The organism is Glycomyces salinus (assembly GCF_016428645.1).
Lineage (GTDB): Bacteria > Actinomycetota > Actinomycetes > Mycobacteriales > Micromonosporaceae > Glycomyces > Glycomyces salinus.
Genome location: NZ_JAELXW010000014.1, coordinates 55,354 through 113,024 on the forward strand (window position 1 = coordinate 55,354; position 57,671 = coordinate 113,024).

Sequence of the window (57,671 nt, forward strand, 5' to 3'; positions counted from 1 at the left end):
CGAGGATCCCGGCCAATCCCAAGAGGACGATCGTCCACGGCCCGTGGCGGTCGGCCAGATCCACCGCCAGCTCGACCGGGAGCCCGCCGCGGCCGAACCACTCCGAGACCTGGAAGAACAAGCCGATGACCGCCGCCGCCAGCGTGGGGGTCAGGAACGACAGGGGCGCGAACCGCAGCCAGCCCGGCCGCCACGTGGCCAGCCTCCCCTCGCCGGGTGCGGCGGTCTCGGACTCGCGGCGCAGCAGCTCGGCGCGCAGCCGGTCGGCCTCGGCCCGGCTCACCGCGTCCAGTGTCAGCGAACGCTGTCCGGTCGAGCCCGAGCCGCTGCCGGTCTCGCCGGTGCCGACCTTGACCTTCACCAGCCCGAAGAACCGGTACAGCGGATGGGCCGACAGGTCGACCGACCTGATGCGCTCGCGGGCCAGCGACCGGTGCTGCTTGAACACCAGGCCGGTGACCAGCTCCACGCGCGTGTCGGTGATCCGGTAGCGGGTCACGTGGTAGCGGACCGCTTCGATCCCGGTGCCGCCGGCGACGACGATCAGGGCCCCGGGCACCACGATGGCCAGCGCGACGACCCAGGAGATCCCGCCGAGGCCGATCGCGGCGGGCACTCCGGCCGCCAGGGCCAGACCCAAGGTGAGCAGGGCCGCCGACTTGATGATGTCGGGGTGCAACCGCAGCCAGGGGAGCTCGGGCTCGGCGGGCTGCGCCTGGGCCGCTTGCGGTTCGGTCACGTCGCATCCCCGGGGGTGGCGTCGGTGAGCTCGGTGAGCCGCTCGGCCAGCTCGGCGGCCTGGCCGTGGTCGAGCCCTTCGAGTTTGACCGCCCCGGCCGACGAGGCGGTGGTCACCACGAGTGTGGACAGTCCGAAGGAGCGCTGGAGCGGCCCGCGAGTGGTGTCGACTGTCTGGATGCGGGACATCGGCGCTACCCGCCAAGTGCGCCAGAAGTAGCCGGTGAGGGAGTAGACGGCGGTCTCGGTGACCTCCCAGCGGTGCACGCGATGCCACCAGATCGGCATGGCGATCGCGGCGGCCAGGCCGATGCCCGCGACGGCGGCCGCCGGGATCAGCAGCCAGGCCCGCGCGGACTCGATGAGCAGGCCCAGCACGGCGAGGGGACCGGCACCGATGAGCGTGGCCACGAGGAGCTGCACCCGCCACCAGGCCACGGTGCGGGGGTCGAAACGGTTCCTGGGCGGACGCAGCGCGCCCGAGGTGTTCGCCATGTCCGAAGCGTACCGATCCTCGGAAGAGGCGGCTCCCCCCGAAGAGGGAGAGCCGCTCCCTCCGAAGAACGGACTTCGCTCACGGCACGACGTAACCGGCGGCGCGGAACAGCTCGTACCATTCGGCGCGGGTCAGCGGCACGTCCGAGCCCTGCGCCGAGGCGGCCACGCGCTCGGGGTTGGTGGTGCCGATGACGACCTGCATCTGAGCCGGATGCCGGGTGATCCAGGCGACCGCGATCGCCAGCGGCGGCACGTCGTACTTGGAGGCGAGCCGCTCGATCACCCGGTTCAGCTCCGGGTACTCGTCCGAGCCCAGGAACGGGCCGGTGAAGAAGCCCGCCTGGAACGGCGACCAGGCCTGGACGGTGATGTCGTGCAGGCGGCAGTAGTCGATCAGGCCGTCGTCGCGGCTGATCGACTGGTCGAGCGCCTGCATGTTGGCGGCCACGCCCTGGGCGACCAGCGGCGCGTGCGTGATCGACAGCTGCACCTGGTTGGCCACCAGCGGCTGCCGGACGTACTTGCGCAGCAGGTCGATCTGGCGCGGAGTGTGGTTCGAGACGCCGAAGTGCCGCACCTTCCCGGACTCGGCCAGCTCGTCGAAGGCGCTCGCGACCTCCTCGGGCTCGACCAGGGCGTCGGGGCGGTGCAGCAGCAGGATGTCGATGTAGTCGGTCCCCAGCGCCTCCAGCGAGCCCTCGACGGACTCGACGATGTGCTCGCGGGAGAAGTCGAAGTAGGGCCCGTCGGGGACGATCCCGGCCTTGGTCTGGATCACCAGCCGTTCGCGCTCGGAGGGCGAGAGCCGCATCGCCTCGGCGAAGCGCCGCTCGCACTGGTGCAGCTCGTGGCCGTAGACGTCGGCGTGGTCCAGGAAGTCGATGTCGGCCTTCCTGGCCGCTTCGACCAGGGTCCGCACCTCGTCGTCGCTCATGTCGGCGATGCGCATGAGGCCGAGCACCACGTTCGGCGCCGCGATGTCGGTGCCTGGCAGGTTGATCTTCTTCATGTGTCCAATCCTCGGTTTCAGGCGGCGGAGAGCCGCGCGACCTGGTCGTCGGTCAGTTCGACCTCGTCGGCCGCGGCGGAGTCGCGGATGCTCTCGGGCCGGGAGGCGCCCGGGATCGGCACGACCACCGGCGCCAGCGCGAGCTCCCAGGCCAGCGTGGCCCGGTGGACGCTGACGCCGAGCTCGTCGGCGACCTTTTGGAACTCGGCGTGGCGACTGGCCAGCTCGGGGGCGTTCGCGATGCCGCCCAGCGGGCTCCACGGCAGGAACGCGATGCCGAGCTTCACGCAGTGCTCGAGCTCGCCCTGGCTGGAGCGGAACCGCGGCGAGAACTGGTTCTGCACCGACGCCAGCCGGCCGCCGAGGATCTCGTTGGCCTGGTCGATCTGCTCGATGTTCGCGTTCGAGATCCCGGCCATGGCGATCACGCCCTCGTCGAGCAGCTCGCGGATCGCGCCGATCGAGTCGGCGTAGGGCACCTGCGGGTCGGGGCGGTGGAACTGGTAGAGCCCGATCGCATCCACGCCGAGGCGCCGGGCCGAGGCCTTGGCCGCCTCCTTGAGGTACTCGGGGTGTCCGTCCTTGGTCCAGCTGCCGTCGCCGGGGCGCAGGTGCCCGCCCTTGGTGGCGACCAGGACGTCCGCGCCGCCGCCGTACTCGCGCAGCGCGCGGGCGATGAGCTCTTCGTTGTGACCGACTTCACCGGCGTCCCGGTGGTAGGCGTCGGCGGTGTCGATCAGGGTGACGCCGGCGTCGAGCGCCGCGTGGACGGTCGCGATCGACCGCTCGGCGTCGGGCCGACCCTCGATCGACATCGGCATGCCGCCGAGGCCGACGGCCGAGACTTCCCGATCACCGATGGTGCGCTGCTTCATTGGGTGCTCTCCCTGGACTGGACGGATGCCGCTGGCCGTGTGTGCGAGGCTACGACCGCGCGGGCCGGTGTACGTCGTGGATTCTAGGAATCGACAATCCAGAAGTCCAACAACTCTTAGCCATGAGATAGAGAAGCGCGGGAGATCAATGGATCTGCGTCAGATGGAATACCTGGTCACCGTCGCCGACGAGCGGCACTTCACCCGCGCCGCCGACCTGATCGGCATCTCGCAGTCGGGCCTGTCGGCGGCGATCCGCGGCCTCGAGGAGGAGCTGGGCACGAGCCTGTTCACCCGCACCACCCGCCGCGTCGAGCCCACCGAGGCCGGATTCGCGCTCCTGCCCTACGCGCGCGCCATGCTCGAACAGGCCGCCGGTGCCCGCGACGCGGTCGTCAAGGCCAGCCGCGCCGTCTCCGGCTCACTGCGGATCGGGGCCGAGCAGTGCCTCGGCCTGGTCGACATCGCGGCCCTGCTCGACCGGTTCCACCGGCGGCACCCGCAGGTGGAGATCGAGTTCACCCAGTGCGGCTCGCACGACCTGCTGGTCATGCTCCGCGGCGGGGAGCTGGACGTCGCCTTCGTCGCCACCGACCGCCACCTCGGGCTGCTGCCGCGCAAGGAGATCGGACAGGAGCCGCTGATGGTGCTGACCCCGCCCGACCACCCGCTGGCCTCGCGCGCCTCGGTGAGCTGGGAGGCACTGGAGGGACTGGACTTCGTCGACTTCGGGACGGCCTGGGGCGCGCGCATCCTCAACGAGACCGCCTTCGCCGCCCACGGCGTGCACCGGCGGCTGCGCTGCTCGGTCAACGACGTCCACACCCTGCTCGACCTCGTCGTCCGCGGGCTGGGGATCGCCGTGGTGCCCCGGCACGTCGCGGCCAAGCCGCAGGCCGAGCGGCTGCGGGCGATGCCGCTGGCGGGCAACGGGACACCCGAATGGACCGTCTCGGTCGTCTCGAACACCCGCGACACCTCCGAATCCCCGGCCCGCCACCTGCTCGAACTGGTCGAAGAGTCCCTCGTCTAAGACACCTTGCCCACCGATGTTAATGTCATTAACATCGAGGTTGTGAACCCTAGACCCCGCGTCCTGCCGCCGGCACTCGCGACCGCCGCATTCGTCGCAGCCGCCGTCGGAGCGCAACTGCTCCTCCAGTCCGTCTTCGCGACCGTCGACCACCCCGAGACCCTCCTGCGCTCCAACCACAACGCCGACGCCGACACCGCCCGAGACTGGCACCGGATCCTGCTCGAACAGGGCACGCTCGACCGGATGATCCGGACCGAGCAGGTCGACTACCTGTGGATGGCCGCCCTAGCCGCCGCGCTCGTCTCGATCACCCTCCTGGCCTCCCGCCTGCTCGCCGTACGCGCGCCGCTCGCCTCGGCCAGGCTTCGCCGCTTCGCGCCCTGGGCGGCCCTGGCGCCCGCCGTGGACGCGGCCGAGAACGCCGTCTCCCTGCTCATGCTCTCCGACCCGCTCGGATTCCCGGCGCCGCTCGCCGCCGTCCACGCCGCACTGGCCTGGCTTAAGCTGATGGCCATCGCGGCCGTCGCCGTCGGGGCGTCCGGATACGCGCTGGCAGCGGCCTTGGGAGGGGAACGGCATGGAGGCGAAGGCTCCGTATCACCACGGGGCGCTGCGGCGGGCCCTCCATGACGCGGCCCTGCGCCTGATCGCCGAGCACGGCACCGACGCGTTCACCATGAAGCAGGCCGCCACCGAGGCCGGAGTGAGCGTGGCCGCCCCCTACCGGCACTACGCGGGCAAGGCCGAACTGCTCGGGGAACTGGCCGCCGAGGGCTTCGACCTGCTGACCGACCGGCTCCGTGACGCCGGAACCGCGGCCGACCCCGCCGAAGCCCTGCTGGACCTCGGCACCGCCTATCTCGAATTCGCCCACGAACACCCGGCGCACTTCGAAGTCATGTTCTCCGGCCGAGGCCGGGAGCCGCGCACCGCCGAGGGAAACGCCGCGCTCGCGGTCCTGCGGGAAGCCCTCGAACGACTCGAAGCCGAAGGCCGCCTGCGGATGCGAACCGACGCCGCGCTCCGCGCCACCTGGTCGATGGTCCACGGGCTCGCGGTCCTCCGCCACGGCGGCATGCGCACCGTCGCCGCCGACGACCCCGCCGCGCTGCGCGCGGAAGTCCTGGAACCGGTGCTGCGGGGCGGCCTGCTGCGCTGAGACCGACCGTCAGTGGAGCCAGAGGCGGTGCACCGAGCGCGGGTAGTCGCCGAAGGCCGCCTCCACGTCGTCGGTGCTCAGGCCGTAACGCGAGAGCTCGTACTCGTGCGACCTCCCGATGCCCGGCCCCGCCAGCACGGCGTCGAGGTTGGCCCGGTCGGCCTCGGTCCACTCGGCGCCCAGGCGCTCGTACAGCAGCCGGACGCCGACGTGGGGCTCGGCCACCAGCTGCGGATAGGGGACGTCGACGATCGCCTGGCGGGGCAGCTTCACGCGCGCGCTCCGGGCCGAGTCGATCGAGGCCGCGGTCAACTCGAGCCAGGTGGCGCCGATCCGGTGCGGGTCGGGATCCTTGGTGTGCAGGGCGAGAGTCGCCTCGACCTGGCTGCACAGCGAGCCCACGACGCTCACCGGGTCGCGGTGGATCCACACGATCGTCGCGTCGGGGAAGACCTCGCGGATGGCCACCAGGTGGTCCAGGTGCTCAGGGGAGTGGAGGAACCAGCGGGAGCCGGGCCGCCCGTGCTGGAGGACCTGGAGGGCCCGCTTGAGGTACAGGTAGTCGGGGCGGAAATCGTGCTCGCGCAGCCAGTCCCGGTAGGCGGGCAGGTGCGCGCGGCTGAGGTGGTGGACCCCGTGCGGCAGCAGGTGCGCGGTGTCGTCGGGGCGCTCGGCGTCGAAGTCGTGGGTGTCGCGGTACTGGGGCGACATGCGGCTCATCGACTTGTAGAGCTGGACGGCGGACTTGACGTACTGCCGGCGGTCCCGCTCGGACAAGTCGGTGTCGGTGTAGGTCATCTCCCACAGCAGCGGGCTGCGGTGGCCCGCGGACCTGGAGAAGACGTCGCGGGAGAGCATGGTGGCCGTGCGCGGCAGGCCGACGACGAAGACCGGGGCGGTGATCGCCTCGCGGGTGATCTCGGGCTTCTCCTCGAGAACGCGGCGGACGCGCAACCGGTTCTGGACGCGCAGCTGAAGCTGCCCGAGCACGGCCTGCCACCCGACCGCGGTGAGATCGCCGTGCCGGGCGTACTGCTGGAGCAGCATGCGGTAGCCGTCGAGGAACGACTCGTCGCCTTCGGCGGTGCCGCCGCTGGCCTGCTCGGCCTTGGCGACGAGGAGATCGAAGACGCGGTCGGGTTCGTGCTGGTCGGCGACGATGGGTTTGAGCACCGCGTTCAGTAGTCGGGTGCTCATGGAGATGCTCCGCATTCGGTCCTCCGGACGGGCAAGAACTGGGGATGGATGCGAGACATTCTTGCACAACCGTCTGTAGTCAAACGGTGTCCGAATCGTCGCCGACGTCGGGATACATGCTCGTTATCGCCGAGATGAACGGTCCGTCGAGCATCCCGGTCCCGATCGCGATGAAGTTCCCAGCGGCCCCCCGCGTGCCTACCAGGTGAACTCGAGCAATGACACCCCTTGGCGTGGAACCACCGCCGTGATCGAAGCGCCGGCGTCGCCGACCGGGACGGTCGACGACCGCAGCTCGTGCAGTCGCCCGGCCTCGATCAGGGCGGCAAGCTGCTCACCGGTCGGCTCGGCCGGGGCGCCCATCCGCGTCCAGGCCGTATGGGCATTGCCGTGCTCGCCGTCCACCCGAAACTCGGTGAGCCGCATCGTGCCCGCGTCGATCGGCAGGCGCTCCAGGCGAAGCGCGACCTCGGCGTCCGGGCCGGGCAGGTCGTCGTCGTGGTAGTTCCAGACCAGAACGCGCAGGGCTCGGTCGTCGAGCGCCGCCATCGCCGAGACGTCGGGACGCTCTCCTCGGACGCCGACGCGCATCATCTCCTCCAGCGCGACCGCGAGGTCGCTGCGCGCCTTGACGCGCCTGCCGGTCATTCGAGCGAACATGCGGAGGACGTTGAACACCGGCAGCGTGACCCCGCCGGTGGTCGCCAGCGCCCGGAACCCGGCGAAGATCGGCTCGTCCTCGAACTCGAACGACCACGTCAGCGCCCCTTCGAGGTTCACACCGTGCACGTCGGCCAGCTCGTGGAGGCGGGCGAAGGAGGCGGCGGTGTAGGAGGCGTACAGCGACGTGTTGCGGTAGGCGTTGGGCGGATACACCTCTGCGGAGCAGGCGGCGCAGCCGTCGGGATCGCACTCGCCGATCACGATCGGCGTCCGGCGCAGTTCCGGATAGGAGGCGACGATGCTGAAGCCCTTGTCGACCTCCCGCAGGTGCGGGGCGATGCCCATGCGCACGTGCCCGTCGGTGAACTCGGGCACCCCTTTGGCGTGGAAGGCGACGAAGTCGAGCGGAGTGCCCGTGGCTCCCGTGGCGTGATTGGTGCCCCTGAGGCAGTGATCGAGGAAGTCGCGCATCCACTGCCCTCCCGGACCGGCCGTATCGGGCCCGCCGACCTTGGCCGTGGGCAGCGCCGAACGCACTGCGTCCACGGCGTGATCGTGCAGCTTGCGGAACTCCTCCGGCGTGCCGCGCCAGTAGCCGTTCGAACCGTTGGGCTCGTTCCAGGTCTCCCAGTACCACTGCTCGACCTCATTGCGGCCGTAGCGCTCCAGGCAGTGCCCGACCCAGGCGGCGACCAGGTCATGCCAGGCCCGGTAGTCCTTGGGCGGATAGCTCCAACCGGTGAAGATGTCCCCGTAGGGATCGCCGGGCTTCCAGCCGTGCCGGTACGGCCGGGGCCGAACGGACATCGCCTCCGGCATGAACCCGATCTGAACGTAGGGCTTCACGCCGTTGTCCAGGTACGCGTCGAAGATCTTGTCGACGATCGTCCAGTCGTACACCGGACCGCCGTCGGCGTCCTCGGAGTACATCCCGGTCGATCCCCACTTCAGCGCGGGAGTACCGTCGCCGCTGGTCATGAGATTGTGGGCACGAAAGTACGTCTGAGCCTCCCCGAGCCGCCCGATCTCACCGAGCAGCCGCTCACCGTCCGGCATGTACGCGTAGTTCGGCTCATCGGCCCCGAAGAATCTATGAATCGGCTCGAACGGCCCGAGCTCGTCACCCGCGTCGACATGTATCGATACATCCAAAGGCATCCCCAAACCCTATCCCGCACCACCGATACCGGCGCAGCCCGAGCTGGGAGGCATGTCTCAGTGCGAGGCCGGCCTGCGAAATCGAGTTCAGCAGCGATAGCTCGGCTCCGGTCTTGGCGGGTACGCTCGCTCTTCATGAGCCTTAAGGAGATCCGGAACCTCGATTACACGGTCCTGCTTTGTGCGAAGTTCGCTGAGACGAGGGCCTTCTACAAGGACGTCATGGGGTTTCCGGTCGAGGACGACCACGAGAACTGGGTCAGCTTCAGAGTGGGGGCCACGCTGCTTACCTTGCGGCCGAGGGGACAGGACCCGGCCGGAGGGAGCGACGGTCCCGCCGAGGAGGGCTCAGCCGCTGTGCAATTGGCGTTCCGTGTGCCGCCTCGGGCTTTCGAGTCCTGCCGAACCGAGGTGGTCGATGCAGGCGTGCCCATCGTCAGGGATCTGACCGACCTCCCCAGAATCCAGCATCGAACGCTCTTCTTCCGCGATCCCGAAGGAAACCTGATCGAGATCTACGCCGAGTACTGAAAGGTGCGCCCGAACGGTGCTGCCACGCGGTCCCGGGCACCTGGCCGAGTGCCGTTTCGACGGTGGAATTCTGGATCACGGCGGTATTGCCGATCATTCGGTGGTCGGCTTGGGCAGACGCGTGTCGAGCAGTGTCTTGGTCGCTTCGGCGAGTCGTTCGGCGTCTGTGGGATCGAGCGTTTTCAGGGTGAGTGGGAGAGAAGTGTCGCGGTCGATCGCCGTGAGTGGGGCCGACGGCGGGTTGTCGATGAATCCGTGGAGGGGTGCGATGGACTGCTCGACCGGCCGCGCGGCGAACTTGGCCGCTGCGCGGATGAAGAGGCGGGCCGCAACCGGCAGGGGTCTGAGGTCACCGCTCTTGGTGAAGCCGGGGTGGTAGAGGACGTATCGGACCGGGTTGTCCGCCTGGGAGGCATAGTGGACACCGAGCAAGTCGTTGGCGCGGCCGGCCTGGAGTTGGGCGGTGATCATGCTGTACTTGCGTTCGAGCTGGAGGTCGTCCCAGCGGATCGCGCCTTTGGTGATCCCGACACCGGCGATGTTCACGATCACCGGAGCTGTGCTGCGGCGCAGCAGCGGCGAGAGTTCATGACTGAGCAGGTAGCGGCTGAGGTAGTAGAGCGCGAAGGTGCGTTCGAGTCCTTCTCCGGTCATGGTGTGTTTCGGCGATTGCCGGTTCGCGAACAGGCACAGGGCGTCGATGGCCTGGTGGCGTGCGGCTATCTCGCGGATGGCCCGCCGTGTGGACTCGACGCTGGACAGGTCGACCCGGAGGAACTGCACCCGGTCGCCGGCGCCGATGCGGTCCGCCTCGGTTTCCAGGTTCCGTCCTTTGGCGGGATTACTGCCGAGCGCGATGATCCGATCGCCGCGTTCGGCACGGGCGAGGGTCAGGGCACGCCCCATCCCGTCGGTACCACCGCTGATGACGATGACGCGCGGCTGGTGAGCGTTCGATTCATGGACAGGCATGTGCGACTTCCTCAGGTAGTTACTGTTCGTACGCACTACCATCATCAGTAACCGCCCTCGACCGCACAAGGAGGCAGTTTGCAGTCCGGTAGGCACACGGATGTGCCCTCAATGGTCAGCGCATCCCTGCCCGACCCGGTGCCGGCCGAGGAGTATGAGCAGTGCCCGGTCACCGACGTGCTTCGCCGTGTCGGCGACAAATGGTCGGTCCTGGTGGTCGTGCTGCTCGGGAAACGCCCGTACCGGTTCAACGAGCTCCACCGCGGGATCGCGACCATCAGCCAACGAATGCTGACCCGCACGCTCCGCGGACTGGAGACTGACGGCCTCGTCCATCGCGAGGTGTTCCCCACCAATCCGCCCAGCGTCGAATACCGCCTCACTCCGCTCGGGCAGAGCCTGCTCGTGCCGCTCTCGGCCCTCGCCGATTGGGCCGTGGAACACCGGACCGAAATCGCGGCCGCGCGATCGGCGCACGCCCCTGGCGGCGAGCAGGACGCCGCAGACTCGCCCTGACCCCGAATTCCGCGACCGTCGGGAACCGTGTCGAAGCCTTCGCGGTCATGGGGCGGGTTCGTCCGGTGAGGCGCCGGTCCGCCGTGCTTCGCTCCGGGGCGCGGCCTTTTGCGAGGGGCGGAGGGCGCCGAGATAGACGCCGAAGAGGATGAGCGGGGCGCCGAGCAGCAGCGAGGCGGTGAGGGGCTCGTCGTCGAGCCAGGCCGAGAGCATGATGGTGACGGCAGGGATGGCGACGAAGACGTGGGCGGCCCGGGAAGGGCCCCAGTGCTGGATGACGGTCAGGTAGAAGATGAAGGTGAGCACCGATCCGGCCACCACCAGGTAGCCGAGAGCCCACCAGGTCTCACTTCGCTCGGGGAGGACCCAGCGGTCGCCTGCGACGAGCGAGGCCGCGAAGAGGGCGACGGCGGCGGCGCTCATGCCTACGGCGTTCATGGTGACCGGGTGCAGCTTGGGCAGGCGGTGGACGAGGACGGCGGCCTGGGAGAAGGAGAGCACGGCGCCGAAGGCCGCCAAAAGTGCGGGAAGTGGCACGTCGGCGCGGAGCGGCGCCTGGGAGATGACGGCGACGCCTCCGACGGCGACCAGCGTGCCGATGAGGGCGACGGCCCGGAATGCCTCTTGCCGTTGGAGCACCGAAAGCAGGAGCGCGACGAGGGGGACGAGCGCCAGAAGCGTCTGGCCGACGCCGGCGTGGAGGTGGACGAGCGCGTAGTAGGCCAGGCCGAAGGTGAGCGCGAAGTTCAGGAGGCCGAAGACGACCGCCCCGACCAGGGCCCTGCCGTGTGGGAGCGGCAGCCGCTTGAGTCGCATCAGGGCGAGCAGCAGGACCGCGGCCCCCGCGAATCTGAGTGCGGCTCCCCAGAGAGGGTCGAGTTCGCGATTGCTGAACCTGATGCCCACGGCATTGCCCCCCGCGAGGAACGACACCGCGGCGAACGACGCGAACGCGACCCGGTCCCGAGCACGCTGCATATCTCCACGGTAGGTCCGTACAACGGCAGTGGAGGCGCATTCGGGTTCACCGCCGACGACGGGTGGACGCGATCGACCCGCCTGAACGGTAGGCGTTCCCGCAACGCCGATTCCTTCTCGGGGTTAGGGTGGAGATCTAGTCTCCCCGCGGGTCATACATACCGATCTACCTGTGAAAACAGGGAGGGCCCAGTGAGTTCATGGTGGCGCGATTCCGTCTTCGAAGCCGGGGCGGTGGACGAACTTCAGCGGTCGTTTCATGGGGATTTGATCCGTCCGGAGGATCCCGGGTACGACGAACATCGCAAGGTCTGGAACGGCTCGATCGATCGCAATCCGGGACTTATCGCCAGGTGCGCCGGAGTGGCGGATGTGCGGGCCGCCGTCCGTTTCTCCAGGCAGGCAGACCAGCCGGTAGCCGTCCGAGGCGGCGGACACAGCTTTCCGGGGCTGTCGGTGTGCGACCGCGGAGTGCTCATCGACCTCGGCCGCATGAAGGGGATCCGAATAGACCCCGACGCGGGAACGGCGCGGGTGCAGGCCGGCGTGCTCCTCGGCGAACTCGATCGCGAGGCGCAGGAATTCGGCCTGGCCGTCCCCTCTGGCATCGTCACACACACCGGCGTGGCGGGTCTGACCCTCGGTGGCGGCACCGGGTGGATCCAGCGAAAGTACGGCCTCGCGATCGACCAATTGGAGTCGGTCGACATGATCACCGCCGACGGCGAGTTCGTCACCGCCAGCGAGGACCGGAACGCCGACCTTTTCTGGGGAGTCCGAGGCGGGGGTGGGAATTTCGGGATCGTGACCGACTTCCAGTTCCGGCTGAATCCCGTCGGACCCTACGTCATGGCCGGACCGGTCTTCTGGGCGATGGAAGACGCTCCGGAGGTGCTCCGCTTCTACCGAGACTGGATCGCCGACTGCCCCGATGAGCTGATGACGATCGCAGTGCAACGCAGAGCCCCGGCGCTGCCCGCCATCCCACCCGAGCTGGTCGGCAGGCTCATCGTCGCGATCGCCGCCTGCTACGCGGGTTCGGTGGAGGACGGCGAACGAATACTGCGGCCGCTCAAAGAATTCGGATCGCCCCTGCTCGACCTCTGTGAGCCGAAACCCTTCCTGGCGCACCAGATGATGTTCGACGCGTCGTTCCCCCACGGCTGGTGGTACTACGTTCGAGCATGCGACGTCGCCGCACTCGACGACGACGTCATCGAGATCGTCGCCGAGCACGGTCGGCGCATCGTCTCACCGATCAGCAGCGTCGCCCTCTGGCAGATGGGCGGAGCCGTCGCACGGGTCGATGACGACGCGACCGCGTTCAACGGACGCAAGGCCGGGTTCACGTTCAATATCAACGGCAACACCAAGACGTCCGACGGCTTCGACGAGGAACGCCGATGGGCGCGCGACTACTGGTCTGCCCTCGGACCCCACCACACCAGCGTCTACGTCAACTTCCTCATGGACGAAGGCGAGGACCGGGTCAGGCAGGCATACGGACCCGACAAATACGACCGGCTCAAGGCGCTCAAGCGCGAATACGACCCGACGAACTTCTACAGGCTCAACCAGAACATCGAGCCGGACTGACGCCGGCGGTCCGCGCTTCGTAGTGGAGCCGCGGCTCCAGGTGGTAGGGCGGGTGGGACTCGAACCCACACTGTACGGGTTTTGAATCCGTCTTCTCTGCCAATTGGAATACCGCCCCGGGCTCCGAGGTTCCAGCTCGGGCCGGAGAATATGATACTCCTGGGGCGGAGCGGTCGACAGCGGGCCCGGCTGTCCGAAACGCTCGACATAGACGGGTGCGGGGGGCGACCGGGCCGGATAAGCTGATTGCCTGGTGTGCCTTCGGTGCCGCACGCCCCACCGACCCGACGCGCATGAAAGGTACGGACACGCATGACGAGCAAGGCCGCCGAGGAGCCGCGCAAGCGCGTGCTCATCGCCGAAGACGAGGGGCTCATCCGCCTCGACCTGGCCGAGATGCTCACCGAGGAGGGTTACGAGGTCGTAGCCGAGGCCGCGGACGGGGAAGCCGCCGTGCGACTCGCCCAGGAGTACCAGCCCGACCTGGTGATCTGCGACATCCAGATGCCGATCATGGACGGCCTCCAGGCCGCCGAGAAGATCGTGTCCGCGCGCATCGCTCCAGTGGTGATCCTCACCGCCTTCAGCCAGCGCGACCTCATCAACCGCGCCCAGTCGGCCGGGGCCATGGCGTACCTGGTCAAGCCGTTCCAGAAGTCCGACCTGGTGCCCGCGATCGAGCTTTCGATCACGCGGTTCGCGGAGATGACCGCCCTGGAGAAGGAGGTCGAGAACCTCACCGACCGGCTCGAGGTCCGCAAACTCGTCGACCGCGCCAAGGGCCTGCTGATGACGCAGTACGGCATGGCCGAGCCCGACGCGTTCCGCTGGATCCAGCGCGCCGCGATGGACCACCGGCTCTCGATGAAGGCCGTCGCCGAGCGGGTCATCGACGAAGCCAAGGAAAAGGAGGCGGGCGGCTAGCCCGCACAGGCTTTCCGAGGGCTCGCGGCGAAGCGCCGCGGGCCCTTCGCCGTGGATGGGGCTGCCACGCCGGTCAGGGAGTGACCCGCGCTTGTCACAGGAGGCCGATAGGCTCTCAGACGTGACCGCTTCGCAATCCCGCCTACTGCTGATCGACGGCCATTCGATGGCCTTCCGAGCTTTCTTCGCGCTGCCGGCCGAGAAGTTCGCCACCGACGACGGCCAGGTGACCAACGCCGTCTACGGCTTCGCCTCGATGCTCATCAACCTGCTGCGCGACGAGAAGCCCACGCACATCGCCGTCGCCTTCGACGTCTCGCGCCGCTCCTTCCGCACCGAGGAGTACGCCGCGTACAAGGACGGGCGCGAAGAGACCCCGGCCGAGTTCAAGAGCCAGATCCCCATCATCCAGGACCTCCTGGACGCCTTCGGGATCAAGTGGCTCACCAAGCAGAACTACGAGGCCGACGACATCATCGCCACGCTGGCCACCGGTGGCACGGCGGCCGGGGCGAAGACGTTCATCTCCTCGGGCGACCGCGACGCCATCCAGCTGGTAGACGAGCACGTGACGCTCCTCTACCCGGTCAAGGGCGTCACCGAGCTGGCCCGCTACACCCCGGAGGCCATCGAGGAGAAGTACGGCGTCCCGCCCGAGCGCTACCGCGACCTGGCCGCCCTGGTGGGGGAGAAGGCCGACAACCTGCCCGGCATCCCCGGGGTCGGCCCCAAGACCGCCGCGAAGTGGATCGCGAAGTACGGCTCGATCGACGGCCTGGTGGCCAAGGCCGACGAGGTGGGCGGCAAGGCCGGGCAGAACCTGCGCGACCACCTCGACGAGGTCCTGCGCAACCACCGGCTCAACCGGCTGGTCACCGACCTGGAGCTGGAGGCGGAATTCGACGCCCTGGCCTGGGAGGGCTGGTCGGTCGAGCGCACCGGTGCCCTGTTCGACGCCCTCCAGTTCCGCACCCTCGGCGAACGCCTCAACACCGCCCTCGGCGAGAAGGCCGTCGGCCAGGTCCCCGTCCCCGAGAACCAGGCCGCCGACCTGCTGGCGGAGCGACTCGAACCCGGCGGACTCGCCGCCTGGCTCGACACGGCCGCCGGAGACGTCGCGATCGCCTACACCGGGACCTTCGAGTCCGGCACCGGCTCCTTCAACTCGATCGCGCTGGCCGAGGGCGATCGGGCGCTGTGGTTCGACCCGGCCGGACTCGACGCCGAGGACGACCAGGTCTGGACGCGGTGGCTCTCCGACCCCGAGCGCGGCAAGGTCGTCAACGACGCCAAGGCATTCCTGTGGGGCGCCGACGCCGCCGGATGGCCCGAGCCGGCCGGACTGCGCGTCGACACGGTCATCGCCGCCTACCTGCTCAAACCCGAGCAGCGCAGCTATGACCTCGGCGACCTTGCGATGCAGTACCTCGGGCGCGAGCTCGAGGCCATCGAGAAGTCCGCCGACGACGGGGCCCTCGTCGGGCTCGACGAGGCGATGGCCGGTGCCGAGGACCGCTTCGAGGCCGACTGCGCCGAAGCCGCCATCATCGGCGAGCTGGCCCGCACCGAGACCGAGAAGCTCACCGAACGCCGGCAGCAGCGCCTGGCCGAGGAGCTGGAATACCCGATCGTCCCGGTCCTGGCCCGCATGGAGGCCACCGGGATCGCCGCCGACGAGGGCCACTTCGCCGACATCGAGGCCAGCTTCGCCGCCCAGGCCAAGGAAGCCGCCGACACCGCCCACGAGATCGTGGGCCGCAAGTTCAACATGGGCTCGCCCAAGCAGCTCCAGGAGATCCTCTTCGACGAGCTGAAGATGCCCAAGACCAGGCGCACCAAGACCGGCTACACGACCAACGCCGAGGCGCTCCAGCAGCTGTACGCCAAGACCGGGCACCCGGTTCTCGAACAGCTCCTGCGCTTCCGCGACGTCGAGAAGCTCAAGCAGATCGTCGCGACCCTGCGCGCCACCATCCAGCCCGACGGGCGCATCCACACCACCTTCCACCAGACCGTGGCCGCGACCGGCCGCCTGTCCTCTTCGGACCCGAACCTCCAGAACATCCCGGTCCGGTCCGAGGCCGGGCGCGACATCCGCGCCGGGTTCGTCGTCGGCGAGGGCTACGAGTCGCTGATGACCATCGACTACAGCCAGATCGAGATGCGCATCATGGCCAGCCTGACCGGCGACGAGGGCCTGATCGACGCCTTCATCTCCGGCGAGGACATCCACCGGGCCGTCGCCGCCAAGGTCTTCGGAGTCGCGCCGGGCGAGGTCACCGCCGAGCACCGCCGCAAGATCAAGGCCATGTCCTACGGCCTCGCCTACGGCCTGTCCACCTACGGGCTCAGCCAGCAGCTCGGGGTCTCCACCGAGGAGGCCCAGCAGCTCTCCGACGACTACTTCGCTCGCTTCGGCAAGGTCCGCGACTTCCTCCACCGCACCGTCGAGGAGGCCCGCAAGACCGGCCACACCGAGACGATCATGGGCCGGCGCCGCTACTTCCCGGACCTGACCAGCGACAACCGGCAGCGCCGCGAGATGGCCGAGCGCGCCGCGCTGAACGCCCCCATCCAGGGCAGTGCGGCCGACATCATGAAGACCGCGATGCTCAGAGTCGACCGGGAGCTGCGGGCCCGGAAGCTGGACTCCCGCGTGCTGCTCCAGGTGCACGACGAGCTGGTCTGCGAGGTCGCCCCAGGCGAGGCCGAGCGGCTGGAGGCGCTGGTGCGCGAGCAGATGTCGGGCGCCGCCGACCTGGCGGTCCCGCTGACCGTCTCGTCCGGATTCGGGCGATCCTGGGAAGAGGCGGCGCACTGACCGTGGCTGTCCCCACCACCGCCCAGCCCAGAGTGGCGCGGCATTATCGCGCACGGTAACCTGGACTGGCCTAGGCATGTCCGTGTCCTCGGAAGGGAGCAGGACACGAGCCGCCACCGGTGGGACTGCCAGGGCGTAGAACTGCGAGCATTCGCGTCACGAACGGGCGCGGGCGCGAGCCCACGATTTTGAACGTATCCGGAGCACCAGCCCATATGACGAGCAGCATCGAGGCCACCTCGAGCAACGCTGAGAACAGCACCACGGTCGACGAATTCGCCTCTGACGAGGATCTCCTTGCCGCGATCGACGCGACCATCAAATACTTCAACGACGGCGATATCGTCGAAGGTACCGTCGTCAAGGTCGACCGGGATGAAGTCCTGCTCGACATCGGCTACAAGACCGAGGGCGTCATCCCCTCGCGCGAGCTGTCGATCAAACACGATGTGGACCCCGAAGACGTCGTCGCCGTCGGCGACCACGTCGAGGCCCTGGTCCTCCAGAAGGAGGACAAGGAAGGCCGCCTGATCCTCTCCAAGAAGCGGGCTCAGTACGAGCGCGCCTGGGGCACGATCGAGAAGATCAAGGAAGAGGACGGCGTCGTTCGCGGCTCGGTCATCGAAGTGGTCAAGGGCGGTCTCATCCTCGACATCGGGCTCCGCGGCTTCCTGCCGGCGTCCCTGGTCGAGATGCGCCGCGTTCGCGACCTGCAGCCGTATGTCGGCCGCGAGCTCGAGGCCAAGATCATCGAGTTGGACAAGAACCGCAACAACGTGGTCCTCTCGAGGCGCGCCTGGCTGGAGCAGACCCAGTCCGAGGTCCGCACCGAGTTCCTGCACCAGCTGGCCAAGGGCCAGGTCCGCAAGGGCACGGTCTCCTCGATCGTCAACTTCGGCGCCTTCGTCGACCTCGGTGGGGTCGACGGCCTGGTCCACGTCTCGGAGCTGTCCTGGAAGCACATCGACCACCCCAGCGAGGTCGTCGAGGTCGGCCAGCCGGTCGAGGTCGAGGTGCTCGAGGTCGACCTGGAGCGCGAGCGCGTCTCCCTGTCGCTGAAGGCCACCCAGGAAGACCCGTGGCGCCAGTTCGCCCGCACCCACGCGATCGGCCAGATCGTGCCGGGCAAGGTCACCAAGCTGGTTCCGTTCGGCGCGTTCGTCCGCGTCGAGGACGGCATCGAGGGCCTGGTGCATATCTCGGAGCTGGCCGAGCGCCACGTCGAGGTTCCCGAGCAGGTCGTCAAGGTCGGTTCCGACGCCATGGTCAAGGTCATCGACATCGACCTGGACCGCCGCCGCATCTCGCTCTCGCTGAAGCAGGCCAACGAGGCCTTCGTCGAGAACGAGGAGGCGTTCGACCCGACGCTGTACGGCATGGCCGCTCAGTACGACGACCAGGGCAACTACATCTACCCGGAGGGCTTCGACTCGGAGACCGGCGAGTGGATGGAGGGCTACGACGAGGCCCGCGAGGAGTGGGAGCGGCAGTACGCCGAGGCCCGCGCCCGCTGGGAGGAGCACGGCCGCCAGATCGCCGAGCGCGTCATCACCGACGCTCCGGCCAAGCCCGCCGAGGGTGAGGCCCCCAAGAGCAGCGGTGGCGACAAGGCTCCGAAGAAGCAGACGACCGAGAAGAAGTCGGCGCCGGCCGAGCCCGCGGGCACGCTGGCCACCGACGAGGCGCTCGCCGCTCTGCGGGAGAAGCTCGCCGGGAGCTGACGTTCGGCCGCCTCCGCGCAGGTGGAGGCGACCGGCTCTCCGGGAGTAGTCACTCCTTAAGCTGAAGTACCACTGCCCGTCTCAGACCGTTGGTCTGGGGCGGGTAGTGTTTTAGTTGTGCTTAAAGTCGCATTGACCGGTGGCATCGGAGCCGGTAAAAGCACGGTCGCGGCGAAGCTCGAGAAGCTGGGAGCCTACGTCATCGACGCGGATGCTCTAGCCCGAGAAGTCGTCGCCCCCGACACCGACGGATTGGCCGCGGTGGTCTCCCGATTCGGACCCGGCGTTCTTTCCGCCGACGGGGCGCTCGACCGTGCAGCCCTCGCCCGGATCGTCTTCGATGACGCGCAGGCGCGCGCCGAACTCGAGGCGATCATCCATCCGCGAGTCCGCCAGCGGGCTCGAGAGCTCACCGAAGAACGAACCGACGACGCGATCGTCGTCCAAGACATTCCACTGCTGGCCGAGACCGGCCAGGCGCCCTCCTTCCACCTCGCGATCGACGTCGAGGCCCCGCGCGAGCTGCGGCTCGAGCGGTTGGCCGAGCGCGGCATGGACCGGTCCGACGCCGTGCGGCGCATCGACGCCCAGGCATCGGACTCCGACCGCCGCGAGGTCTGCGACGTGGTCCTGTTCAACCGGGACGGCGTCGAGGAGATCGAGAGGCGCGTGTCGTTGCTGTGGGACGAGCGAATCGTGCCGTTCAACGAGAACCTCCGCGCCGGCCGCGCCGAACCGCGGCCCGAGAAGCTCCAGTTCGTGGAGTCCGACCCGAGCTGGCCCCGGCGCTTCGAGCACCTGGCCGCGCGCCTGCGGCGCGTCATGGGGCCCGGAGCGGTCCGCATCGACCACGTCGGATCGACGGCCGTGGCCGGGATTCCGGCCAAGGACGTCATCGACATCCAGGTCACGGTGGTCACGCTCAAGGCCGTCGATGCGCTCCAGGAGAAGCTCGCGAAGGCCGGGTTCTTCGGCCGCCGGGCGTTCGACGAACCCAAGCCCGAGCACCCGGACGTCTCGGAGTGGGAGAAGCGCTTCTACGGCTACGCCGACCCCGGGAACGTGGCTCAGATCCACTTCCGCCCGATCGACAGCCCCGGTCAGCGGTTCGCGCTGCTGTTCCGCGACTGGCTGCGGGCCGATCCCGAGGCCCGGTCCGACTACGCCCAGGCCAAGGGCGAGCTGGCCGCGAAGGCCGACTCGACCACGGCCTACGGCGAGGCCAAGGAGCCGTGGTTCCACCGCGAGGGCTGGCCGCGGGCGCACCGCTGGGCCGAGGCCAGCGGCTGGCACGCGCCGGTCTGCTTACCTGATGACCTCGACCGGCCCGGCCTCAGCGCCGGGCCGGTCGCCTTCGTGCCCGAGTCACCCGATCTTCTCGTTGATCGACCACGGGATGGCGACCATCGGGTACTCCTCGTGTTCGAGGCGCCCGCTCGCCACCCCGTAGAGGGTCATCATCTCGACCTTGACCAGGCGTCCTTCGGCGACGTGGTAGCGGAACGCCGACTGGCCCGCGGCCGCCTCGGCGTCCCCGGCGACCGGGAACTCCACCACGTAGACCGGCTCGTCGCCGCCGTCGACGCGCAGCAGCGATGCCTGCTCGGCCAGCTTGTCGGGGTCTTCCGCCTCTCGGGCGGCCATCTCCAGCATCCGGTAGACGATCGTCTCGATGGAGCCGAAGTTCTCGGTGACGTCCTCGTCGTCCAGCGCGTGCGTCTCCCAGCCCTCCTCCGGGAGCGGCTGGGGGAGTTCGTCGGAGTCGGTCGCCTGCGTGGCCAGGCCGCCGGGCCTCGCCAGCAGCAGGCGGTAGCCGTCGGTGTCAGCGATGTTGAGGTAGGCGGTCATGGTGCGCCAGTCGACGAGGCCGTGCCCGGTGGCGACCTGGTCGTTTCCGATCGGCACCTCCAGTTCGACCGTGGCCGACCGCTCCCAGTTGGCGGTGCGGACTTCGGCGAGGGTCTCGGACAGGTCCCGGTCGACCTCGGACGGCTCGATCGGGGGGCCGCCTAGCAGGTCGGCCCGCTCCAGGCCGGAGGGGTCGAACTCGATCTCGCGCAGGAAGTCGACCGAGGCCAGCTCGCCGCCGCCGGTGTTGACCTGGAAGCGGCGGATGTCGCCGGACTCGTCGAGGGTGTAGAGCGCCTCGGGGCTGGCGGCGCCGGTTCCGGAGTCGACCATGATCGGGGCCCGGAAGGTCTCGACCTGGGCGCCGTCGACCAGGCCCTCATCCCGCCAGGTGGCGTGTTCGGCCAGGTAACCGGGGTCGTCGTCGCGGCCCGCGGCCAGGGTGAACATCGAGGAGGCCAGCACGTCGAACGCCGACTGCGCGGGCGCGGCGCCCCCGGCGAGCATCCGCCGCGGGCTCCAGTCGCCCTCGGGCACGGCGACCTCGTCGAAGGCCGGGTCGTCCTCGTGGCTCGCCACCAGCCCGGGGACCGCCTGGAGCAGCTGTTGGGAGCCGTCGTCGGTGGGGACGCGGGCGTACAGGAGGGGGCCGTCCCAGACCAGGTAGCCGTCGACGGTCAGCTGCTCGCCTTCGACCGGGAGGGTCATGCGGACCGCCACGGGTTCGGAGTCGAGATTGCGGGAGCGCATCCCGGCCAGCAGTTGCGCCTCGTCCTCGGTGACCGGGCGCTCGGCGTCGGAGCGGTCGGCCCCGCAGGAGACGGCCATCCATCCGGCGGTGCCGACCAGCACGGCGATGACCAGGCCCCACATCAGGACGGATTTCCAAGTGGTTGCGGTGTTAGTGGTACTCACAGAGGGACCAACGAACGAGGGGCTGAAAAGACACCGGCGCAGGCCGGTCCTGTCGGGGGTGCGGGCTAACGTTGGCACGTGGCATTCGATATCCCGCGCGCCGAGGGGCGCTTTGAAGTCGTCAGCGAGTACGAGCCGGCCGGGGACCAGCCGACCGCCATCGCGGGCCTGACCGAGCGCGTAGAGGCCGGAGAGCGCGATGTGGTGCTGCTGGGCGCCACCGGCACCGGCAAGTCGGCCACCGCGGCGTGGCTGATCGAGAAACTCCAGCGCCCGGCCCTGGTCATGGCCCACAACAAGACCCTGGCCGCGCAGCTGGCCAAGGAGTTCCGGGAGCTGCTGCCGAACAACGCCGTCGAGTACTACGTCTCCTACTACGACTACTACCAGCCAGAAGCGTACGTGGCCCAGACCGACACCTATATCGAGAAGGACGCCTCGATCAACGAGGAGGTCGAGCGGCTGCGGCACCGCGCCACCTACTCGCTGCTGACCCGCCGCGACGTGGTCGTGGTCGCCACCGTCTCGGCCATCTACGGCCTGGCCACCCCGGCCGAGTACCTCCAGCAGGCCACCGAGGTCGCCGTGGGCCAGGAGTGGGACCGCGACAAGCTGCTGCGCCGCCTGGTCGACGTCCAGTACGCGCGCAACGACATGGCCTTCACCCGCGGCACCTTCCGGGTCCGGGGGGACACGATCGAGATCATCCCGGCCTACGAGGAGCTGGCGATCCGCATCGAGATGTTCGGCGACGAGATCGACAGGCTCTACTACCTGCACCCGATCACCGGGGACGTGATCCGGGAGGTCGACCGGGTCCTGATCTTCCCCGGCTCGCACTACGCCACCGGCGATGAGACCATGGCCAGGGCGATCGAGCGGATCGAGGCCGAGCTGGAGCAGCGGCTGAACCAGCTGGAGTCCCAGGGCAAGCTGCTCGAGGCCCAGCGGCTGCGGATGCGCACCACCTTCGACCTGGAGAACATGAAGCAGACCGGCACCTGCAACGGCATCGAGAACTACTCCAGGCACATCGACGGGCGCGAGGCCGGCGAGCCGCCGCACACGCTGCTCGACTACTTCCCGTCGGACTTCGTGACCATCCTCGACGAGTCGCACCAGACCGTCCCGCAGATCGGCGCCATGTCCGAGGGCGACGCCTCCCGCAAGCGCAACCTGGTCGATCACGGTTTCCGGCTGCCGAGCGCCCAGGACAACCGGCCGCTGCGCTTCGACGAGTTCCGCGAGCGCGTCGGCCAGACGGTGTACCTGTCGGCCACGCCCGCCGCCTGGGAGCTGCGGCAGGCCGGCGGCGAGTTCGTCGAGCAGGTCATCCGGCCGACCGGCCTGGTGGACCCGCAGGTCGAGGTCCGCCCCACCAAGGGCCAGATCGACGACCTGATGCACGAGATCGGCGAGCGCGCCTCCCGCAACGAGCGGGTCCTGGTCACCACGCTGACCAAGAAGATGGCCGAGGACCTGACCGACTACTTCTTGGACAACAATATCCGGGTCCAGTACCTGCACTCCGAGGTCGAGACGCTGCGGCGGGTGGAGCTGCTCGGGGAGCTGCGGCGCGGCGACTTCGACGTCCTGGTCGGCATCAACCTGCTCCGGGAGGGCCTGGACCTGCCGGAGGTGTCGCTGGTGGCGATCCTCGACGCCGACAAGGAGGGATTCCTGCGCTCGTCGACCTCGCTGATCCAGACCATCGGCCGCGCGGCCCGGAACGTCTCGGGCACGGTGCTGATGTACGCCGACGACCTGACCGACTCGATGAAGTCGGCGATCGACGAGACCGAGCGGCGCCGCGCGAAGCAGGTCGCCTACAACGCCGAGCACGGCATCGACCCGACGCCGCTGCGCAAGCGCATCGGCGACATCATGGAGGACTTGTACGACGCGGCCTCGGAGAACGAGGAACTGGTCGCCGCTCGGCGCCCCGAAGGCAGGCGCGAGAAGGGCGCGGCCAAGCTCCGCTCTGAGATCGTCCAGCAGGTCGACGAGCGCAACGAGCAGATGCTCGCCGCCGCCCGGGAGCTCAGGTTCGAACTGGCCGCGGCCTACCGCGACGAGATCTCCGACCTCAAGCGCGAGCTGCGCGAGATCGACGAGGCGGGCGCCTGAGCCCGGCGGCCCGGCCCTGGAGGAATGCCGCTCCACGCGATCATCAACAACGCGGCCGCGGCCCTCCGCGGCATCATCGAGGACTCTTCTCCGGGTCTCCCGGAGGATGCATTGGGGTCGGGGTAGAACCCGAGGCGATTGTTCGCTCGCAGCCCAGCGCCGCGGGCCTGCGAGCGAAGGGGATGTCGTACCCGGTCGGTAGGTTTTCGGGGTGCATCTGCGTTACACCTTCCGGGTCTACCCGACTGCGCCGCAGCGCGCCGCGCTGGCGCAGGTGTTCGGGTGTGTGCGGACGGTGTTCAATGACGCGGTCGCGGCCCGCCGCAAAGCCCACGCTGAGGGCCTGCCTTACCCGCCGACGGCCGTGCTGGACAAGCGGCTGATCACTGAAGCGAAGCGGACCGCCGAGCGCTCCTGGCTCGCGGAGGTCTCCACGGTCCCGTTGCAGCAGGCGCTGCGGGACTGCCATGCGGCATACCGGAACTTCTTCGACTCGTTGTCGGGGAAGCGGGCTGGGGCCAGGGTGGGGCCACCGCGTTTCAAGCGCCGCTCGCACCGGCAGGCGGCCCGGTTCACCCGCAACGGGTTCTCGCTCCGGGACAACGGCCGCCTATATGTGGCGAAAGTCGGTGAGCTGCGCCTCGCCTGGTCGCGGGCGCTGCCATCTGAGCCGTCGAGTGTGACGGTCATCAAGACCGCGACGGGGAAGTACTTCGCGTCGTTCGTGGTCGCGGTGGACGAGGACGCCGGCAGGCTGGAGCCGCTGGCCGACCCGGAGGCGGAGACCGGGATCGACCTTGGCATCAAGGACTTCGCGGTCCTGCGAGGGGGCCGGGTGATCGAGAACCCGAGGTTCTTCCGCAAGCTGGAGCGGAAGCTGAAGAAAGCGCAGCGGGCACTGTCCCGCAAGCAGAAAGGCTCGGCGAACCGGGCGAAGGCCCGCGCCAAGGTCGCTCGGGTCCATGAGCAGGTCAGCAACCGCAGGGACGATTTCCTCCACAAGCAGGTCAAGACGATCGTTGCCGAGAACCAAAGCATCTACGTCGAAGACCTCAATGTGCAGGGCCTCGCTCGGGGCCGGGGCGCGAAGTCGATCCATGACGCCGCGCTCGGCCGGTTCCTGACGTTGCTGGAGTCGAAGGCGGCCCGTGCAGGCCGCACGTTCGCGCGCGTGGACCGGTTCTTCCCGTCCACGCGTCTGTGCTCCTCCTGCGGGTCGCTGACCGGACCGAGGGGCATGGAGGGCTTGTCGGTCCGGGAGTGGGCGTGCGGGTGCGGCGCGGTCCATGACCGCGACGGCAATGCGGAGATCAATATCCGGCGCGAAGGACAGCGCCTGGTGCGAGAACACATGGTCGCCGCCGGGCAGGCAGAGACGGTAAACGCCCGTGGACAGGACATAAGACCAGGCGTGCCTGGCGGATCTGGAAACCCCCGCGAGGGGAAGAAGCAGGAACCCAACCGTACCCGGCTCGCCTCCGCGAGCCGCTAGCCGGAAACCGCCTCCATTCAAAGGAGGCGAGGATGCCAAGCTGACGCTGGCCAAGCACCCGGGCCGCGCGGTGTCACGGTTGACTTCGTCGCTGTGCTTCTATTCGACTTCGTCGAAGTGCTCCACGTGGGGCGGCTTCGCGAAGAACGGGCCGATCGCCTCACGCCACTTGCCGAAGCGATCGGTCTGACGGAAGCCCTGGTCATGGGCCTCAACCGAGTCCCATTCGATGAGCAGGACGAAGCGGCTGGGGGTTTCGATTCCCTGGGTCATGCGGATCGACCGCAGGCCGGGGGAGACCGCGACCAGTTCCCGGGCCTGGCGGTAGGCCGCGGCGAACTCGGCTTCGCGGCCGGGAGTGACACTGATTTCAGCGACTTCGAGAACCATCGAGGGAGCCTCGCACACTGCCTTGACGCCCAGGGAAAACAGACATAGTGTCAGAGAGGGAAGTCACAAATCCGACTGATGACATCCACGCTGGGCGCGTGCATAATGGGCTCCGGCGGACCAAACTTGGTATATGGGGAGTATCCCGCAGCGTTACGCGCTGTTAGCGTCGTCGTCAATGCACGAGACCGCAATCGGTCTCCGGTGGCGCTGATCCGAAGGATCGGGAGAGACCATGTGACCCTCCAGGAAGCAGGAAGGCAACACATTGGCACTCCCAGCCTGGGTCTGGGCCCTGACCATCGCGGTGCTCTGCGCCGTGGTCGTCGTGGACCTCACGCTCGCGATCAGAAATCCCCACCGGCCCAGTATGAAGGAAGCCGCGATCTGGTCCAGCGTCTACATCGCGGCCGCATTCGTCTTCGCCGGTGCCATCTTCCTGACCCAAGGGGCCACCTTCGGCGGTGAGTTCCTGGCCGGGTTCCTCACCGAGAAGGCCCTCTCGGTCGACAACCTGTTCGTCTTCCTCCTGATCATCCAGGCGTTCCGCGTGCCCGAGGAACTCCAGTCGCGGGTGCTCCTGGTCGGCATCGTGCTCTCGATCGTCCTGCGCAGCGTGTTCATCGCCCTCGGCTCGATCCTGATCGCGAACTTCAGCTGGGTCTTCCTGATCTTCGGCGCGATCCTCATCTGGACCGCCTGGGGCCTGCTGCGCGGCAGCGGCGAGGAGGAGAGCTACGAGCCCAACCGGTTCATGCGGTGGGCCGAGCGGCGCCTGCGCGTCGCCCCGGACTACGACCACGGCCGGCTGCTCACGAGAATCGACGGCAGGCGGTTCGTCACCCCGATGATGCTGGCCATGCTCGCGATCGGCTCGACCGACATCCTGTTCGCCCTCGACTCGATCCCGGCGATCTTCGGCCTCACCCAGGAGCCGTACCTGGTGTGGACCGCCACCATCTTCGCGCTGTTCGGTCTGCGGCAGCTCTACTTCCTGCTGGCCGCCCTGCTCAAGCACCTGGCGTTCCTGGCGCTCGGCCTCTCGGCCATCCTCGGCTGGATCGGCATCAAACTGCTCATCAACGGCCTGATCGAATACGAGATCCCGGTGATCAACGACGGCGTGGCGCCGGACCTGGGCCACGTTCCGACCTGGCTCTCGCTGGGCTTCATCGCGGTCGTCCTGGCCGCGGTCGTGGTGGCGAACTGGATCATGCTCCGCCGCGAGGGCCGGACCTGGGCGGACCTGTTCGCCGACTCGTCGGAGACTAAGCAGCCCGAGCGCGCAGGCGCCGGCAGGCAGTGATCCTGCCGAGCTCGGCGTCCTTGATCGACTCGATCACGACCTTGCCGTAGACCGGCGAGGAGAAGATCACTTCGGGCACGTCGGCCTGCCCGCGCTCGGCCACGATCGCCGGGGTCCGCGTGTCGCCGCCGTGCTCGAAGAACACCAGGTCGCCGGGCAGGACCTCGTCGAAGTCGATCGGCTCGCCGGACTCCAGCAGGTCCTCGCTGAAACGCGGTACGTCGATGCCGACCTGGCGGTTGACGATCCACACCAGGCCGGGGGAGTCGATCCCGTAGGCGCTGACCCCGCCGTACAGGTACGGGATCTCCATCAGCTGCTGAGCGAGCTTGACCGCGTCGAGGCCGCCGGCGATGAGCGAGGTGGCGGGCGCGTCGGAATCGCTCGCGGCGCCCGGCACGCCGGCCAGGTCGCGCTGCGGCACCCAGCCGGGCTGCTGCGGCCCCGGAAGCGCCACCGGCACCCAGCCTCGGTAGCCGGCGCCGACCACCTGGATGCGGGTCCCGAGCGAGACCCCGGGAATCAGGACGTCCCCGCCGGGTTCGTCGCGCACGGCGGTGGCAGTGGCGCTGACCTGGTACTGGGCCCCCGCGCCGTCGTCCTCGGCGGAGATGGTGAGCTGGTCGGCGGGCACCCAGCCTTCGGCGTCCTGGTCTTCGCAGACGACCTCGGCCCACCCGTCCTCGAGCCTCCGCACCTCGACCTCGGTCCCCAGCAGGACCTGGGTTCTGATCCGGCCCTTGAGGCCGTGCGCGCGAATGTCGCTGGTGAGTCTGGCGACCCAGTCCCGGATGGCCGACGGGACGCCCAGCGCCAGCCTGTCGTCGGGCCCGGGGGCCGTGGGCGAGGTCCACAGGGTGGCGACTGCCACGGCGATCAACGCCGGCTGTCCAGGTGCGATCGGCACGGTTGATTCTCTCCGAAGTCTTTTCGGCGGTTTAGTGTTTTTTGTCGCGCGCAGGGGGATCGACCACCGGCTAGCGCGTTGCAGCAGCACCGACTCCCCAATGTACCAAGAGCAACCGGAACGAGACGGTGCGGCCTTGGGACGCGCTCGAGAACTCCGCTCGCGACGGGCACCGGAGTAACCGAGAAACTACTACCTCCGTCGATGTGGCAGGATCTTGCCATGCCAGCTGTGAGAGACGCCCTCGAACGCCTGTCCGCCGTTGCTGACGCGGGCCTGGACCCGGCCGCCGCCGACCTCGAAGCGGTCCTGTCCTCAGGCGACGACGAGCTGATGGACGTGGTCGCCGCCGCCGCCCGGTTCCGCTTCCGCCACTTCGGGAACAAGGTCAAGCTCAACTACCTCGTGAACCTCAAGAGCGGGCTGTGCCCCGAGGACTGCGGATACTGCTCGCAGCGGCTGGGCTCGAAGGCCGACGTGCTCAAGTACACCTGGCTCTCGCCCGAGGAGGCGGCCCGGCAGGCGGCCGCGGGCGTCTCCGGCGGCGCCAGCAGGGTGTGCCTGGTCTCCAGCGGCCGCGGACCGACCGATATGGACGTCGAGCGGGTCGGGAAGACCATCGCGGCGGTCAAGAACGCCAGCCCCGGCGTCGAGGTCTGCGCGTGCCTGGGACTGCTCGGTGGCGGCCAGGCCGACCGGCTGGCCGAGCTGGGCGCCGACGCCTACAACCACAACCTCAACACCTCCGAGGACCAGTACGCCGAGATCTGCTCGACCCATACCTTCGAGGACCGGGTCGAGACCGTCGAGTCGGCCCGGCAAGCGGGCATGTCGCCCTGCTCGGGCCTGATCGCGGGGATGGGGGAGTCCGACGCCGACCTGGTCGCGGTGGCGCTGGACCTGCGCCGGATCGGATCGGACTCGATTCCGGTGAACTTCCTGCTGCCCTTCGAGGGGACGCCGCTGGAGGGCCGCTGGGAGCTGGACCCGCGGCGGTGCCTGCGCATCCTGGCGATGGTCCGCCTGGCCAACCCGGCCGCCGAGGTCCGGATCGCCGCCGGCCGCGAGGTCCACCTGCGCCATCTCCAGGCGCTGGCCCTCCAGGTGGCGAACTCGATCTTCCTGGGCGACTACCTGACCAGCGAGGGCCAGGCCGCCAAGCAGGACCTGGAGCTGCTGGCCGACGCGGGCATGGAGCCGCTGGGACTGGCCGAGGAGCTGGAGCCGGTGCGTCAGGCGGTCAAGGTCCGCCGGCGCGGTGCGGGCACCGACCGGGCCCCGAACGCCTGACGCACGGCGGTCCTCAGCTGACGGTGACCGTCAGTCGGGAGGGGTTGCCGTCGAAGGCGGCCCCCGACTGGTCCGGCGCGCCGTCCGGGGTGACGTCGTCGTAGGGGAAGGCGTAGCCGATCGGGGAGTTCGCGTGTACGGCGCGGGCGTAGTGGTTGGTGATCGGGTCGAGGTAGAAGTCCTCGACCGGCGCGCCGTTCGGCTGGTTCGGGTGGCTGTGCACGGTGCTGCGGTTGAACGCGGCCGCCAGCCGCGCCAGCGCGCCCTTGCGCTCGTCGGTGTCGGAGGGGATGTTCGCGAACGGCCCGTGGTTGCACGTGAAGACGTCGCGCGAGACTGGCTTGGAGAAGACGGAGCCGTCGTCGAAGACCAGCTGCTCGCCCTGGACGCGCCCGGTGAGCACGCCGCGGCCGCCCTGGAGGTCCACGGTCAGGTCCTCGCTCCGGTACCGGTCCCATACCTGGTCGACGTAGGGCTCCCAGTACCCGGCGAAGGGCATGTCGGGCTGCCCGAAGTGGGGGGCCATGATGTTCTGCGGCGACATGACGCGCAGGATCCGCCCGCCGCCGTCGCGCATGACCAGTTGGTCCCACGGCTGCCCGTCGGTAGCGGCCTGCTCGGCCAGGTCGGCGGCGATGGCCTCGACCGCCTCCGCCGGTAGCGGGGCAACCCGGTGGTCGCCGTCGCCTTGGAGCCGGATGCCGATCGGCAGTGCGGTCACCAGGTCGACGTAGCTGACGTTGATGAACAGCTGGACGTCGTTGAAGGTGAACTCGCAGAACGAGACGATCTTGCCGAAGTTGGAGTCGGCCTCGTTGTGCAGCGCGGGCTCGACCAGGGCCGGGCCGGGGTTGACGTAGAAGTCGAGCTTGTCCTCGCGGACGAAGTAGATCCGCGAGCCGTACATGCGCGGCAGCTGGAGGACCACCGGTCCCGAGCCGGGCGCTCCGAGCGGGATCGCGGCGTCCACCGGCAGGGGCGTCTGGGTGCCCGGCGGCTCCTCGATGTGGTACGGGCTGCCGTCGGGCATCAGCAGCATCATGCGGTCGGTGCCGAATTCGCGGCCGGTGACGTAGGCGTTGACCGAGGGGGAGTCGGTGTCGTTGACCAGCGCCAGTTCGCAGCTGGTGGGGGCGGCCGAGGCGTCGGGCCCGGCGGCGCCGCGCCACCAGGGGTAGCTGGCGGCGACCGCGCCGGTTGCCGCCGCTGTGGTGATCAGTGCCCTGCGGGAAACCATCGATGACCTCCGTGGTCGAGAATGAAGATCATCAATACATAACATAGTTTCTTTACTATTTGAAGGGGCAATTCGGTACAGAGGCCATCACACAGGGCATTTTGGCTGGTGGCTAGCGACCGCCGTAGGGCGCGGCGGTGGATTCCCTGTCGACCATCTCGGTGGCCAGCTCCAGTCGCGGCGTTTCGACCTCGTTGCCCGAGGCCAGCTCCAGCACCGTGCGCGCGGCCAGCGCGCCCATCTCGGCCAGGGGCTGGCGCACCGTCGTCAGCGGCGGCGAGGTCCACCGGGACTCGGGCAGGTCGTCGAAGCCGACCACGCTGACGTGCTCGGGGATGCGCAGCCCGCGCTGGCGGATCGCCTCATAGGCGCCGAAGGCCATCTGGTCCGAAGAGGCGAAGATCGCCGTGGGCGCGTCGTCGAGGGCCAGCAGCTCCTTGGCCGCGTCGAAGCCGGACTGGTGGTAGAAGTCCCCGTCGTAGATCAGGGCCCCGTCGTAGGGCAGCCCGGCCGCGTCCAGGGCCGCCCGGTAGCCGTCGAAGCGGGCCCGGGAGGCCAGGACCTGCTTCGGCCCGTGGATGAAGCCGATCCGGCGGTGTCCCAGCTGGATGAGGTGCTCGGTGGCGGCCAGGCCGCCGGCCCAGTTGGTGGCCCCGATCGCCGGGGCCTCCATCGTCGGCCCGCCGGCCGGGTCGAGCACGACCATCGGGACCCGCAGGTTCCGCAGCTGCTCGAGGATGGGGGAGGCCAGGGTGGAGACGACCAGGATGACCCCGTCCGAGGCGCGAGTGCGCAGGTTGTCCAGCCACTGCTCGGTCGAGGCCCGGCGGCGGTGCACGGCCGAGACCACGGTGCCGACCCCCGCCGCGTGGCAGGCGTCCTCCACGCCGCGGATGATCTCGACCGCCCACGGGCTGTCGAGCTCGTTGAACACCAGGTCGACCAGGCGGGCGTTGCGGCCCGGCGTGCGCGTGGAGCGGCGCCGCTGGTAGCCGCGCTCGGTCAGCAGCGCCTCGACTCGCTTGCGGGTCTCGGGGGCCACATCGGAGCGTCCGTTGATGACCCGGGAGACCGTGGGCACGCTGACGCCGGCCTCGTCGGCGATGGCGCGGATGGTCACGCGCCCGTGTTCGGCTTCGGTCAAAGGTCCTCCCCGTGGTCGATACCTTCCAAGGTAGTCGCCCGCATCCTATAGCGAGGTCGCGGGCCTCTCGCGATTTGCCCGAAACTTTCGGAACCATCACCGAGCATACGTCTTCGGCAAGCGCTTAATTAGTGCGATACAAACGCTAGAAGTCCCGCGTAATCAATGCTATGGTGTGCCCACCTGCATCGAAACCTATCAAAGAAGTTTCTGAAACTATCGGCCCAGATAGCCCCCCAGGTAGCGAATCCCGGGCCCTTGAGTGGAGTGGCATGGACACCGACACCCCCGCAGTGGCGGCCGAGCGCGCGGCCGGACTGGTCAAGCAGATGACGCTGGAAGAGAAATGCGCGCAGTTGGTCGGCCTGTGGCGCGACGTCGACAGCGACGCCGGGGACATGGCGCCGAACCAGAGCGAGCAGATCACCCAGGCCACCGACACCGAGGCCATCGAGCACGGCCTCGGCCAGCTGACCCGCCCGTTCGGCACGGCCGCCGTCGACCCGGTCGAGGGCGCCGCCCGCCTCGCGGACCTCCAGCGGCGCATCCGCGGCTCGAACCGGTTCGGCATCGCGGCCCTGGTCCACGAGGAGTGCCTGACCGGTTTCATGGCACACGGCGCGACGATCTTCCCCACGGCGCTCGCCTGGGGCGCCACCTTCGATCCCGACCTGGTGCGGAAGATGGCCCGCAGCATCGGGGCGAGCATGCGCGAGGTCGGCGTCCACCAGGGACTCGCCCCGGTCCTCGACGTGGTCTCCGACTCCCGCTGGGGCCGCACCGAGGAGACCATCGGCGAGGACCCCTACCTGACCGGAACGGTCGGCACCGCCTACGTCGCCGGGATCCAGGAGGGCGGCGTCGTCGCCACTCTCAAGCACTTCGCCGGATACTCGGCCTCCCTGGCCGGGCGCAACTTCGGACCGGTCAGCATGGGCTCGCGCCAGTTCGCCGAGACCTACCTGACCCCGTTCGAGATGGCCGTGCGCGGCGGCAGGGCCGGGTCGGCCATGGCCTCCTACGCGGCCAACGACGGCGTGCCCTCCCACGCCAACGACCGCCTCCTCACCGGCGTCCTGCGCGAGGAGTGGGGCTTCGGCGGAACCCTCGTGGCCGACTACTTCGGCGTCAACTTCCTCAACTCCCTCCACGGCATCGCCGCCGACCGCTCCGAGGCAGGGCGCCTGGCCCTGGCCGCCGGCGTGGACGTCGAGCTGCCGCAGGTCGACTGCTACGGAAAACCGCTGCTCGAAGCGGTCCGCGCCGGAGTGGTCGACGAGAGCCTGGTAGACCGCGCCGCCGAGCGGGTGCTGCGCCAGAAGATCGAACTGGGCCTGCTCGACGAGCCGGCCGAGCCGCCCGCCCGCGTCGACCTCGACCCGCCCGAGGCCCGCGACCTGGCGGCCGAGGCCGCCCGCGGCTCGATCGTGCTGCTGTCCAACGACGGCGCCCTGCCACTGGCGCCCGGGCCGCGCCGCCTGGCCGTGGTCGGGCCCGTCGCCGACGACCGGGCTGTCATGCTCGGCTGCTACTCCTTCCCCAACCACCACGCCCGCAGCGAACCCGAGGGCGACCACGACCGCTACCCCTACCTCGACCTGGGGGTCGAGGTCCCCACCGTCCTCGAACGGCTCACCGCCGACCTGCCCGAGGCCGACATCGAGCACGTCGCGGCCGGGACCGTGCTCGACGCCTCCGACGCCGACATCGCGGCCGCCGCCGAGGCCGCCTCCGGGGCCGAGCTCGCCATCGTCGCCGTGGGTGACCGGCCGGGCATGTTCGGGCGCGGCACCACCGGCGAGGGCTGCGACGCCCCCTCGCACGCGCTCCCCGGACGCCAGGCCGAACTGCTCGAAGCGGTCCTGGCCACCGGAACGCCCACCGTGGTCCTGGTGATCTCCGGCCGCCCCTACGCCCTCGGCGCGTTCGCGGACCGGGCCGCCGCCGTCGTCCAGGCATTCCTGCCCGGTCAGCTCGGCGCGGTCGCCATCAGCGAGGTGCTCACCGGCTCGCGCGACCCGGAGGGCCGGCTGCCGGTGGGCGTGCCCGCCCGGCCCGACTCGCCCCCGGCCACCTACCTGTCCCCGCAGCTCGCGCGGCGCAGCGAGGTCTCCTCGGTCGACCCCACCCCGCTGTTCCACTTCGGGCACGGCCTGTCGTACACCGAGTTCTCCTGGGGAGAGCCCACCCTGCTCTCCTCGGCCGAGATCTCCCCCGACGACGTGGTCGAGGTCGCCGTGGAGGTCCGCAACACCGGCGACCGCGCCGGCGCCGAAGTCGTCCAGGTCTACCTCCACGACCCGGTGGCCTCGACGGTCCGGCCCGTGCAGCGCCTGGTCGGATTCGCCAAGCTCCGGCTCGAGGCCGGCCAGTCCGCCGAGGCCCGCTTCGCCGTGCCGCTCGACCTGGCCGCACTGGTCGGGCCGGACGGGCGCTGGACGATCGAGTCCGGCGCGCTCGAACTGCGCGTGGGCCGTTCGGCCGCGGACATCGCCGGCACCGTCTCCGTCGAGGTCACCGAGCCCCGTGTCCTGGAGCCGGGCACAAGGCGACTGGAGACCGCGACCTCTGTCGGATAGTATGCAGACAACCCCGAGAAAACGCTTACAACCCGCTCGTTCCAAGGAGTCATCGTGTCCTCCACCTACCGCCTCGCCGTCGTCGGCACCGGCGGCATCGCCGGCCTGCACGCCCAGGCTCTGCGAGACCGCCTGAGCGACCGATTCGAGATCGTCGCCGCCGTCGACCCGGACGCCGACCGCCTCGAGTCCTTCAAATCCAAGTTCGGCGTCGAACGCGGCTACGCGTCCATCGAGGAACTCCTCACCGCCGAGCAGCTCGACCTGGTGGACCTGTGCACCCCGCCCGGTCTCCACGCCGACGGCGCCGTCGCCGCCCTCGAAGCCGGAGTCGGCGCGATCTGCGAGAAGCCCCCGGCGCTGAGCCTCGCCGAGTTCGACCGGATCGCCGCCGCCTCGGCAGCCTCCGAGGGCGACTTCGCCGTCATCTCCCAGCACCGCTTCGGCTCGGCCGCCGAGCGCGTGCGCAACATGCAGGCCTCAGGAGTCCTCGGCGCGCTCGCGGTCGCCAAGTGCGACACCCTCTGGTACCGGCCCGAGGAGTACTTCGCGGTCGACTGGCGCGGCCGCTGGGAGACCGAGGGCGGCGGCCCCACCATGGGCCACGGCATCCACCAGATCGACACCCTGCTGTCCCTGGTCGGCCCCTGGGCCGAGGTGGTCGCCACCGCGCACCGGCACCGCCGGGCCACCAACACCGAGGACGTCTCGCACGCGATCGTGACCCTGGAGAACGGCGCGAGCGTCTCGATCACCAACTCGCTGCTGAGCCCCCGCGAGACCTCCCAGATCCGCCTCGACTACGACCACGCCACCGTCGAGCTGGACCACCTCTACGGATACGGCGACGGCAACTGGACCGTCACGCCCCTGGAAGATCGCATCGAAGAGGTCATGAGCGCCTGGTTCGCCAAGCCGCGCGGCGTCCCCTCCGGTCACGCCGCCCAGTTCGAAGCGGTCGCCGACGCCCTCGACTCCGGCGCCAAACCGCCGGTCAACTGCGAGGACGCCCGCCGCACGCTGGAGCTCATCACCGCCCTGTACGCCTCGGCATTCTCGGGCAAACCCGTCCGAGCCGGAGACATCGACCCCACCTCTCCCTACTATCAACGCATGGACGGGGCCGGGACCCCCTGGCCGGACCGCAAGTGACGACCCCGAAACCGGAGTGACACCGATGACGCTGCAACTCAACCAGATAGAGGACACCCAGCTCGCCGTCTCCAACGGCGAGACCGAGATCCTGCGCTACGTCTACCGGCCCGACAACGACCAGTTCGAATCGCCGCGGCCCTACTTCGAGCCCCTGCACGACCTGGCCGGCAACCAGGTCAGCCTCTACCGGCCGCACGACCACGTCTGGCACAAGGGCATCGCGCTGTCGCTGCCCAACTGCGGGCCCGAGAACTTCTGGGGCGGGCGCACCTTCCGCCGCGGCAAGGGCTACGTGGACGAGAAGAACGACGGCTCGATGGAGCACCGCGGCTTCCCGCGCATGGACTCCGACGGCCAGGGCGTGCGCGTGACCGAGGACCTCGAGTGGATCACCGAGGACAAGCGCCACTTCTTCACCGAGAAGCGCTCCTTCGCCGTCACCGTGCTGTCCGAGACGGCCTGGGCGCTCTCGTTCTCCACCTCGTTCACCAACGACACCGACGAGACCGTGGTCATGGGCAGCCCCACCACCGAGGGCCGCGAGAACGCCGGATACGGCGGCCTCTTCTGGCGCGGCCCGCGCTCGTTCACCGACGGGACCGTCTACACCGCCGAAGGCGCCGGCGGAGACGAGAAGATGGGCGTGCGCGGCGACTGGATGGCCTTCTGCGGCAAGCACGACTCCACCGACGCCGCCTCGACGCTGGTCTTCACCGACCACCCGTCGAACCCGGGCGCCCCGGTCAAATGGTTCGTCCGCTCCACGCCGTTCGCCGCCGTGTGCCCCGCCCCGTTCTTCGACACCGAACTGCCGATGGAACCGGGCCGCACGGTCACCCTGCGGCACGCCGTAGCCGTCTGCAACGGCGACATCGGCGTCGAGGGCTCCGTCAAGCACGCCGAACTGGCCGCCGCCGAGCTGGCGAAGCTGGGATAGCCATGGCCGGATTCCCCGGCGGCACCGCCGTCTCACTGGTGACCGTCTACGACTGGCCGACCGCCGACGGCCAGGCGGGCGGCTCCCCACACCTGCACACCGCCTCGACCGAGGGCTACGTCGTCACCGCCGGCACCGGCGCCGTCGAGACCCTCTCGAGCGACGGTTACCTGCGACACGACCTCGAGCGCGGCACCGTCCTGTGGTTCACCCCCGGGACGGTCCACCGGCTCATCAACGGCTCGGGCGACCTCGAAGTCGCCGTCGTGATGCAGAACGCCGGCATCCCCGAGGCCGGGGACGCCGTCTTCACCTTCCCCGAGGAGGTCCTCGACGACCCCGACGCCTACACCGCCGCCGCGACCGCACCGGCCGCCCCCGACCTGTCCGATGACGAGCGCGGCAAGGCCGCCCGCGCCCGGCGCGACCTGGCCGTGGAGGGCTACCTGAAGCTGCGCGAGCGGGTCGAGGCCGAAGGCGCCGCCGCGATGCGTCCGCTGTGGGACCGGGCCGCCCGGCTCGTCTCCGGCCGCACCGAGACCTGGCGGAAGCTGTGGGAGGCCGGCCCCAAGGCCCAGGCCGACACCACCGGCGAGCACCTGACCGCGCTCGCCGCCGCCGACTCCTCCCACCTGTGCGACGCGCACGTCTCAGACGGGGGCGGCAGCGCCCGCAAATGGGGCATGTGCGGACGCCTGGAGACCTGGGACCTGCGTCCCTGAGCCGAGGCCTGGCCGGTGGGTCAGACCCCGTTCACCGTGTCGGTCGGGCGCGCCCGACCGACACGGCGGGTGCCTGTGCTGCGTTGCCATACGGCTACCATTGCGCGGGACACCGAAGGAGCGCAGTTGCCCGATTACGACCCAGCCGAGACCGGAGTCATGATCGACTCCGAGACGACAGTGGACCGCGACGACGCCATCTGGATCGAACCGCGCGGCGACGGCCACGAAGTCTGGGTGCACATCGCGCGCGTGGCCGACCACGTCCCGGCCGGGCGCGCCGCAGACGAAGAGGCCCGCCGCCGCGTCCACACCCGGTACCGGGCCGACCACACCCGCCGAATGCTCCCGCAGCCGGTCGAGGAGCGCGCCAGCCTCGATCCCGATCGGGTGAACGAGACCTTCGTCGTCCACCTCCGCGTCGACTCCGGCGGCCACATCAGCATCGCCGACCTCGGCCCGGGCCGACTGGCCCGCTCGTGGGCGGTCACCCACGGCGAGGCGGCCACGGCCGCCTCCGACGCCTCACACCCGCTCCACGAGATGATGGCGCGGGCGCTGCGCTTCGCCCAGACCATGCTGGCCGCCCGCCGCGCGTCGGGCGCGCTGGCCTTCTACGACCTGCTCAGCGGCTTCGCCACCAACGAGGAGGGCCAGCTGGTCCGCCTCGACGCCTCCGAGCGCAATTCCGGGTACATCATCGTCCAGGAGTTCATGATCGCCGCCAACGCCCACATCGCGTCGTGGGCGGTCGAGCAGGATCTGCCGATCCTGTTCCGCAACCACCGCATGGCCGCCGTCGCCGGTGATCCCGGCGAGCTGCGCGACGAGTTGGACGCGGTCGCCGCGACCAGGGACGCCGAGGCGTTCGAGATGCTGCGCCGCCGCACCCGCATGGTCTCCCGCCCGGCCACCTACGGGCCCACCGTCCACGGCCACTCCGGCCTGCGCCTCCCGGTCTACACCCACGCGACCAGTCCGATCCGCCGCTACCCGGACCTGATCACCCAGCGCATCCTGCTCGCGGCCACCGCCGGGCACGAGAGCCCCTATGGCATCGAGACCCTCGGCGAGCTGGCCGACGAGGTCAACACCAGGATCGCCGCCGAACGGGAGCGCACCGCCGAGCACTTTCGGCAGCGCGCCAAGGAGGACGCCGAACGCCGCCTCGAAGAGGCCGAATTCGGGAACCTGCCCTACGCGCAGTTCGCGAAGGTCCTGCGTGTCGCCGTCGAACGCGGCGAGGCCCCGGAGGGCCTGGTCGAGGACACCGAGCGCCGCCTCGACGAGGGCGAGATCCAACTGCGCGAGTTCGCCGCCGTCTACTTCGACGGCCGGGCCGCCGCGTTCACCGACCTGCGCCTCAAGCTCAACCACTACCTTTGCGAGGAACCGCACATCGCGGTCTCCCTGGTCAACAAGTACCTCCAGGACCAGCTCGGCGGTCCGGTCGGCTCCCAGAACATGCTCTGGGAGGTCGAGCCCATCACCGGGCTGCGCATCGCCGCGTTCAAAGCGCGGCTGGAGATCCGCTACAACGACCAGTACCGTCGCTCGGCCATCCGCGTCCAGCGCACCAAGAAGGACGCCCGGAACCAGGCCGCCCTGTCCCTGGCCGCAGCGCTGGCCGAGCTGCCGGACCTGTCGGCCGACGTCGACCCGCGCCAGATCGAGCCGGGGCCGCCCCGGCCGCCGGCCCTGGTCGACCCCGACCTCAACCCGGTCGAGGCCGTCCAGATCTACTTCGCCCGCGGCGTGGTCGACGACCTGTTCTGGCGCTTCGACCACGCAGGACCGGCCCACGAGCGCGTCTACACCTGCACCGCCGGAGCCACCCTGCACTCCAGCGGCGTCGACATCGACGCCGAAGGGCAGGGCGCGAGCAAGCAGTCCGCCAAGAACGCGGCCGCCGAGATCCTGCGGGTCCACATCGAGGCCGCCCTGAGGTTGAGCCGCGCGACAGACGCGGACTAGCCCGAAAAAGGGTTCTCCCCGCTAAGGCACAATGGGGACGTGCATATTCTCGACGACCTGGCCTGGCGCGGCCTCATCCAAGACTCGACCGATCTCGAAGCGCTCCGGGAGCACCTCGACTCGGGGCTCGTCACCTTCTATGCCGGCTTCGATCCGACGGCGCAGAGTCTCCACGTCGGGCACCTCATGCTGGTGCTGACCTGCCGCCGCCTCCAGCGGGCCGGGCTGCGCCCGCTACTGCTCGTCGGCGGCGCCACCGGACAGATCGGCGACCCGAAGGAGGCCGGAGAGCGCACGCTCAATCCGCCGGAGGTCGTCGCCGGATGGGTCGAGAAGATCCGCGATCAACTCGCGCCGTTCGTCGACTACCACGGCGAGAACGCCGCCGTGCCGGTCAACAACCTGGACTGGACCAGCGAACTGAGCGTGGTCGACTTCCTTCGGGACGTCGGCAAGCACTTCCCGATAACGAAGATGCTCTCTCGAGAGATCGTCAAGAAGCGCCTCGAATCCGGCATCTCGTTCACCGAGTTCTCCTACCAGCTCCTCCAGTCGCACGACTACTTCGAACTGCACCGTCGCCACGGCTGCACGTTGCAGATCGGCGGCTCCGACCAGTGGGGCAACATCACCGCCGGGGTCGACTACATACGGCGTCGGGCCGGTGAGCACGTCCACGCCTTCGTGACCCCGCTGGTGACCAACGCGGACGGCTCCAAGATCGGCAAGAGCGACGGCAAGGGGCCTTGGCTGGACGCCGAGTTGACCAGCCCTTACTCCTTCTACCAGTTCTGGTTCAACGTCGATGACGCCGACGTGGTCCGCTACCTGAAGTACTTCTCGTTCATGGGCCGCGAGGAGATCGATGAGCTCGAACGCGCCACCGCCGAGAAGCCCGCCGCGCGGCTGGCGCAGCGGGCCCTGGCCGAGGAGCTGACGATCCTGCTGCACGGCAAGGAGGAGACCGAGCACGTCATCGCCGCCTCGCAGGCGCTGTTCGGGCGCGGCGAGCTGGCCGAGCTGCCGGAGACGACGCTGCGCGCCGCCCTGGTCGAGGCCGGTATGGCCGAGCTGAAGGGGCCGGAGGTCACCGTCGCCGAGGCGATGAAGGAGTCCGGGGTCGTGGCCAGCCTGGGCGAGGCCCGCCGCGCCGCCAAGGAGGGCGGGGCGTACCTGAACAACACCCGTGTGACCGACCCGAACGCCGTCATCGACCCGGCTGACCTGCTACACGGCCGCTACGCGGTGATCCGGCGGGGTAAGAAGACCGTCGCCGGGGCCGACGTGCGGGTCTGAGACGTACACTTGGCTGGTTTTGTCGCGGTGAATGAAATAGGGGGATGACGACGTGGCTGATGACGGCCGCGCCCGAAGGGGCGGAGACGACCGGCGAGGCGGCCGAGGAGGCTACGGACGGAGCGAGGGCGGAAGGCCCGAGCGCCGAGGTGGTCGGGACGACCGGCCGCGCCGCTTCGATGACCGGGATGGCCGCCCGAGGCGCGACCGCGACGACCGCCCGAATCGCTACAACGACCGGGATGACCGCCCGAAGCGGCGCTTCGAGGACCGGGATGACCGGCCGCGCCGTCAAGGCGATCGCGACGACCGCCCGCGTCGCCGTAATGACGACCGGGATGATCGCCCCCGCCGCTTCAACGACCGGGATGACCGCCCGAAGCGGCGCTTCGAGGACCGGGATGACCGGCCGCGCCGTCAAGGCGATCGCGACGACCGCCCGCGTCGCCGTAATGACGACCGGGATGATCGCCCCCGCCGCTTCAACGACCGGGATGACCGCCCGAAGCGGCGCTTCGAGGACCGGGATGACCGGCCGCGCCGTCAAGGCGATCGCGACGACCGCCCGCGTCGCCGTAATGACGACCGGGATGATCGCCCCCGCCGCTTCAACGACCGGGATGACCGCCCGAAGCGGCGCTTCGAGGACCGCGACGACCGCCCCCGCCGTCAAGGTGACCGGGACGACCGCCCGCGCCGCTTCAACGACCGGGACGACCGGCCCCGGCGTGACCGCGATGACCGTCCTTTCCGCGGCCGGGACGACCGCCGCGGGGACCGGCCCCGGTTCGAGCAGCGCGGCGACCGCGACGACGACCGCTTCGGCCGCGACGGCAAACCCCGCCGCGGAAAGGACGCCCTGCGCCCGCTCGAGGAGCGCGAGGCCGGACACGAGGGCCCCATCCGCGTCGGCGAGTCCGACGAGGCCCCGAACCTGCCCGACGGCCCCGAATACGGCTTCGACGAGCTCGACAGGGAGACCAGGGCCGGACTGCGCAGCCTCAACAAGCAGCTCGCCGAGGCCGTCGGCAACCGCCTGATCGCCACCGCCGCGCTCCTGGAGGCCGGGGACGCCGAGGGCGCCCTCGTCCAGGCCCGTTATGCCCGCCGCAAAGCCTCCCGTGTCGCCGCCGTCCGCGAAGTCTGCGGAGTCGCGGCCTACAACGCGGGAGAATGGCAGTTGGCCATGAACGAGCTGCGCGCCGCCGAACGCCTGGGCGGCAACCGCGACCACGTGGCCATGATCGCCGACTGCGAGCGCGCCACCGGCCACCCCGAGCGCGCCGTCGACCTCTACCGACAGTTCGGCGACGACAAGGGCATCGACCCCGAGGTGCGCGTCGAGCTGCTCATCGTCGCCGCCGGGGCCCGCCGCGACATGGGCATGGGCGAGGCGGCCACCGCCATGCTCAAGGTCAAGGCGCTGCACTCTCCGAAGACCGAGCAGTGGGTGGCCCGGCTCCGCTTCGCCTACGCCGAGCAGCTGATCGCCGACGGACGCGAGGACGAGGCCCGCGAATGGCTGTCCAAGGCCATCGCCGCCGACGAGGCGGGCGTGACCGGAGCGGCGGAGCGGCTGCTCGAACTCGAAGGCGTCGACTTCGACGAGCTCGAAGACGAGATCGAGGAAGCGCCCGAAGGCGAATCCGCCGAAGACGACGAGGAAACCCCCGACTCCGAGGAATCCCATGACGAGACTGACCGCCGCGAATAGGCCCCTGGCCTCGGCCTACGACCTGGCCCTGCTCGACCTCGACGGCGTGGTCTACCTGCTCCAGCAGCCGATACCCGAGGCCGCCTCGGCGGTCGGGGCGCTCCCGGGCCTCCAATGCGAGCCGGTGTTCGTCACCAACAACGCCTCACGCAGTCCCGAGACCGTCGCCGAGGCCCTGCGAGGCATGGACATCCCGGCCGAAGCCGGCCAGGTGCTCACCTCGGCGCAGGCAGTCGCCGCCGGGATCGTCCAATACGTCGGTCCCGACGCCACAGTCCTGTGCGTCGGTTCGCCCGCGCTGCGCGAAGCACTGGAGGCGGAACGCCTCGAGCTGACCGGCGAACCCCGCGAGGCGGACGCCGTGGCCTTCGGCATGACATTCGACTTGACCTGGCGCGACCTGACCGCGGTCACCATCGCCGCCCGAGGCGGCGCGTTCTGGGCCGTGGCCAACCTCGACGCGACACTGCCGACTCCCGACGGCCCCCTGCCGGGAAGCGGCGCGCTTGCCCAAGCTGTGGCCACCGCGCTCGGACGCGGTCCGGACCTGGTGGCGGGCAAGCCCCAGCCGCCGATCTACGAGACCGCCCTGGCCCGCAGGCCCGGTGGCCGCGCGATCATGGTCGGCGACCGGCCCGACTCGGACATCGAGGGCGCGAACGAGGTCGGCATCGACTCCATGCTGGTCTTCACCGGAGTCGTCGCCCCGATCCAGGCCCTCGCGCTGCCGCCCGAGCGCCGCCCGACCCATCTGGGCTGGAGCATCGGCGCGCTCACCGAGACCCATCCGGAGGTCCGGCTCAGCGAGTCGACCGCGGAATGCGGCGGCTGGACCGCCGCACTCGACGGCGGCGAGCTCGTCCTCACCGGCGACGGAGCCGAAATGGACGGTTGGCGCGCGCTGTGCGAAATGGCCTGGGCCGGTGCCGATCAGGACCGGTACGACCCCGAACGCGCCCCCACCGCCGCCAGTGAAGCCGCCGAGAAACTCCTGGCCTAGAACGCGAAACGGCCCGGACCGCGAGCGGTCCGGGCCGGAATCTCGGCTTCGATCAGTCGACCTTCAGGGCCTTGCGGAGCTTGGCCAGGTCCTTGACGCTGGCCTTGACCTTGATCTTGCCGGTCAGGAACGCCTTGGCGGGCTTGAGTTCCTTGCTCGCCAGCTTGAGCAGGTCATCGGAAGCGACCGAGACACGCACCTCGGCGTCGGTGTTGTCGCCCTCGATCAGGTCGGTCAGCTTCCCGTTGGAGAGCTTGGCGCTGAACGTAGTGTCAAGGTCTGTGATCTCGCAGGCCAGGGTGCGTTCGAAGTCCTCAAGGCCCTCGAAGTCACCGGACTTCTTGGCGACCTTGCCGGCCAGCTTCTCAAGCACGTTGCGGCATTCGTCGACAGTGGCCATACTGCGGTCCTTCCAGTGGGTTGCGCTCGCGCGCGATGGGCTCGACTGGCCAGAAGGTTACAACGTCTCCCGAAAGCCCTTGCGGCCGACCGGGAGGCAAACGCCACGGTCACGGCACGTGATATAAGCGATCCGACCCGCTCAGGGCCATAGACCTCAAAGGACTCCGCGCAGTTTCATCATGTCCATCATGTTCGCCTTGAGCTTGACCTGTCCGCCGGTGAAGGCCTTCATGAAGTCCAGGTCTCCGGCGACGAGTTTGACCAGGTTGTCCGAGGAGACGATCATGCGGATCTGCGCGTCGGGCTCGTCGCCCTCGGTGATGTCGACCAGCTTGCCGCCCTCGAACCTCCCGTGGAACGTCGTGCCCAGGTCGGTGATGTCGCACGCGAGGGTGCGCTCGAAGCCGGTGAGCTTGCGGACGGACTTGGGGTTCGCGGCCAGATTCGCGGCGAACTGCTCCAGTGCGGTCTGGCATTCCTCGACGGTGGCCATGGTGTCCTCCTCTTAGACGGCGCGGGCGCGGCAATGCGCCCCACCCGTAGGTTACCGGCCGGTACAGCCCAGTGGGCGCGACCCGCCCCGGGTACCGTGGCAGTACGGTTGAACAAGCCCTCGATCCGAGCCGAAAGCAGGAAGGAGCGGGCCATGACCGATTCCACCCGCGCCTACTTCGACACCCTCTTCAACCTGGCCGGGGACTCCAGCCAGCGCGCCAGGGACCTCGCCGGGAAGCTCCGCGAGGACCTCCGCAACGGAGTCGGGCAGATCCGCAGCCAGGGTTCGCGCACCGTCACCGACGTGGGCCGCCTCATCCGCCACGAGGTCGACGCCGGATTCACCAGGCTCGGCCTGGCCACCCAGTCCGACGTCGACGACGCCAACCTGCGCCTAGAGCACCTCGAACGGGAGCTCCAGGACATCCGCGTGCGCCTGGCCGACGCCGAGCGCCGCGCCACGACCCCGCCGGCCCAGGTGACCGCGGGCCCGAGCGACGAAGCCACCAACGACGAGAAGCAGGCATGACCGACGCACCGAATCCGGCCGCCATCGCCGGCCGACTCCGCGCAGGTACTCCCGACGAGGACGTCGAGGCCGAAGTCGAGGCCGCGCTCGGCACGCTCGAGACTCTGCCCGACCTGGCCGTGACCGACCACGTCGCGGTCTTCGAAGGCGTCCAGCAGCGTCTGGCGGAGGTCCTCAGCAACGTCGACGACGCCTGATGCCGGCCCGACACCGCCTCGACGTCGAACTCGTCCGCCGCAAGATCGCCCGCTCCCGCGAGCACGCCCGCGAGCTCATCGGCGCCGGCCGCATCGAACTGCGCGGCATCCGCGCCTCCAAGGCCGCCACCGGCGTGACCGGCGACGACTCGATCCGCCTGGTCGGAGAGACCGACGACTACGTCTCCAGAGGCGCCCACAAGCTCATCGGCGCGCTCGACGCCTTCGAAGTCGACCCGACCGAGCTGCGCTGTCTCGACGCCGGGGCCTCCACCGGCGGCTTCACCGACGTGCTGCTGCGCCGCGGGGCAGCCGAGGTCCTGGCCGTCGACGTGGGGTACGGCCAACTGGCCTGGAAGCTCCAGAGCGACGAGCGCGTGACCGTCCACGACCGCACCAACGTCCGCCACCTCACCCCCGAGCTCCTCGGCGGCCCGGTCGACCTGACGGTGGGGGACCTGTCATTCATCTCACTCGAACTGGTCCTGCCCGCGCTGGCCGCCTGCACCGCCGAAACCGGGACGATGCTGCCGATGGTCAAACCGCAGTTCGAGGTCGGCAAGGGTCAGGTCGGCCCCGGCGGGGTCGTGACCGACCCGGTCAAGCGCGCCGAGACGGTCTGGAAGATCGTCGAATCCGCGGCCGGACTTGGGTGGGGGACCACAGCCGTGGTCCCGAGCCCGCTTCCCGGCCCCAAAGGGAATGTAGAGTTCTTCTGCCGCATGCGCTGCGGCGCGGATACCTTGGCCCGTGAGGCCGTGTTCGACGCCTGTGCGAATTTACGGCTCCGCAGGCGACGCCGAGCGGGCCTCTGACAGGGAAGGCGGTTGAGCCCAGTGCAGCAGAAGCCGAGCCGGGTCCTGGTCATCACCCACCCGCTCCGGGAAGACGTCGCCGAGTTGGCCGAGAAGATCTCATCGGCGCTGCGCGAGGCCGGGGTGGCCGCGAGCATCCGCTCAGGCGAGGTCGCCGCGCTGCGCGAGCCCGACGCGATCATGGTCGGCGACGACGTCTCCTCGGCCCCGGCCGATCTCGTGCTCGCCCTCGGCGGGGACGGCACTGTTCTGCGCTCGGCCCGCCTGGCCGCCGAGGCCGACGTGCCGCTGCTGGGCGTCAACTTCGGCAAGGTCGGCTTCCTGGCCGAGGCCGAGACCGGCGAGCTGGAGACGGTCGTCTCGCGCCTCCTCGAAGGTGACTACACCGTCGAAGAGCGCACCACCATCGCAGTCGAGGCGATCGGGGCCGACGGCCGGAACGTGAGCTCCTGGGCGTTCAACGACATCGCCGTGGAGAAGGCCGAACCGGCCCGGATGCTCGAGCTCTACGTCGAGATCGACGGCTCCCGCATCTCCCGCTACGGCTGCGACGGCATCCTGTGCGCCAGCCCGACCGGGTCGACCGCGCACGCCATGTCCGCCGGGGGACCGGTGGTCTGGCCCGATGTGGACGCGCTGGTCGTCGTCCCGATGAACGCGCACGCGCTGTTCGCCAAGCCGATGGTCATCCACTCCTCCTCGATCATCCGCATCGGCGTCGAATCGGTCGGCACCGCAGGGGCGCTCATCGCCGACGGCAAGCGCATCGCCGAGCTGACAGCCGGGTCGACCGTCTCGATCCGCCGCTCCGACCGCCCCGTCAAGCTCGTACGGATGTCCGAGCGCTCGTTCCCTTCCCGACTGGTCTCCAAACTCTCACTGCCCGTTGATGGGTGGCGCCACGGACGCGTTTAGCTCTCCATTTGCGCGCCTTGCGGTTTGAAACTCGAAAGACTCCGCGTGTTGACGCGTCGGGCGTCACGGCCGCATCTGACCGGACCGATGTCGGTGCGACCCGATAGGCTCGGAGACGTGTTGGACGAGCTTCGCATCCAGAACCTGGGCGTGATCGCCGACGCCACGCTTCCGCTCGACTCCGGACTCACCTGCATAACCGGCGAGACCGGCGCGGGGAAGACGATGGTCGTCGCCGGTCTCGGTCTGCTGTTCGGCGGACGGGCGTCCCGTGCCCCCATCGGCGGAGAGAAGACCCTCGTCGAGGGCCGCCTGCTGATCGGGGACGACTCGCTCGAACTGCGGGAGCGGGCCATCGAGGCCGGCGCCGAACTCGACGACGGCGAGCTGCTGCTCTCCCGCACCGTCTCGGCCGAAGGCCGCTCAAAAGCCTGGGTCGGCGGGCGGGCCGCGCCGGTCGGAGTCCTGGGCGAACTCGGGGAGCTGACCGTGTCCGTACACGGCCAGTCCGACCAGATGCGGCTGCTCCAGCCGTCCGAACAGCGCGCCGCGCTCGACCGCTTCGCCGGGGCCGACCACGGCAAGCTCCTCGACGCCTACCGCGCCGTCCACACCGAACTCGGCGAATGCTCGGCGGAACTGGCCCGGCTGCGCACCAGCGCCCGCGAGATGGCCCGCGAGGCCGACATGCTCCGCCTCGGCCTCGAAGAGATCACCGCCGTCGACCCCCAGGAGGGCGAAGACGCCGAGCTGGCCGGCGAGGCCCGGCGGCTCGAGAACGCCGAGACGCTCCGGCAGGCCGCCGTCACCGCCCACACCGCGATCACCGGCGACCCGTCCACCGGCGACGGCGGAGCGACCGACAGCGTCAGCGCCGCCGCCCGCGCCCTCGAGCACGAGTCCGCCGCCGACGCCAAGGTCGCCGAGTTCGCCGAGCGCCTCTCCGAGGCCGCCACCCTCCTCTCTGAGGCCGCCGTCGACCTCTCCGGATACCTCGAGGAGCTCGACGCCGACCCGGCCCGCCTGGAGGAGATCTACCAGCGCCAAGCGGCCCTGAAGACCCTCTTCCGCAAGTACGCCGAGGACCTGCCGGGCGTCCTGGCCTGGGCCGAGAACGCCCGCAAGCGCCTGAGCGAGCTCGACGTCTCCGACGAACGCGTCAGCGAACTCGAGGCCCGCCAGGACGACCTGCTCCAACGCGCCGGGGACCTGGCCACGCAGCTGCGCGCCTCCCGCAAGTCCGCCGCCGAGCGCTTCAGCGACGCCGTCTCGAACGAACTGGGCGGCCTGGCCATGCCGCACGCCCAGGTCACCGCCTCCGTCGAGCCCCGCCCCGCCGGGAAGGGCGGCGTCGACCTGGTCGTCGACACCGCCGTCAGCGGCGCCACCGAGGACGGCGCCGACGAGGTCGAACTGCTCCTGCGCCCCCACCCGGGCTCGCGGCCGGCCGCCCTGCACAAAGGCGCCTCGGGCGGCGAGCTGTCCCGCGTCATGCTCGCCATCGAGGTCGTCTTCGCCGAGATCGGCGGCCCGCCGATCCTGGTCTTCGACGAGGTCGACGCCGGGGTGGGCGGCCGAGCCGCCGTCGAGATCGGCCGCTGCCTGGCCAAACTCGCCCGCCGCTACCAGGTCCTGGTCGTCACCCACCTGCCGCAGGTGGCCGCCTTCGCCGACCGCCACCTGGTCGTCAGCAAGGACACCTCCGGAGCGGTCACCGTCTCCGGAGTGCGGGTGGTCGACGACGCCGAGCGGGCGCGTGAGCTTGCTCGCATGCTCGCCGGCATGCCCGATTCCCACCTCGGGGTGGCCCACGCCGAGGAGCTCCTGGCCGAGGCTGCGAAAATGAAGGCTTAGCTACATCGCGTCGGCGAGGTGGATTTCTGACCCGCGCGCCCGCTGGGAGGGCGCGCCGCTGCCCCGCACCGGCGCACGAATGGCATGATGATGCACGATGCGTGTACCAAGTTTGCGATTGCCCGGCCGTGGATCGGATGACGAATCCGGGGGCGACTCACTGGTCGGCACCGCCCGGCTCGACCGGCGCACCAAGCGGCTGTGCGGCCGCCTGGAGCCGGGCGACGTGGCGATCATCGACCACGTCGACCTCGACCGGGTGGCCGCCGACGCCCTCGTGGCCACCGGAGTGGTCGCGGTGGTCAACGCTGCCAAATCCATCTCCGGCCGCTACCCGAACCTCGGGCCCGAGGTGCTGGTCAAGGCCGGAATAGTCCTCATCGACGGGGTCGGTGAGGAGATCTTCGGCGCCGTCCGCGAGGGCAGGGCCGTCTCCATAGACGGCGGCCGCGTCCTCCTCGGCGGCGAGGAGATCGCCGCCGGGACCGCCCAGACCGAGCAGAGCGTCGCCGCCGACATGGAATCGGCCCGAGAAGGGCTCTCGGTGCAGTTGGAGGCGTTCGCCGCCAACACCATGGAGTACCTCAAGCGCGAGCGGGAACTCCTGCTCGACGGCGTCGGCGTCCCCGACGTCAAGACCAACTTCAACGGCCGCCACGCCCTGATCGTCATCCGCGGCTACAACTACAAAGAGGACATCGACGTCCTGCGGCCCTACATCCGCGAGTTCAAGCCCATCCTGGTCGGCGTCGACGGCGGCGCCGACGCGCTGCTGGAGGCGGGGCACACGCCCGACATGATCGTCGGCGACATGGACTCGGTCTCCGACGACGCCCTGCGTTGCGGGGCCGAGATCGTCGTCCACGCCTACGCCGACGGCCGCGCCCCCGGCATGGAGCGCATGGACAAGCTCGGCGTCCCGGCCATCCCGTTCCCGGCGGCCGCCACCAGCGAGGACATCGCGATGCTCCTGGCCGACGAGAAGGGCTCAGAACTCATAGTCGCCGTCGGCACCCACGTGACCATGGTCGAATTCCTCGACAAGGGCCGCGGCGGCATGGCCTCGACGTTCCTGACCCGCCTGCGGGTCGGCGGCAAGCTCGTCGACGCCAAGGGCGTCTCCCGCCTGTACCGCCAGGACATGTCGATCTCGGCGCTACTGCTGCTCATCGTATCCGCGCTCGCCGCCATGGCCACCGCGATCGCCATCTCGACGGTCGGGCGCTCCTTCGTGGACGTCGTCGCCGACTGGTGGGACGGGCTGCTCTTCCAGATTGAAAGACTGTTCTCGTGATCAACTTCCGATACCACCTCGTCAGCCTCACAGCGGTCTTCCTGGCCCTCACCGTCGGACTGATCCTCGGCACCGCCGCGCTCAACGGCCCCGCCATCGACGCGCTCGAGGCGACCAGCCAGAGCCTGCGCGACAGCAACGCCGCCTATCGCGACGAGATCGCCGCGCTCGAAGAGGAACTCAACGACGACCAGTCGTTCGCCTCCGAAATCGCCCCTTTGTACCTCGAAGACCAGCTGGCCGACCAGAGCATCCTGCTGGTCACCCTGCCCGGCGTCGAGAGCGAGCAGGCCGACGCCATGACCGAGAAGCTCGAATACGCGGGCGCCACCAGCGCCGGTCGCATATCGATCCTCGACGACTTCCTCGACCCGAACAACACCGACGAACTCGCCGACCTGGTCGACGGGGGAATCACCCCCGACACCATCGAAGCGCCGGTCACCTACGACGGCGTGGCCGCCGTCAGCGCCGTCCTCGCCGCGGTGACCACCGGCAACTTCGAAGGCGAGCCGGTCGAGATCGAACCCGGCGACATCACCACCGCCACCACCGGGCTCGAGGAGCTCGGCATGATGACAGTCGAAACCACTCCGACCGGGACGGCCGACGGCGTCATCGTCCTCGGCGGCGGCGCGGCCTCCGACTCCGACGCCGAGGCCCGCAACACCGGCGTGGTCACCATCACCGGCGCCTTCGCCGTCGACGCCCCGACCACCTACGCCACGACCTCCGCCGGCGGCGAGGGCAACCCGATCGCCACCTTGCGCGGCGACGACTCCGAAGTGGCCGTGTCCACCGTCGACAACGCCAACCTCGTCCAAGGCCAGATCGCGACCGTGGTCGCCCTGACCGAGCAGATGACCGACGGCACGATCCTCCACCTCGGCAACGCCGAGGGCAATGAAGGACTCCTCCCGGACGGGGCTTAGGATTCCGCCCATGAGTCAGCTATCCCGGGCCGCCGGCCGCGCATTCCTCGGTGGCTTGGCCGCAGGCGGCACCATCGCCGCCATCAGCGCAGTCCGCCGGTCCAAATGGTCGAAGGAACTCGAACGCGTCAACCACCGGGGCGACACCGTCAGCCTCGCTGAAGGCCCCGGTGTCGCCGTCGGCGCCACCGCCGCGGCCGTGGCCGGGGCGAACAGCCCCGCATACGCCGGCGCGGCCGCCGCGGCCGGAATCGCCGGAGGCGCCCTCGGACTCTACGACGACATGGCCGACTCCAAGGGCGAGAAGGCCAAGGGCTTCAAGGGCCACCTGGCCGCCCTCCGCCGAGGCCGCGTCTCGGCCGGGCTGGTCAAGATCCTCGGCATCTCCGGCGCCGGACTCGCCGGAGCCGCCCTGGTCGAGCAGGCCAACGCGCCCGAGCGCCGCAGCGGGCTCTCCCGGCTGTGGAACATCGGCGTCGCCGGCGGCGTGATCGCCGGTTCCGCCAACCTCATCAACCTGTTCGACCTGCGTCCCGGCCGGGCCCTCAAGGTCGTCTCGCTCCTGGCCGCGCCGCTGACCCGCCCGCCCGGCTCGAAGGCGCCCAAGACCGCGGTCGGCGGGGCGAACACCGCCGTCGCCGTCTCGTCCTCGGCCGCCGCCGCCATGGGGGAGGACCTCGAAGGCAAGACCATGCTCGGCGACTGCGGCGCGAACGCGCTCGGAGCCCTGCTCGGCCTCGCCTTCATCGCCCGCACCGGAAACCTCGGCCGCCACGTCGCCCTCGCGGCGCTCGTGGCCCTCATCGGAACCAGCGAGCGGGTCTCGTTCACTCAGGTCATCGCCGAGACGCCCGTACTCAGGGAACTGGACGAGCTGGGCCGGACTTCGGCGTGACCGACACCCGGCGAGAAGTCGGTCGCGCCGCCACCCTCATCGGTGCGATCACCATCGGCGCCCGGCTGATCGGATTCGGCCGGATCCTGGTGTTCACCTGGGCGGTCGGGTACGTCTCGTTGGGCAGCGCGTATCAGAGCGCGAACGCGATCCCGAACCTGATCTTCGAGATGGTCGCCGGCGGCGCCCTGGCCGCGCTGACCGTCCCGCTGCTGGCCGCGCCGCTGGCGCGGCACGACCCCGAACAGGTCAGCCGGACCGCCTCGGCCCTCATCACGTGGGCCCTCACCGCGCTGATCCCGATCGGCCTCGGTGTGGCGCTGCTGGCCAGGCCGCTGGTCGCGCTCGTCGCCGGAGACGAGCTCTCCGAGTCCACCATCGACGCCGGGGCCGAAATGCTCGTCCTGTTCGCCCCGCAACTGCCGCTGTACGGCATCGCGGTGGTCCTGACCGGCATCCTGCAGGCCCACCGGCGCTTCGCATGGCCCGCGCTCGCGCCGCTCCTGTCCAGCGTCACGATGATCGTCGTCTACGTCGCCTACGGCCTGGCCACCGGCAGAGAGGACAAAGCCACCGAGGTCACCCAGGGCGAGCTGCTGCTGCTGGCGCTCGGCACCACCGCGGGCGTGGCCGTCCTCGCCGGATGCCTGTTCATCCCGCTGAGCCGCCTGGGCCTCCACATCAGGCCCACATGGAGATTCGACGCCTCCGTCTCGGCCAGCGCCAAGGCCCTGGCCATCGCCGGGGCCATCACCCTCGGCTCCCAGCAGGTCTGCCAGTTCGTGATGCTCCGGCTCGCCAACGGCGCCGGCGAGGGCCCGGTGGTCGTCTTCACCGTCGCCCAGACGTTCTTCCTGCTGCCCTGGGCCGTGCTGGCCGTCCCCCTGGCCACGGCCGCCTATCCGAACCTGTCCGAATCGCACGCGCTCGGCCAGACCCGCACCTACCAGCGCACGATCGCCGCCACCGGCCGCGCCGTCCTGGTCCTGGCCGGCCTGGGCGTCACCGCGCTCGCCGGCGTCGCCGAACCGATCGCGACCGTCCTGGGCGAAGTCCAGGACAACGCCCCCGAGCCCGAGATCAGCGCCACGCTCTCGGGACTGGCGTTCGGGCTCTTCGGGTACTCGCTGTTCGCGGTCTACTCGCGAGGGCTCTACGCCATCGGACGCGCCTACGCCGCTGCCGCGGCGACCGCCTCCGGCTGGGGCGCGGCCGCGGTCAGCGCCGTCGCCCTCTCGATGATCCTGGAAGAGGACCACCGCACGGTCGCCCTGGGCGTAGCCTGGTCGATCGGGATGACCGTCACCGGCGTCGCGCTCATCGCCGTCGTCGCCGCCAGCACCGGCGCCGCCAGCATCAGGGGCATGTGGCGTGCCGCCGCCGCGGCCGGGGCCGCCACCGCGGCGGCCGTCGTCGCCGCGCGGTCGTTCATCGGCTGGTGGGGCCACGCCGGCTCGGTCGGCACCGCCCTCGCCGAGGGCATAGCGGCCGGAGTGATCGCGCTGGTGGTGTACGTGGGCGTGGCGGCGCTGGTGGATCGCCGCGACATCCTCCGTGCCGTGCGGCGCGGCACTGGCAGAATACCGGGCGGAGCACCCGAAGCAGAGAGCGGAGAAGACCAGTGAGCCATCGACGCATCGCACTAGTGCTGGGCCCTTCCACCGGCGGCATCGGCACCCACGTCGCCTCGCTGGCCGCCGGACTGGCCGCGCGCGGCGACGCGGTCATGGTCGTCGGCCCGCCCGAGACCGAGGAGCGATTCGGATTCCGCTCCACCGGCGCCCGCTTCGTCGCCGCCCCCATCTCCGCGCGGCCCTCGCCGAGCCTACCGGCCGCCTGGTGGACCGTGTCCGGGGCGCTGCGCGGGGTCACCGGCCGCGGCGTCGACCTCGTCCACGCCCACGGCATGACCGCCGGGATCACCGCCCTCGCCGCCCGCCCGCCGGGCGCCGCGCTGGTCACGACCTGGCACAACACGCAGCTCTCCTCCGGGTTCAAGCGCCGAGTCCTCGACGTCGCCGAGACGCGTCTGGCCCGCGGCGTCGACGTCGCCCTGGCCATCTCCTCGGACCTGCACTCCCACCTCGTCTCGCTCGGCGCCACCGACGTGCGCCTGGCGCAGGCCCCCGCCCCGCCCCTGCGCGACCCCGGCGACCGCGCGGCCATCCGCTCCCAGCTCGACATCGGGGAGCGGCCCCTGATCCTGTCGATCGGACGCCTGGCCGAGCAGAAGGACTTCGACACCCTCGTCGCCGCCGCCGGCCGCTGGACGAAACTGGATCCGGCCCCGGTCGTCGCGATCGCCGGCGACGGCCCCGAACGCGACCGCCTCCAGAGCCTCATCAACGCCACCGGCGCGGACGTGCGCCTGCTCGGGTACCGCAGCGACGTCTCCGACCTGCTCGCCGCCGCCGACCTGGTCGCCAACACCAGCCGCTGGGAGGGCTACCCGCTGTCGCTCCAGGAGGCCATGCAGGCCGGGCTCCCGCTCGTGGCCACCCGCACCGGCGGCGTCCCCGACCTGGTCGGAGACGGCGCGATCCTCTTCGACGTCGGCGACGTCGACGCTCTCGACCAGACCGTCACCGGTCTGCTGGCCGACCCGGACCGCCTCGCCGACCTGGGCCGGGCCGCCCGCGCCCAGGCGGACACCTGGCCCGACGAGGAACGGGTGCTCGACTCCATCGACGCCCTCTACCTGGAACTGACGGGAAGATAGGCCGCGGTGCGCGAGAAATTCCACATCGGTCGCCTGGCCCGCCGGCTCCGCAGGTCCGCGGCCCGGCACCGCACCGTGATCGCCGCCTGGGCCGCGGTCGCGGTCCTGGCCGCGATCGCGGCCTACCAGGTCCTGCCCGAACCGGTCGAGGAGCGCGTCCCCGAATCGGTCGAGTCCGTCATCGTCCTCGGCATCGGCGGCCTGACCTGGAGCGACATCGACTCCGAGGCCACACCGAACCTTCACGCCCTGGCCGAGGACGGATCACTGGCCGAGCTCAACACGAACTCGGCCCGCAGCTTCACCTGCACCCTCGACGGCTGGCTGACCCTCTCGGCCGGCGCCCCGGCCCTGTCGACGTCCTTCGGCGACAGCGCCGACTGCGGTCCGGTCGGCGCCGACCAGATCACCGTCGACGGCACCGACGCCACGGTCGACAACATGACCGAGCTGGTCGAACTCAACCGCGAGGACAGCTCCGGCGTCGACGCCGAGGTCGGGACCCTCGCGGCCGGGACCTCGTGCGCCACCGCGATCGGGCCCGGCGCCGCCTACGCCACCGCCAACTCCGTCGGCCGCGTCTCCGAGTACCGCAGCGACCTGCCCAGCGGAACCAGGCTGAACTCGCTGCTGGCCGAATGCCCGCTGACCGTCGTCGACGGCGGGGTCCTGCCCGAGGAGCCCGAGTCGCGCGAAGCCTCCCTGGCCGCCGTCGACGCCGTCGTCGGACGCCTGGACGAGTCCCGCCTCGAGTCCTCGGCGCTGTTCGTCACCGGCATCAGTCAGACCAGCACCCCGGACCGGCTGCTGGCCGCCGTCGCCGGCTTCGGCGGCGACGGCCACAACTTGTTCGACCTGCCCGCCGAGCGCCCCGGCTACCTCCGCCTGACCGACCTGACGGCCACCATTCTGGCGCTGCTGGAGGCGCCGCTGCCCGAGGCCGTCGCCGGCGTCTCGGCGGGCGTCGCGGCCGGAGTCTCCGAGGACAACCTCGACTTCGAGGCCCGCGAGGCCGTCTTCGACGACACCGACGCGCGCCTGCTGGCCGCCGACACGGCCGCACCGGCCACCCAATGGCTCCAGGTGCTCCTGTTCTTCGCGCTGACGTTCGTCGCCTGGCCACTGCTGCACCTGCTGCGCCACAACGGCCAACCCGGCGTCCGGCCGCCGCCGCTGTGGCTGATGCGCGCGAACATCCTCGCCGCGCTGGTGTGCGCCCTGTTCGTGGCCGCCGGCCTCCTCGCCGACTTCATCCCGTGGTGGAGCTCCTCCCGACCGGCCCTGACCGGCCCGCTGACCGCGCTCGCGATCGCCGTGGTCTGCGCGATCGCAGCGATCATCCTCCCCAAACGCCACAGCCCCGCCGGGCTCATGGTCACCGTCTCCACCTTCGGGCTGCTGGTGACCTTGCTGGCCATGGTCGTGCACACCACCGACCCGCTGGGAACCCTGCTGGGCGACTACACCGTCGCCGGATCGGCCTCCGGCGAGCTGGGACCGGTGGCGACCGGCATGTTCATCGCCTCCCTGTGGCTGCTGGCCGCGGCCGCCGGCTGGGTGCTGCCGCGCCGCTTCCAGTCCCCGGTGATGGCCGGGATCGGCTGCCTGGGCGTGTTCGCGGTCTCGGCCTGGTTCCTCGGCGACTCGATCCCGGCGGCCGTGGCGCTCACCGTCGGCACCTGCCTGGCCGCGGCCCTGGCCACCGGCGGCTGGTTCACCTTCGCCCGCCTGGCCTGGTCGGGCCTGGCCGGCGTGGCGGTCCTGCTGGGCCTGTCCTGGATCGACTACCAGCGGCCGATGACCGAGCGCGGCGCGCTCGGCAACTTCCTGGCCGACCTGATGGGGGAGACCACTGGCGTCATCTCGGCGGGGGTCGGCTCGAACGTGGTCGCCGTGTTCACCTCCCCGCTGACGATCCTGACGATCATGGCGGGCCTGTACTGCTGGCTGGTGCTGCTGCGGCCCGGAGGGGGCCTGCGGCGGGCGTTCGGGCTCTACCCGCCGCTGCGCGCCGCGTTCTCGGCCGCCGTGGTCGGCTCGACGGTCGCCGGGATGCTCATGGGCGACGGTCTGATGAGCCTGGCCGCCGCGCTGGCGGTCATGGTGCCGCTGGCGATCATCGTCAGCCACCGCGTGCTGGCCCGCGCGCACGTCAAGGACGGCGAATACTCGGCCATGATCGTCGACGCACCCTCGTGGGTCGACGAGGAGAACAGCGGCGAAAGTGTTAGTGTGGAATCCCGTGGATGATGCGATCCACCGGCGGTCCCGCGATGAGTCTCGGCAGGCGTGCATTCGATTGCGGCACCGTTCGATCGGCGATAACAACCACGGGAGTTCGCTTTGGCCAGCGCCGTCAACGGTCACATCCGTTCTACGAAACATCTCTTCGTAACCGGCGGGGTCACCTCCGCGCTCGGCAAGGGGCTCACGGCCTCGAGCCTCGGTAATCTGCTGACCGCGCGCGGCCTGTACGTGGTGATGCAGAAGATCGACCCCTACATCAACATCGACCCCGGCACGATGAACCCGTACGAGCACGGCGAGGTCTTCGTCACCGACGACGGCGGCGAGACCGACCTCGACATCGGCAACTACGAGCGCTTCCTCGACCGGAACCTGTCCAAGCGGGCCAACGTGACCACCGGTCAGATCTACTCCGACGTGATCGCCAAGGAGCGCCGCGGCGACTACCTGGGCGCGACGGTCCAGGTCATCCCGCACATCACCAACGAGATCAAGGCGCGCCTAGCGGCCATGGCCGACCCCGACCCCGAGACCGGCAGGGTTCCGGACGTGGTCATCACCGAGGTCGGAGGCACCGTCGGCGACATCGAGTCGCTCCCGTTCCTCGAGGCCATCCGGCAGTACCGGCACGACATCGGCCGCGACAACTGCTTCTTCCTGCACGTCTCGCTGGTGCCGTACCTGGCCGCCTCGGGGGAGATGAAGACCAAGCCCACCCAGCACTCGGTGGCCGAACTGCGCAGCATCGGCATCCAGCCGGACGCGATCGTGTGCCGCTCGGACCGCCCGGTGCCCGAGGGCCTGAAGCAGAAGATCGCCGGATTCTGCGACGTCGACGACGCTGCGGTCATCTCGACGCCCGACTCGAAGTCGATCTACGACATCCCCAAGACCATCCACGCCGAGGGCCTGGACGCCTACGTGGTGCGGCGGCTCGACCTGCCGTTCAAGGACGTCGACTGGACCGCCTGGGACGACCTGCTCGACCGGGTCCACAACCCCGAGTCGACCATCGAGGTCGCCGTGGTCGGCAAGTACGTCGAGCTGCCCGACGCCTACAAGTCCGTAGTCGAGGCCCTCAGCGCGGCCGGGTTCGCCCACCGCGCGAAGGTCCAGGTCCGCTGGGTGGTCTCCGACCTGTGCGAGACCGCCGACGGCGCGGCCAGGGCGCTGGCGGGGGTCGACGCGATCGTCATCCCCGGCGGGTTCGGCAACCGGGGCGTGCCCGGCAAGATAGGCGCGATCACCCACGCCCGCACCAACATGGTGCCGACGCTGGGACTGTGCCTGGGCCTGCACTGCATGGCCATCGAGGGCCTGCGGGAGATCGGTGGCCTGGTCGGGGCCGACTCCGAGGAGTTCGACGCCGACTCCGAGCACCTGGTCATCTCCACCATGGCCGACCAGACCGACATCGTCGCCGGGCGCGGCGACATGGGCGGCACGATGCGCCTGGGCGCCTACCCTGCCAAGCTCGCCGAGGGCTCGCTGGTCGCCGAGGTGTACGGCACCACCGAGGTCTCCGAGCGGCACCGGCACCGCTACGAGGTCAACAACGCCTACCGCGAGCAGCTGTCCAAGGCCGGGTTCGTGATCTCCGGTCTCAGCCCCGACGAGCGGCTGGTCGAATTCATCGAGCTCGACAGGGAGCTGCACCCTTATTTCGTGGCCACTCAGGCGCATCCGGAGTTGAAATCACGCCCGACTCGACCGCACCCGCTGTTCGCCGGGCTGGTCGACGCCGCCCTGAAGCGCAAGGCGGCCGACCAGCTGGCGTTCTAGGCGCGGCGGCGCAGCACGCGGCCGACGCTGACGGCGGCGATCGCCAGCAGCACCAGGCCGACCACCGAGGTCGCGCGCAGACCGGTCGTGAAGGCCGTGCGCGCGGCCTCGGCGAGCGACGCTCCGAGACCCGCGGGCAGCCCGGCGGCCGTCTCCAGCGCCTCGCCGAG

General features: G+C 70.0%; 49 protein-coding genes, 1 tRNA gene and 1 pseudogene (2 of these 51 only partly in view). 34 read left to right on the top strand and 17 right to left on the bottom strand.

The annotated features are described in order from the left end of the window. From JFB92_RS05615 to JFB92_RS05630, 4 genes are all read right to left on the bottom strand, one after another. On the bottom strand, positions 1–739 hold the 5' portion of the coding sequence (locus tag JFB92_RS05615; protein ID WP_199035727.1) for a PH domain-containing protein. Its footprint begins 797 nt before the window's first position; the window shows 739 of its 1,536 coding nt (coding positions 1–739); its start codon is at positions 737–739; the stop codon falls past the left edge of the window. Then, entirely contained in the window at positions 736–1,233 is a 498-nt protein-coding gene (locus tag JFB92_RS05620) for a PH domain-containing protein (protein WP_199035734.1), read from the bottom strand. The genes JFB92_RS05615 and JFB92_RS05620 overlap by 4 nt, the downstream gene beginning before the upstream one ends. Before the next feature lie 79 nt (positions 1,234–1,312). Further along, a complete protein-coding gene (locus tag JFB92_RS05625) occupies positions 1,313–2,245 on the bottom strand; it encodes an aldo/keto reductase (RefSeq protein ID WP_199035736.1) in 933 nt (310 codons plus the stop codon). Positions 2,246–2,262: 17 nt separating this feature from the next. After that, the gene (locus tag JFB92_RS05630) at positions 2,263–3,120 is read right to left on the bottom strand and encodes an aldo/keto reductase (RefSeq protein WP_199035738.1); all 858 of its coding nucleotides are present in this window, start codon (positions 3,118–3,120) and stop codon (positions 2,263–2,265) included. Between the two features lie 163 nt (positions 3,121–3,283). On the opposite strand from JFB92_RS05630, the gene JFB92_RS05635 reads away from it, so the two are divergent. From JFB92_RS05635 to JFB92_RS05645, 3 genes are read left to right on the top strand one after another with little or no spacing between them, the layout of a single operon-like run. Further along, positions 3,284–4,153: a LysR family transcriptional regulator gene (locus tag JFB92_RS05635; RefSeq protein ID WP_199035740.1), complete on the top strand. Its 870-nt coding sequence runs from the start codon at positions 3,284–3,286 to the stop codon at positions 4,151–4,153. Between the two features lie 42 nt (positions 4,154–4,195). Next, on the top strand, positions 4,196–4,786 hold the full coding sequence (locus tag JFB92_RS05640) for a hypothetical protein (protein WP_199035742.1): 591 nt from the start codon (positions 4,196–4,198) through the stop codon (positions 4,784–4,786). After that, a complete protein-coding gene (locus JFB92_RS05645; protein ID WP_199035749.1) occupies positions 4,734–5,315 on the top strand; it encodes a TetR/AcrR family transcriptional regulator in 582 nt (193 codons plus the stop codon). Before JFB92_RS05640 ends, JFB92_RS05645 begins: the two co-directional genes overlap by 53 nt. 9 nt (positions 5,316–5,324) lie before the next feature. Here the strand turns inward: JFB92_RS05645 and JFB92_RS05650 are convergent, their stop codons facing one another. After that, positions 5,325–6,512: a sulfotransferase family protein gene (locus JFB92_RS05650; RefSeq protein ID WP_199035751.1), complete on the bottom strand. Its 1,188-nt coding sequence runs from the start codon at positions 6,510–6,512 to the stop codon at positions 5,325–5,327. A 198-nt stretch (positions 6,513–6,710) separates the two neighbouring features. Beyond that, positions 6,711–8,333, bottom strand: a complete 1,623-nt coding sequence (locus JFB92_RS05655; RefSeq protein ID WP_199035754.1) for a GH39 family glycosyl hydrolase — start codon at positions 8,331–8,333, stop codon at positions 6,711–6,713. A 135-nt stretch (positions 8,334–8,468) separates the two neighbouring features. Here JFB92_RS05655 and JFB92_RS05660 point away from each other — a divergent pair, with 135 nt between their 5' ends. Next, a complete protein-coding gene (locus JFB92_RS05660; RefSeq protein WP_199035756.1) occupies positions 8,469–8,864 on the top strand; it encodes a VOC family protein in 396 nt (131 codons plus the stop codon). A gap of 93 nt (positions 8,865–8,957) precedes the next feature. On the opposite strand, the gene JFB92_RS05665 is transcribed toward JFB92_RS05660, so the two are convergent. Beyond that, positions 8,958–9,836, bottom strand: coding sequence for an SDR family NAD(P)-dependent oxidoreductase (locus tag JFB92_RS05665; RefSeq protein WP_269847821.1), 879 nt, complete (start codon positions 9,834–9,836; stop codon positions 8,958–8,960). Between the two features lie 111 nt (positions 9,837–9,947). Between JFB92_RS05665 and JFB92_RS05670 the strand changes: the two genes are divergently transcribed. Further along, on the top strand, positions 9,948–10,352 hold the full coding sequence (locus tag JFB92_RS05670) for a winged helix-turn-helix transcriptional regulator (RefSeq protein WP_199035762.1): 405 nt from the start codon (positions 9,948–9,950) through the stop codon (positions 10,350–10,352). Between the two features lie 45 nt (positions 10,353–10,397). Here the strand turns inward: JFB92_RS05670 and JFB92_RS05675 are convergent, their stop codons facing one another. Next, positions 10,398–11,330 carry a DMT family transporter gene (locus JFB92_RS05675; RefSeq protein WP_199035764.1) on the bottom strand — a complete coding sequence of 311 codons (933 nt, stop codon included), beginning with the start codon at positions 11,328–11,330 and terminating at the stop codon, positions 10,398–10,400. Positions 11,331–11,564: 234 nt separating this feature from the next. Between JFB92_RS05675 and JFB92_RS05680 the strand changes: the two genes are divergently transcribed. After that, complete coding sequence (locus tag JFB92_RS05680) at positions 11,565–12,926, top strand: FAD-binding oxidoreductase (protein ID WP_307789034.1); 1,362 nt, start codon at positions 11,565–11,567, stop codon at positions 12,924–12,926. A gap of 41 nt (positions 12,927–12,967) precedes the next feature. Here JFB92_RS05680 and JFB92_RS05685 read toward each other — a convergent pair. Then, positions 12,968–13,044 (bottom strand) — tRNA-Leu (locus JFB92_RS05685). Positions 13,045–13,238: 194 nt separating this feature from the next. Between JFB92_RS05685 and JFB92_RS05690 the strand changes: the two genes are divergently transcribed. From JFB92_RS05690 to coaE, 4 genes and pseudogenes are all read left to right on the top strand, one after another. After that, the gene (locus tag JFB92_RS05690) at positions 13,239–13,850 is read left to right on the top strand and encodes an ANTAR domain-containing response regulator (RefSeq protein WP_199035768.1); all 612 of its coding nucleotides are present in this window, start codon (positions 13,239–13,241) and stop codon (positions 13,848–13,850) included. 55 nt (positions 13,851–13,905) lie between these two features. Continuing rightward, the gene (gene polA, locus JFB92_RS05695; protein WP_199035770.1) at positions 13,906–16,671 is read left to right on the top strand and encodes a DNA polymerase I; all 2,766 of its coding nucleotides are present in this window, start codon (positions 13,906–13,908) and stop codon (positions 16,669–16,671) included. 215 nt (positions 16,672–16,886) lie between these two features. Next, the gene (gene rpsA, locus JFB92_RS05700) at positions 16,887–18,392 is read left to right on the top strand and encodes a 30S ribosomal protein S1 (protein WP_199035772.1); all 1,506 of its coding nucleotides are present in this window, start codon (positions 16,887–16,889) and stop codon (positions 18,390–18,392) included. A gap of 117 nt (positions 18,393–18,509) precedes the next feature. Continuing rightward, positions 18,510–19,625: pseudogene (gene coaE / locus JFB92_RS26470) on the top strand (dephospho-CoA kinase); the annotation flags it as partial. Between the two features lie 132 nt (positions 19,626–19,757). Here coaE and JFB92_RS26475 read toward each other — a convergent pair. Beyond that, positions 19,758–21,155: a hypothetical protein gene (locus JFB92_RS26475; protein WP_307789030.1), complete on the bottom strand. Its 1,398-nt coding sequence runs from the start codon at positions 21,153–21,155 to the stop codon at positions 19,758–19,760. Positions 21,156–21,233: 78 nt separating this feature from the next. Here JFB92_RS26475 and uvrB point away from each other — a divergent pair, with 78 nt between their 5' ends. Further along, positions 21,234–23,282: an excinuclease ABC subunit UvrB gene (uvrB, locus tag JFB92_RS05710; RefSeq protein WP_307789031.1), complete on the top strand. Its 2,049-nt coding sequence runs from the start codon at positions 21,234–21,236 to the stop codon at positions 23,280–23,282. Positions 23,283–23,493: 211 nt separating this feature from the next. After that, positions 23,494–24,774 (top strand): RNA-guided endonuclease InsQ/TnpB family protein, encoded by a 1,281-nt coding sequence (locus tag JFB92_RS05715; RefSeq protein ID WP_199035778.1) that lies wholly within the window; start codon positions 23,494–23,496, stop codon positions 24,772–24,774. Positions 24,775–24,873: 99 nt separating this feature from the next. On the opposite strand, the gene JFB92_RS05720 is transcribed toward JFB92_RS05715, so the two are convergent. After that, positions 24,874–25,164, bottom strand: a complete 291-nt coding sequence (locus JFB92_RS05720) for an antibiotic biosynthesis monooxygenase family protein (RefSeq protein ID WP_199035790.1) — start codon at positions 25,162–25,164, stop codon at positions 24,874–24,876. 268 nt (positions 25,165–25,432) lie between these two features. Between JFB92_RS05720 and JFB92_RS05725 the strand changes: the two genes are divergently transcribed. Beyond that, positions 25,433–26,470 (top strand): TerC/Alx family metal homeostasis membrane protein, encoded by a 1,038-nt coding sequence (locus JFB92_RS05725; RefSeq protein WP_199035802.1) that lies wholly within the window; start codon positions 25,433–25,435, stop codon positions 26,468–26,470. On the opposite strand, the gene JFB92_RS26035 is transcribed toward JFB92_RS05725, so the two are convergent. Beyond that, complete coding sequence (locus JFB92_RS26035) at positions 26,433–27,377, bottom strand: C40 family peptidase (protein ID WP_199035805.1); 945 nt, start codon at positions 27,375–27,377, stop codon at positions 26,433–26,435. The genes JFB92_RS05725 and JFB92_RS26035 overlap by 38 nt on opposite strands. A 222-nt stretch (positions 27,378–27,599) precedes the next feature. Here JFB92_RS26035 and bioB point away from each other — a divergent pair, with 222 nt between their 5' ends. After that, positions 27,600–28,667 carry a biotin synthase BioB gene (gene bioB, locus JFB92_RS05735; RefSeq protein WP_199035807.1) on the top strand — a complete coding sequence of 356 codons (1,068 nt, stop codon included), beginning with the start codon at positions 27,600–27,602 and terminating at the stop codon, positions 28,665–28,667. Between the two features lie 13 nt (positions 28,668–28,680). On the opposite strand, the gene JFB92_RS05740 is transcribed toward bioB, so the two are convergent. Both JFB92_RS05740 and JFB92_RS05745 read right to left on the bottom strand, forming a co-directional pair. Continuing rightward, positions 28,681–29,904, bottom strand: a complete 1,224-nt coding sequence (locus JFB92_RS05740; protein ID WP_199035808.1) for a glycoside hydrolase family 64 protein — start codon at positions 29,902–29,904, stop codon at positions 28,681–28,683. Positions 29,905–30,016: 112 nt separating this feature from the next. After that, complete coding sequence (locus JFB92_RS05745) at positions 30,017–31,048, bottom strand: LacI family DNA-binding transcriptional regulator (protein ID WP_199035811.1); 1,032 nt, start codon at positions 31,046–31,048, stop codon at positions 30,017–30,019. Positions 31,049–31,320: 272 nt separating this feature from the next. On the opposite strand from JFB92_RS05745, the gene JFB92_RS05750 reads away from it, so the two are divergent. The 8 genes from JFB92_RS05750 to JFB92_RS05785 all read left to right on the top strand — a co-directional run bounded on the left by JFB92_RS05750 (position 31,321) and on the right by JFB92_RS05785 (position 42,425). Beyond that, entirely contained in the window at positions 31,321–33,627 is a 2,307-nt protein-coding gene (locus JFB92_RS05750) for a beta-glucosidase family protein (RefSeq protein WP_199035813.1), read from the top strand. Positions 33,628–33,681: 54 nt separating this feature from the next. Then, positions 33,682–34,779, top strand: coding sequence for a Gfo/Idh/MocA family protein (locus tag JFB92_RS26480; protein ID WP_199035815.1), 1,098 nt, complete (start codon positions 33,682–33,684; stop codon positions 34,777–34,779). A gap of 25 nt (positions 34,780–34,804) precedes the next feature. Beyond that, a complete protein-coding gene (locus JFB92_RS05760; protein ID WP_199035817.1) occupies positions 34,805–35,719 on the top strand; it encodes a DUF6807 domain-containing protein in 915 nt (304 codons plus the stop codon). A 2-nt stretch (positions 35,720–35,721) separates the two neighbouring features. Then, positions 35,722–36,441 carry a cupin domain-containing protein gene (locus JFB92_RS05765; protein ID WP_199035820.1) on the top strand — a complete coding sequence of 240 codons (720 nt, stop codon included), beginning with the start codon at positions 35,722–35,724 and terminating at the stop codon, positions 36,439–36,441. 126 nt (positions 36,442–36,567) lie between these two features. Beyond that, a complete protein-coding gene (locus JFB92_RS05770) occupies positions 36,568–38,415 on the top strand; it encodes an RNB domain-containing ribonuclease (RefSeq protein ID WP_199035823.1) in 1,848 nt (615 codons plus the stop codon). Between the two features lie 39 nt (positions 38,416–38,454). Beyond that, positions 38,455–39,711 carry a tyrosine--tRNA ligase gene (gene tyrS / locus JFB92_RS05775; RefSeq protein WP_199035826.1) on the top strand — a complete coding sequence of 419 codons (1,257 nt, stop codon included), beginning with the start codon at positions 38,455–38,457 and terminating at the stop codon, positions 39,709–39,711. Between the two features lie 52 nt (positions 39,712–39,763). Continuing rightward, a complete protein-coding gene (locus JFB92_RS26485; RefSeq protein WP_199035828.1) occupies positions 39,764–41,425 on the top strand; it encodes a tetratricopeptide repeat protein in 1,662 nt (553 codons plus the stop codon). Then, a complete protein-coding gene (locus tag JFB92_RS05785) occupies positions 41,400–42,425 on the top strand; it encodes an HAD hydrolase-like protein (RefSeq protein WP_199035831.1) in 1,026 nt (341 codons plus the stop codon). The genes JFB92_RS26485 and JFB92_RS05785 overlap by 26 nt, the downstream gene beginning before the upstream one ends. 52 nt (positions 42,426–42,477) lie before the next feature. Here the strand turns inward: JFB92_RS05785 and JFB92_RS05790 are convergent, their stop codons facing one another. Both JFB92_RS05790 and JFB92_RS05795 read right to left on the bottom strand, forming a co-directional pair. After that, positions 42,478–42,825 (bottom strand): SCP2 sterol-binding domain-containing protein, encoded by a 348-nt coding sequence (locus tag JFB92_RS05790; RefSeq protein ID WP_199035834.1) that lies wholly within the window; start codon positions 42,823–42,825, stop codon positions 42,478–42,480. A 156-nt stretch (positions 42,826–42,981) separates the two neighbouring features. Continuing rightward, a complete protein-coding gene (locus tag JFB92_RS05795; protein ID WP_199035837.1) occupies positions 42,982–43,320 on the bottom strand; it encodes an SCP2 sterol-binding domain-containing protein in 339 nt (112 codons plus the stop codon). 153 nt (positions 43,321–43,473) lie between these two features. Here JFB92_RS05795 and JFB92_RS05800 point away from each other — a divergent pair, with 153 nt between their 5' ends. The 12 genes from JFB92_RS05800 to pyrG all read left to right on the top strand — a co-directional run bounded on the left by JFB92_RS05800 (position 43,474) and on the right by pyrG (position 57,501). After that, entirely contained in the window at positions 43,474–43,851 is a 378-nt protein-coding gene (locus JFB92_RS05800; protein WP_199035839.1) for a phasin family protein, read from the top strand. After that, entirely contained in the window at positions 43,848–44,048 is a 201-nt protein-coding gene (locus JFB92_RS05805) for a hypothetical protein (RefSeq protein ID WP_199035841.1), read from the top strand. The genes JFB92_RS05800 and JFB92_RS05805 overlap by 4 nt, the downstream gene beginning before the upstream one ends. Further along, positions 44,048–44,863, top strand: a complete 816-nt coding sequence (locus tag JFB92_RS05810; protein WP_199035844.1) for a TlyA family RNA methyltransferase — start codon at positions 44,048–44,050, stop codon at positions 44,861–44,863. Before JFB92_RS05805 ends, JFB92_RS05810 begins: the two co-directional genes overlap by 1 nt. Before the next feature lie 21 nt (positions 44,864–44,884). Continuing rightward, a complete protein-coding gene (locus JFB92_RS05815; RefSeq protein ID WP_199035847.1) occupies positions 44,885–45,778 on the top strand; it encodes an NAD kinase in 894 nt (297 codons plus the stop codon). A 117-nt stretch (positions 45,779–45,895) separates the two neighbouring features. Next, positions 45,896–47,632 carry a DNA repair protein RecN gene (gene recN / locus JFB92_RS05820; RefSeq protein WP_307789032.1) on the top strand — a complete coding sequence of 579 codons (1,737 nt, stop codon included), beginning with the start codon at positions 45,896–45,898 and terminating at the stop codon, positions 47,630–47,632. Between the two features lie 97 nt (positions 47,633–47,729). Beyond that, the gene (gene steA, locus JFB92_RS05825) at positions 47,730–48,926 is read left to right on the top strand and encodes a putative cytokinetic ring protein SteA (protein WP_199035852.1); all 1,197 of its coding nucleotides are present in this window, start codon (positions 47,730–47,732) and stop codon (positions 48,924–48,926) included. Continuing rightward, entirely contained in the window at positions 48,923–49,858 is a 936-nt protein-coding gene (locus tag JFB92_RS05830; RefSeq protein WP_199035854.1) for a copper transporter, read from the top strand. The genes steA and JFB92_RS05830 overlap by 4 nt, the downstream gene beginning before the upstream one ends. A gap of 10 nt (positions 49,859–49,868) precedes the next feature. Beyond that, positions 49,869–50,753: a hypothetical protein gene (locus tag JFB92_RS05835; protein WP_199035857.1), complete on the top strand. Its 885-nt coding sequence runs from the start codon at positions 49,869–49,871 to the stop codon at positions 50,751–50,753. Beyond that, entirely contained in the window at positions 50,750–52,378 is a 1,629-nt protein-coding gene (gene murJ / locus JFB92_RS05840) for a murein biosynthesis integral membrane protein MurJ (RefSeq protein ID WP_199035860.1), read from the top strand. The genes JFB92_RS05835 and murJ overlap by 4 nt, the downstream gene beginning before the upstream one ends. Next, a complete protein-coding gene (locus tag JFB92_RS05845; protein WP_199035863.1) occupies positions 52,375–53,472 on the top strand; it encodes a glycosyltransferase family 4 protein in 1,098 nt (365 codons plus the stop codon). The genes murJ and JFB92_RS05845 overlap by 4 nt, the downstream gene beginning before the upstream one ends. A 6-nt stretch (positions 53,473–53,478) precedes the next feature. Beyond that, positions 53,479–55,722 (top strand): alkaline phosphatase family protein, encoded by a 2,244-nt coding sequence (locus JFB92_RS05850; RefSeq protein WP_199035866.1) that lies wholly within the window; start codon positions 53,479–53,481, stop codon positions 55,720–55,722. 93 nt (positions 55,723–55,815) lie between these two features. Beyond that, complete coding sequence (pyrG, locus tag JFB92_RS05855) at positions 55,816–57,501, top strand: CTP synthase (RefSeq protein WP_233162404.1); 1,686 nt, start codon at positions 55,816–55,818, stop codon at positions 57,499–57,501. Here the strand turns inward: pyrG and JFB92_RS05860 are convergent. After that, positions 57,498–57,671, bottom strand: the 3' end of a protein-coding gene (locus JFB92_RS05860) for an MFS transporter (protein WP_233162406.1). 1,326 nt of this gene lie beyond the right edge of the window; only the last 174 of its 1,500 coding nucleotides appear in the window; its start codon lies off the right edge, out of view; its stop codon occupies positions 57,498–57,500. The two genes, pyrG and JFB92_RS05860, sit on opposite strands and share 4 nt — an antisense overlap.

Coding starts and splice junctions, on each gene's coding strand:
- JFB92_RS05720 (WP_199035790.1), bottom strand. CDS start 25,164: ATGGTTCTCGAAGTCGCTGAAATCAGTGTCACTCCCGGCCGCGAAGCC.
- JFB92_RS05670 (WP_199035762.1), top strand. CDS start 9,948: ATGGTCAGCGCATCCCTGCCCGACCCGGTGCCGGCCGAGGAGTATGAG.
- JFB92_RS05675 (WP_199035764.1), bottom strand. CDS start 11,330: ATGCAGCGTGCTCGGGACCGGGTCGCGTTCGCGTCGTTCGCCGCGGTG.
- JFB92_RS05630 (WP_199035738.1), bottom strand. CDS start 3,120: ATGAAGCAGCGCACCATCGGTGATCGGGAAGTCTCGGCCGTCGGCCTC.
- JFB92_RS05690 (WP_199035768.1), top strand. CDS start 13,239: ATGACGAGCAAGGCCGCCGAGGAGCCGCGCAAGCGCGTGCTCATCGCC.
- JFB92_RS05790 (WP_199035834.1), bottom strand. CDS start 42,825: ATGGCCACTGTCGACGAATGCCGCAACGTGCTTGAGAAGCTGGCCGGC.
- JFB92_RS05805 (WP_199035841.1), top strand. CDS start 43,848: ATGACCGACGCACCGAATCCGGCCGCCATCGCCGGCCGACTCCGCGCA.
- JFB92_RS05835 (WP_199035857.1), top strand. CDS start 49,869: ATGAGTCAGCTATCCCGGGCCGCCGGCCGCGCATTCCTCGGTGGCTTG.
- steA (WP_199035852.1), top strand. CDS start 47,730: ATGCGTGTACCAAGTTTGCGATTGCCCGGCCGTGGATCGGATGACGAA.
- JFB92_RS05765 (WP_199035820.1), top strand. CDS start 35,722: ATGGCCGGATTCCCCGGCGGCACCGCCGTCTCACTGGTGACCGTCTAC.
- JFB92_RS05810 (WP_199035844.1), top strand. CDS start 44,048: ATGCCGGCCCGACACCGCCTCGACGTCGAACTCGTCCGCCGCAAGATC.
- bioB (WP_199035807.1), top strand. CDS start 27,600: ATGCCAGCTGTGAGAGACGCCCTCGAACGCCTGTCCGCCGTTGCTGAC.
- polA (WP_199035770.1), top strand. CDS start 13,906: ATGGGGCTGCCACGCCGGTCAGGGAGTGACCCGCGCTTGTCACAGGAG.
- JFB92_RS05760 (WP_199035817.1), top strand. CDS start 34,805: ATGACGCTGCAACTCAACCAGATAGAGGACACCCAGCTCGCCGTCTCC.
- JFB92_RS05750 (WP_199035813.1), top strand. CDS start 31,321: ATGGACACCGACACCCCCGCAGTGGCGGCCGAGCGCGCGGCCGGACTG.
- JFB92_RS05650 (WP_199035751.1), bottom strand. CDS start 6,512: ATGAGCACCCGACTACTGAACGCGGTGCTCAAACCCATCGTCGCCGAC.
- rpsA (WP_199035772.1), top strand. CDS start 16,887: ATGACGAGCAGCATCGAGGCCACCTCGAGCAACGCTGAGAACAGCACC.
- JFB92_RS05800 (WP_199035839.1), top strand. CDS start 43,474: ATGACCGATTCCACCCGCGCCTACTTCGACACCCTCTTCAACCTGGCC.
- JFB92_RS05625 (WP_199035736.1), bottom strand. CDS start 2,245: ATGAAGAAGATCAACCTGCCAGGCACCGACATCGCGGCGCCGAACGTG.
- JFB92_RS05740 (WP_199035808.1), bottom strand. CDS start 29,904: ATGGTTTCCCGCAGGGCACTGATCACCACAGCGGCGGCAACCGGCGCG.
- JFB92_RS05665 (WP_269847821.1), bottom strand. CDS start 9,836: ATGCCTGTCCATGAATCGAACGCTCACCAGCCGCGCGTCATCGTCATC.
- JFB92_RS05655 (WP_199035754.1), bottom strand. CDS start 8,333: ATGCCTTTGGATGTATCGATACATGTCGACGCGGGTGACGAGCTCGGG.
- JFB92_RS05785 (WP_199035831.1), top strand. CDS start 41,400: ATGACGAGACTGACCGCCGCGAATAGGCCCCTGGCCTCGGCCTACGAC.
- JFB92_RS05635 (WP_199035740.1), top strand. CDS start 3,284: ATGGAATACCTGGTCACCGTCGCCGACGAGCGGCACTTCACCCGCGCC.
- JFB92_RS05795 (WP_199035837.1), bottom strand. CDS start 43,320: ATGGCCACCGTCGAGGAATGCCAGACCGCACTGGAGCAGTTCGCCGCG.
- JFB92_RS05660 (WP_199035756.1), top strand. CDS start 8,469: ATGAGCCTTAAGGAGATCCGGAACCTCGATTACACGGTCCTGCTTTGT.
- JFB92_RS05620 (WP_199035734.1), bottom strand. CDS start 1,233: ATGGCGAACACCTCGGGCGCGCTGCGTCCGCCCAGGAACCGTTTCGAC.
- JFB92_RS05645 (WP_199035749.1), top strand. CDS start 4,734: ATGGAGGCGAAGGCTCCGTATCACCACGGGGCGCTGCGGCGGGCCCTC.